This is a genomic window from Rhizobium sp. LARHSG275 (genome assembly GCF_052871115.1).
In genome coordinates, this window is the sequence record NZ_JBIXJN010000008.1 from 169455 (window position 1) to 223877 (window position 54423).

General features: G+C 60.8%; 57 protein-coding genes and 2 pseudogenes (2 of these 59 running past the window's edge). 28 read left to right on the top strand and 31 right to left on the bottom strand.

All coding sequences use genetic code 11. The features are described 5' to 3' along the window. Together ACIPSK_RS12900 and ACIPSK_RS12905 are read right to left on the bottom strand one after the other, a co-directional pair. Nucleotides 1-782: the 5' portion of a DUF58 domain-containing protein gene (locus ACIPSK_RS12900; RefSeq protein ID WP_162116506.1), read on the bottom strand. The gene continues 139 nt to the left of window position 1, outside the view; the window shows 782 of its 921 coding nt (coding positions 1-782); it begins with the start codon at nt 780-782; its stop codon lies beyond the left edge, outside the window. A 13-nt stretch (nt 783-795) separates the two neighbouring features. Further along, entirely contained in the window at nt 796-1806 is a 1011-nt protein-coding gene (locus ACIPSK_RS12905) for an AAA family ATPase (protein ID WP_017965351.1), read from the bottom strand. A gap of 158 nt (nt 1807-1964) precedes the next feature. On the opposite strand from ACIPSK_RS12905, the gene ACIPSK_RS12910 reads away from it, so the two are divergent. From ACIPSK_RS12910 to ACIPSK_RS12920, 3 genes are read left to right on the top strand one after another with little or no spacing between them, the layout of a single operon-like run. Further along, on the top strand, nt 1965-2588 hold the full coding sequence (locus tag ACIPSK_RS12910) for a DUF1285 domain-containing protein (RefSeq protein ID WP_162116507.1): 624 nt from the start codon (nt 1965-1967) through the stop codon (nt 2586-2588). Next, on the top strand, nt 2585-3235 hold the full coding sequence (locus tag ACIPSK_RS12915; RefSeq protein ID WP_162116508.1) for a CoA pyrophosphatase: 651 nt from the start codon (nt 2585-2587) through the stop codon (nt 3233-3235). The genes ACIPSK_RS12910 and ACIPSK_RS12915 overlap by 4 nt, the downstream gene beginning before the upstream one ends. Next, nucleotides 3232-4485, top strand: a complete 1254-nt coding sequence (locus ACIPSK_RS12920) for a CCA tRNA nucleotidyltransferase (protein ID WP_162116509.1) — start codon at nt 3232-3234, stop codon at nt 4483-4485. Before ACIPSK_RS12915 ends, ACIPSK_RS12920 begins: the two co-directional genes overlap by 4 nt. Here ACIPSK_RS12920 and ACIPSK_RS12925 read toward each other — a convergent pair whose 3' ends face one another. From ACIPSK_RS12925 to hemF, 3 genes are all read right to left on the bottom strand, one after another. Beyond that, nucleotides 4486-4671: a DUF1059 domain-containing protein gene (locus tag ACIPSK_RS12925; RefSeq protein WP_003565542.1), complete on the bottom strand. Its 186-nt coding sequence runs from the start codon at nt 4669-4671 to the stop codon at nt 4486-4488. Nucleotides 4672-4785: 114 nt separating this feature from the next. Beyond that, the gene (locus ACIPSK_RS12930; protein WP_017965347.1) at nt 4786-5055 is read right to left on the bottom strand and encodes a hypothetical protein; all 270 of its coding nucleotides are present in this window, start codon (nt 5053-5055) and stop codon (nt 4786-4788) included. A gap of 102 nt (nt 5056-5157) precedes the next feature. After that, entirely contained in the window at nt 5158-6069 is a 912-nt protein-coding gene (hemF, locus tag ACIPSK_RS12935) for an oxygen-dependent coproporphyrinogen oxidase (RefSeq protein ID WP_162116510.1), read from the bottom strand. A 179-nt stretch (nt 6070-6248) separates the two neighbouring features. Here hemF and ACIPSK_RS12940 point away from each other — a divergent pair, with 179 nt between their 5' ends. Next, nucleotides 6249-6509 (top strand): hypothetical protein, encoded by a 261-nt coding sequence (locus ACIPSK_RS12940; RefSeq protein ID WP_017965345.1) that lies wholly within the window; start codon nt 6249-6251, stop codon nt 6507-6509. A 3-nt stretch (nt 6510-6512) separates the two neighbouring features. On the opposite strand, the gene ACIPSK_RS12945 is transcribed toward ACIPSK_RS12940, so the two are convergent. Beyond that, on the bottom strand, nt 6513-8159 hold the full coding sequence (locus tag ACIPSK_RS12945) for a Na/Pi cotransporter family protein (RefSeq protein WP_162116511.1): 1647 nt from the start codon (nt 8157-8159) through the stop codon (nt 6513-6515). A gap of 209 nt (nt 8160-8368) precedes the next feature. Next, on the bottom strand, nt 8369-8830 hold the full coding sequence (locus ACIPSK_RS12950; protein ID WP_162116512.1) for a tRNA (cytidine(34)-2'-O)-methyltransferase: 462 nt from the start codon (nt 8828-8830) through the stop codon (nt 8369-8371). A gap of 385 nt (nt 8831-9215) precedes the next feature. Between ACIPSK_RS12950 and ACIPSK_RS12955 the strand changes: the two genes are divergently transcribed. Then, nucleotides 9216-11072 carry an ABC transporter ATP-binding protein gene (locus ACIPSK_RS12955; RefSeq protein WP_162116513.1) on the top strand — a complete coding sequence of 619 codons (1857 nt, stop codon included), beginning with the start codon at nt 9216-9218 and terminating at the stop codon, nt 11070-11072. 108 nt (nt 11073-11180) lie between these two features. Here ACIPSK_RS12955 and ACIPSK_RS12960 read toward each other — a convergent pair whose 3' ends face one another. Beyond that, nucleotides 11181-11411, bottom strand: coding sequence for a ribbon-helix-helix protein, CopG family (locus ACIPSK_RS12960; RefSeq protein ID WP_130662010.1), 231 nt, complete (start codon nt 11409-11411; stop codon nt 11181-11183). Nucleotides 11412-11573: 162 nt separating this feature from the next. Here ACIPSK_RS12960 and ACIPSK_RS12965 point away from each other — a divergent pair, with 162 nt between their 5' ends. After that, nucleotides 11574-13487 carry an ABC transporter ATP-binding protein gene (locus tag ACIPSK_RS12965; protein WP_162116514.1) on the top strand — a complete coding sequence of 638 codons (1914 nt, stop codon included), beginning with the start codon at nt 11574-11576 and terminating at the stop codon, nt 13485-13487. On the opposite strand, the gene ACIPSK_RS12970 is transcribed toward ACIPSK_RS12965, so the two are convergent. Continuing rightward, nucleotides 13443-14375: an endonuclease/exonuclease/phosphatase family protein gene (locus ACIPSK_RS12970; RefSeq protein WP_162116515.1), complete on the bottom strand. Its 933-nt coding sequence runs from the start codon at nt 14373-14375 to the stop codon at nt 13443-13445. The two genes, ACIPSK_RS12965 and ACIPSK_RS12970, sit on opposite strands and share 45 nt — an antisense overlap. Before the next feature lie 284 nt (nt 14376-14659). On the opposite strand from ACIPSK_RS12970, the gene petA reads away from it, so the two are divergent. From petA to ACIPSK_RS12990, 4 genes are all read left to right on the top strand, one after another. Beyond that, nucleotides 14660-15238: a ubiquinol-cytochrome c reductase iron-sulfur subunit gene (gene petA / locus ACIPSK_RS12975; RefSeq protein ID WP_026154254.1), complete on the top strand. Its 579-nt coding sequence runs from the start codon at nt 14660-14662 to the stop codon at nt 15236-15238. Between the two features lie 14 nt (nt 15239-15252). Further along, entirely contained in the window at nt 15253-16533 is a 1281-nt protein-coding gene (locus ACIPSK_RS12980; protein ID WP_017965338.1) for a cytochrome b, read from the top strand. Between the two features lie 20 nt (nt 16534-16553). Beyond that, nucleotides 16554-17438, top strand: coding sequence for a cytochrome c1 (locus ACIPSK_RS12985; protein WP_017965337.1), 885 nt, complete (start codon nt 16554-16556; stop codon nt 17436-17438). Nucleotides 17439-17553: 115 nt separating this feature from the next. Then, nucleotides 17554-18096 (top strand): adenine phosphoribosyltransferase, encoded by a 543-nt coding sequence (locus ACIPSK_RS12990; RefSeq protein WP_162116516.1) that lies wholly within the window; start codon nt 17554-17556, stop codon nt 18094-18096. A gap of 18 nt (nt 18097-18114) precedes the next feature. Here the strand turns inward: ACIPSK_RS12990 and ACIPSK_RS12995 are convergent, their stop codons facing one another. Continuing rightward, entirely contained in the window at nt 18115-18582 is a 468-nt protein-coding gene (locus ACIPSK_RS12995) for a MaoC family dehydratase (protein ID WP_017965335.1), read from the bottom strand. Next, entirely contained in the window at nt 18579-19070 is a 492-nt protein-coding gene (locus ACIPSK_RS13000; protein ID WP_162116517.1) for a MaoC family dehydratase, read from the bottom strand. Before ACIPSK_RS13000 ends, ACIPSK_RS12995 begins: the two co-directional genes overlap by 4 nt. A gap of 81 nt (nt 19071-19151) precedes the next feature. Here ACIPSK_RS13000 and ACIPSK_RS13005 point away from each other — a divergent pair. Then, nucleotides 19152-20242 (top strand): annotated as a pseudogene (locus tag ACIPSK_RS13005) (hypothetical protein). A gap of 72 nt (nt 20243-20314) precedes the next feature. Here ACIPSK_RS13005 and ychF read toward each other — a convergent pair. After that, the gene (gene ychF / locus ACIPSK_RS13010) at nt 20315-21418 is read right to left on the bottom strand and encodes a redox-regulated ATPase YchF (protein ID WP_024319526.1); all 1104 of its coding nucleotides are present in this window, start codon (nt 21416-21418) and stop codon (nt 20315-20317) included. A 341-nt stretch (nt 21419-21759) separates the two neighbouring features. Here ychF and clpS point away from each other — a divergent pair, with 341 nt between their 5' ends. Next, a complete protein-coding gene (gene clpS, locus ACIPSK_RS13015) occupies nt 21760-22071 on the top strand; it encodes an ATP-dependent Clp protease adapter ClpS (protein ID WP_162116518.1) in 312 nt (103 codons plus the stop codon). A 31-nt stretch (nt 22072-22102) separates the two neighbouring features. On the opposite strand, the gene ACIPSK_RS13020 is transcribed toward clpS, so the two are convergent. The 5 genes from ACIPSK_RS13020 to ACIPSK_RS13040 form a co-directional block, all read right to left on the bottom strand. After that, nucleotides 22103-22555, bottom strand: coding sequence for a GNAT family N-acetyltransferase (locus tag ACIPSK_RS13020; protein WP_432653291.1), 453 nt, complete (start codon nt 22553-22555; stop codon nt 22103-22105). 5 nt (nt 22556-22560) lie between these two features. After that, nucleotides 22561-23277, bottom strand: a complete 717-nt coding sequence (gene pth, locus ACIPSK_RS13025; protein WP_162116520.1) for an aminoacyl-tRNA hydrolase — start codon at nt 23275-23277, stop codon at nt 22561-22563. A 106-nt stretch (nt 23278-23383) separates the two neighbouring features. Next, complete coding sequence (locus ACIPSK_RS13030; protein ID WP_162116521.1) at nt 23384-24097, bottom strand: substrate-binding periplasmic protein; 714 nt, start codon at nt 24095-24097, stop codon at nt 23384-23386. Between the two features lie 25 nt (nt 24098-24122). Continuing rightward, on the bottom strand, nt 24123-26474 hold the full coding sequence (locus tag ACIPSK_RS13035; protein WP_162116522.1) for an EAL domain-containing protein: 2352 nt from the start codon (nt 26472-26474) through the stop codon (nt 24123-24125). A gap of 233 nt (nt 26475-26707) precedes the next feature. After that, on the bottom strand, nt 26708-27316 hold the full coding sequence (locus ACIPSK_RS13040; protein ID WP_162116523.1) for a 50S ribosomal protein L25/general stress protein Ctc: 609 nt from the start codon (nt 27314-27316) through the stop codon (nt 26708-26710). Nucleotides 27317-27612: 296 nt separating this feature from the next. Between ACIPSK_RS13040 and ACIPSK_RS13045 the strand changes: the two genes are divergently transcribed. Both ACIPSK_RS13045 and ACIPSK_RS13050 read left to right on the top strand, forming a co-directional pair. Continuing rightward, on the top strand, nt 27613-29697 hold the full coding sequence (locus ACIPSK_RS13045) for a putative bifunctional diguanylate cyclase/phosphodiesterase (RefSeq protein WP_162116524.1): 2085 nt from the start codon (nt 27613-27615) through the stop codon (nt 29695-29697). A 99-nt stretch (nt 29698-29796) separates the two neighbouring features. Then, complete coding sequence (locus ACIPSK_RS13050) at nt 29797-31272, top strand: hypothetical protein (RefSeq protein WP_162116525.1); 1476 nt, start codon at nt 29797-29799, stop codon at nt 31270-31272. Between the two features lie 48 nt (nt 31273-31320). Here the strand turns inward: ACIPSK_RS13050 and ACIPSK_RS13055 are convergent, their stop codons facing one another. After that, nucleotides 31321-32226 carry a LysR family transcriptional regulator gene (locus ACIPSK_RS13055; RefSeq protein WP_162116526.1) on the bottom strand — a complete coding sequence of 302 codons (906 nt, stop codon included), beginning with the start codon at nt 32224-32226 and terminating at the stop codon, nt 31321-31323. A 117-nt stretch (nt 32227-32343) separates the two neighbouring features. Between ACIPSK_RS13055 and ACIPSK_RS13060 the strand changes: the two genes are divergently transcribed. The 3 genes from ACIPSK_RS13060 (at nt 32344) to ACIPSK_RS13070 (ending at nt 35419) form a co-directional block, all read left to right on the top strand. Beyond that, nucleotides 32344-33372: an aldo/keto reductase gene (locus ACIPSK_RS13060; RefSeq protein ID WP_162116527.1), complete on the top strand. Its 1029-nt coding sequence runs from the start codon at nt 32344-32346 to the stop codon at nt 33370-33372. Nucleotides 33373-33492: 120 nt separating this feature from the next. Next, complete coding sequence (locus tag ACIPSK_RS13065; RefSeq protein WP_281410322.1) at nt 33493-34116, top strand: PadR family transcriptional regulator; 624 nt, start codon at nt 33493-33495, stop codon at nt 34114-34116. A gap of 4 nt (nt 34117-34120) precedes the next feature. Next, nucleotides 34121-35419 (top strand): FAD-dependent oxidoreductase, encoded by a 1299-nt coding sequence (locus tag ACIPSK_RS13070; protein ID WP_162116528.1) that lies wholly within the window; start codon nt 34121-34123, stop codon nt 35417-35419. A 52-nt stretch (nt 35420-35471) separates the two neighbouring features. On the opposite strand, the gene ACIPSK_RS13075 is transcribed toward ACIPSK_RS13070, so the two are convergent. The 6 genes from ACIPSK_RS13075 to lgt form a co-directional block, all read right to left on the bottom strand. After that, nucleotides 35472-36404 carry a ribose-phosphate pyrophosphokinase gene (locus ACIPSK_RS13075; protein ID WP_017965321.1) on the bottom strand — a complete coding sequence of 311 codons (933 nt, stop codon included), beginning with the start codon at nt 36402-36404 and terminating at the stop codon, nt 35472-35474. Between the two features lie 105 nt (nt 36405-36509). Further along, nucleotides 36510-37331 (bottom strand): hypothetical protein, encoded by an 822-nt coding sequence (locus tag ACIPSK_RS13080; RefSeq protein ID WP_162116529.1) that lies wholly within the window; start codon nt 37329-37331, stop codon nt 36510-36512. Nucleotides 37332-37422: 91 nt separating this feature from the next. After that, nucleotides 37423-38574, bottom strand: coding sequence for a M24 family metallopeptidase (locus ACIPSK_RS13085; RefSeq protein WP_017965319.1), 1152 nt, complete (start codon nt 38572-38574; stop codon nt 37423-37425). 5 nt (nt 38575-38579) lie between these two features. Further along, the gene (gene pgeF / locus ACIPSK_RS13090) at nt 38580-39374 is read right to left on the bottom strand and encodes a peptidoglycan editing factor PgeF (RefSeq protein ID WP_162116530.1); all 795 of its coding nucleotides are present in this window, start codon (nt 39372-39374) and stop codon (nt 38580-38582) included. A 110-nt stretch (nt 39375-39484) separates the two neighbouring features. Next, nucleotides 39485-40585, bottom strand: coding sequence for a class I SAM-dependent methyltransferase (locus ACIPSK_RS13095; protein WP_162116531.1), 1101 nt, complete (start codon nt 40583-40585; stop codon nt 39485-39487). A 19-nt stretch (nt 40586-40604) separates the two neighbouring features. Next, complete coding sequence (gene lgt, locus ACIPSK_RS13100) at nt 40605-41453, bottom strand: prolipoprotein diacylglyceryl transferase (protein WP_162116532.1); 849 nt, start codon at nt 41451-41453, stop codon at nt 40605-40607. A 201-nt stretch (nt 41454-41654) separates the two neighbouring features. Here lgt and ACIPSK_RS13105 point away from each other — a divergent pair, with 201 nt between their 5' ends. The 4 genes from ACIPSK_RS13105 (at nt 41655) to ACIPSK_RS13120 (ending at nt 43986) form a co-directional block, all read left to right on the top strand. Further along, nucleotides 41655-41915, top strand: a complete 261-nt coding sequence (locus ACIPSK_RS13105) for an accessory factor UbiK family protein (protein WP_003561307.1) — start codon at nt 41655-41657, stop codon at nt 41913-41915. A gap of 389 nt (nt 41916-42304) precedes the next feature. Further along, nucleotides 42305-42805: a YbjN domain-containing protein gene (locus ACIPSK_RS13110; protein ID WP_017965314.1), complete on the top strand. Its 501-nt coding sequence runs from the start codon at nt 42305-42307 to the stop codon at nt 42803-42805. A 1-nt stretch (nt 42806) separates the two neighbouring features. Then, a complete protein-coding gene (gene proC / locus ACIPSK_RS13115) occupies nt 42807-43634 on the top strand; it encodes a pyrroline-5-carboxylate reductase (protein WP_162116533.1) in 828 nt (275 codons plus the stop codon). Between the two features lie 10 nt (nt 43635-43644). Next, on the top strand, nt 43645-43986 hold the full coding sequence (locus tag ACIPSK_RS13120; protein WP_130744750.1) for a tRNA-binding protein: 342 nt from the start codon (nt 43645-43647) through the stop codon (nt 43984-43986). 221 nt (nt 43987-44207) lie between these two features. On the opposite strand, the gene ACIPSK_RS13125 is transcribed toward ACIPSK_RS13120, so the two are convergent. Beyond that, nucleotides 44208-44903 carry an MBL fold metallo-hydrolase gene (locus ACIPSK_RS13125; RefSeq protein ID WP_162116534.1) on the bottom strand — a complete coding sequence of 232 codons (696 nt, stop codon included), beginning with the start codon at nt 44901-44903 and terminating at the stop codon, nt 44208-44210. Between the two features lie 287 nt (nt 44904-45190). Between ACIPSK_RS13125 and ACIPSK_RS13130 the strand changes: the two genes are divergently transcribed. Next, nucleotides 45191-45808, top strand: coding sequence for a DUF1236 domain-containing protein (locus ACIPSK_RS13130; protein WP_162116535.1), 618 nt, complete (start codon nt 45191-45193; stop codon nt 45806-45808). Nucleotides 45809-45991: 183 nt separating this feature from the next. Further along, nucleotides 45992-46261 carry a hypothetical protein gene (locus ACIPSK_RS13135; protein ID WP_003541697.1) on the top strand — a complete coding sequence of 90 codons (270 nt, stop codon included), beginning with the start codon at nt 45992-45994 and terminating at the stop codon, nt 46259-46261. A gap of 161 nt (nt 46262-46422) precedes the next feature. On the opposite strand, the pseudogene ACIPSK_RS13140 reads toward ACIPSK_RS13135, so the two are convergent. Beyond that, nucleotides 46423-46678 (bottom strand): annotated as a pseudogene (locus ACIPSK_RS13140) (branched-chain amino acid aminotransferase); the annotation flags it as partial. Nucleotides 46679-46974: 296 nt separating this feature from the next. Here ACIPSK_RS13140 and ACIPSK_RS13145 point away from each other — a divergent pair. From ACIPSK_RS13145 to ACIPSK_RS13155, 3 genes are read left to right on the top strand one after another with little or no spacing between them, the layout of a single operon-like run. Next, nucleotides 46975-47466: a MarR family winged helix-turn-helix transcriptional regulator gene (locus tag ACIPSK_RS13145; protein WP_064247790.1), complete on the top strand. Its 492-nt coding sequence runs from the start codon at nt 46975-46977 to the stop codon at nt 47464-47466. Then, the gene (locus ACIPSK_RS13150; protein WP_162116536.1) at nt 47467-48168 is read left to right on the top strand and encodes a response regulator; all 702 of its coding nucleotides are present in this window, start codon (nt 47467-47469) and stop codon (nt 48166-48168) included. Between the two features lie 23 nt (nt 48169-48191). Further along, nucleotides 48192-49568 (top strand): ATP-binding protein, encoded by a 1377-nt coding sequence (locus ACIPSK_RS13155; protein WP_017965306.1) that lies wholly within the window; start codon nt 48192-48194, stop codon nt 49566-49568. Between the two features lie 47 nt (nt 49569-49615). Here ACIPSK_RS13155 and ACIPSK_RS13160 read toward each other — a convergent pair whose 3' ends face one another. Beyond that, nucleotides 49616-50074, bottom strand: a complete 459-nt coding sequence (locus ACIPSK_RS13160) for a winged helix-turn-helix transcriptional regulator (RefSeq protein WP_210254172.1) — start codon at nt 50072-50074, stop codon at nt 49616-49618. A gap of 34 nt (nt 50075-50108) precedes the next feature. Between ACIPSK_RS13160 and ACIPSK_RS13165 the strand changes: the two genes are divergently transcribed. After that, the gene (locus ACIPSK_RS13165) at nt 50109-50981 is read left to right on the top strand and encodes an oxidoreductase (RefSeq protein WP_162116537.1); all 873 of its coding nucleotides are present in this window, start codon (nt 50109-50111) and stop codon (nt 50979-50981) included. 61 nt (nt 50982-51042) lie between these two features. Here ACIPSK_RS13165 and ACIPSK_RS13170 read toward each other — a convergent pair whose 3' ends face one another. From ACIPSK_RS13170 to ACIPSK_RS13180, 3 genes are all read right to left on the bottom strand, one after another. Beyond that, nucleotides 51043-51513: a BA14K family protein gene (locus ACIPSK_RS13170; RefSeq protein WP_162116538.1), complete on the bottom strand. Its 471-nt coding sequence runs from the start codon at nt 51511-51513 to the stop codon at nt 51043-51045. A gap of 147 nt (nt 51514-51660) precedes the next feature. After that, nucleotides 51661-51876 (bottom strand): cold-shock protein, encoded by a 216-nt coding sequence (locus tag ACIPSK_RS13175; RefSeq protein ID WP_003561293.1) that lies wholly within the window; start codon nt 51874-51876, stop codon nt 51661-51663. Nucleotides 51877-52361: 485 nt separating this feature from the next. Then, complete coding sequence (locus tag ACIPSK_RS13180) at nt 52362-53252, bottom strand: DMT family transporter (RefSeq protein ID WP_162116539.1); 891 nt, start codon at nt 53250-53252, stop codon at nt 52362-52364. A 100-nt stretch (nt 53253-53352) separates the two neighbouring features. On the opposite strand from ACIPSK_RS13180, the gene ACIPSK_RS13185 reads away from it, so the two are divergent. After that, nucleotides 53353-53823, top strand: coding sequence for a DUF3052 domain-containing protein (locus tag ACIPSK_RS13185; RefSeq protein ID WP_162116540.1), 471 nt, complete (start codon nt 53353-53355; stop codon nt 53821-53823). 4 nt (nt 53824-53827) lie between these two features. On the opposite strand, the gene ACIPSK_RS13190 is transcribed toward ACIPSK_RS13185, so the two are convergent. Then, nucleotides 53828-54423 carry the 3' portion of a PQQ-dependent sugar dehydrogenase gene (locus ACIPSK_RS13190; RefSeq protein WP_162116541.1) on the bottom strand. Its footprint extends 547 nt past the window's final position, so only the last 596 of its 1143 coding nucleotides appear in the window; its start codon lies off the right edge, out of view; the stop codon is at nt 53828-53830.

Consider the following 54423-nt stretch of genomic DNA (forward strand, 5'->3'; position numbering starts at 1 on the left):
CTGTCCCTGCGGGCGAGATAGGCGGTGCGATAGGCCTCGCGGATATGTTCGGCGCGGCCGGAGATAAGCTTGGCGCCGCTCTCCGGATCTGTGAATTCGGTGCGGCCGCTATAGGGGAATATCTCTTCGGCGGGATCTGATATCTCGACCACGTGGCCGCGCAGGCCGCGGCGGGCAAGCGGGCCGAGCCGTTCCATGATTGCCGGCGCATCGTCGAGGAAATCGCCGATGAGGACGAGGTCGCTCCAGCCGCGGATCATCGCCGTTTCCGGCAGGCCGCCGGTCAGCGGTGTGTGCATGAGCGCGGCTGCGAGGCGTTCTGCGGCGTTGCGGGCGGAAGCGGGTTCCATGATGCCGGGGCAGCCGATGCGTTCGCCGGAGCGGGCGAGGATTTCGGCAAGCGCCAGCATGATGACCAGCGCGCGGCTTTCCTTAGAGACGCTGCCATAGCTCGACTTGTACATCATCGAGGGCGACATGTCGCACCAGAGCCAGATCGTGTGCGCGGCCTCCCACTCGCGCTCGCGCACGTAGGTATGGTCGTCGCGGGCGGAACGGCGCCAGTCGATGCGGGACAGGCTCTCGCCTTCAGCATAAGGGCGAAACTGCCAGAAATTCTCGCCGATGCCGCGCTTGCGGCGACCATGCCAGCCAGCGATCACAGTGTTGGCAATGCGCTTGGCTTCCACCAGGCAGTCCGGCACCAGGGCGGCCCGCTGCCTGGCGCGGGAAAGGGCATCGCTGCCGGGTGTCGGATTGACGATCTGTCCGATAGATGCCACGCGTCCGGCTTCCTTATCCCTTTGCCTGCTTGACCAGTCCGGCGATGACATCGCGCACCGACATGCCTTCGGCGCGGGCGGCGAAAGTCAGCGCCATGCGATGCTGGAGAATGGGTTCGGCGAGCGCGAAGATATCGTCCAGAGACGGTGCGAGACGGCCTTCGTAGAGCGCGCGGGCACGCGCGCAAAGCATCATCGCCTGGCCGGCGCGCGGGCCTGGACCCCAGGCGACGTTCTTGTCGGTCGAGGCATTGCCCTGTCCTGGACGGGCGGAGCGTACCAGTGCCAGGATGGCATCGACAACCGTGCCGCTCACCGGCATCTGCCGCACCAGGGTCTGGATTTCGATCAGCCGCTGCGCATCGATGATGGCTTCCGGCCGGGTTTCGCCCAAGCCCGTCGTCTCGAGCAGAATCTGGCGCTCGGCCGCAAGTTCGGGGTAGTTGACATCGACTTGCAGCAGGAAGCGGTCGAGCTGGGCTTCGGGCAGAGGATAGGTGCCTTCCTGCTCGAGCGGGTTCTGGGTGGCAAGCACATGGAAGGGCGCCGGGAGGTCATAGCGCTGGCCGGCGATCGTGATGTGATATTCCTGCATGGATTGCAGAAGGGCCGACTGGGTACGCGGTGAGGCGCGGTTGATCTCGTCGGCCATCAGGAGCTGGGCGAAGACCGGACCCTTGACGAAACGGAAGGAGCGGCGTCCACTGTCGTCCTGGTCCATCACCTCGGAGCCGAGAATATCCGAGGGCATCAGATCGGGCGTGAACTGGATGCGGTTGGCGGCAAGGCCGAGCACCTCGCCGAGCGTCGTCACCAGTCTGGTCTTGGCAAGGCCGGGAACGCCGACGAGCAGGGCATGACCGCCGGACAGCACGGCGAGAATGGTGTTCTCGACGACGCTTTCCTGACCGAAGATCACCTTCGAGACTTCCCCGCGGATGGCGGCGATATCGGAGAGCGCCTTTTCGGCGGCGGCGACGATCGCCTTTTCATCGAGGCTGGCTTCGGTCTTCATCATACCCACGGGCATCTCCAACGGCTGAAATCATTCGGCAGCGAATCGGCGGACTTATACATGTGCCTCATACCCGATAGAGTTATGGAGATGTGACGGGCTGACAAGTTCGTTGCGAATGACTATCTCGTGACTTTACTTCGTTAAGGACAAACCGGGACGGAAGAATGGCAGCCGAGGAAATCAGCGGACAGACGGATGCGGCGGGACTTGCCGCGCTGATTTTGCGCGCCTCTGAGGAAAATGCCGGCAAAAAACGAGGATTGCCGCCAGTCGAACGGTGGAATCCACCTTTCTGCGGCGATATCGACATGGAAATCCGGGCGGACGGCACCTGGTTCTACATGGGCACGCCGATCGGCCGACCGGCGCTGGTGCGGCTGTTCTCGACGGTTTTGAGGAAAGACGACGACCAGAAGACCTATCTCGTAACTCCTGTGGAAAAGGTCGGTATAAGGGTCGTCGACGCGCCTTTCATCGCCGTGGAGATGAGCGTGACGGAGGGGCAAGGCCAACAGGTGCTGACTTTTCGCACCAATGTCGGCGATGTCGTGGAGGCGGGAGGAGAGCATCGGCTGCGCTTTGCCATTGCGGGCGAGAATGCCGAATTAAAACCCTATCTGCATGTGCGCGGGCGGCTGGAGGCGCTGGTATCGCGTGCAGTGATGTATGAACTGGTCGCGCTCGGCGAGACTTTCAAGGTGGAGGGGCAGGCGATGTTTGCGATACGCTCCGCCGGCGAAGTCTTCCCGATTATGCCGGCCGACGAACTGGATGCGCTTTGCCGATGAATGATGCGATCACCCACCGCTACCCGCTGTTTTCCGCAGCCGAATTCCGCCGCCGCGCGCTCAACCAGAATGGCGGGCCGGTCGACCATGCCTGGCGCGATCACGGGGACCACATCCTTAATCCCGATATCGTGGCCGAGGTCGAGACCTTCAAGCTGCGCGACGCCGCCGTGCTCGTGCCCGTCGTCGATGACGGCGAGGAGGCGTATGTGATCTTCACCAAGCGCACGACGACGCTGCGCAAGCATTCCGGGCAGATCGCCTTTCCCGGCGGCTCGATCGACCCCGCCGATATCTCGCCCGAAATGGCAGCGATCCGTGAGACGGAGGAGGAGATCGGCCTGGCCGGTTCTTTCGTCGAAACCGTCGGACGACTGCCGAATTACCTTGCTTCGACGGGCTTCCGCATCACGCCGGTGCTCGGCATCGTCACGCCGGGCTTTGCGCTGACACTGAACCCGACCGAGGTGGACGACGTGTTCGAGGTGCCGCTTTCCTTCCTGATGGATCCTGCCAATCACACCCGCGATAGACGTGTCATCGACGGCATCGACCGGCATTTCTACCGCATGCCTTATGAAACCAGAATGATCTGGGGCATCACCGCCGGCATCGTCCGTACGCTTTACGAAAGGCTTTATGCATGACCGGCCTTGCCGACCAAGCATGGTTCCGCGATCCGGCCCTCGGTCGGATCCTAGCGCTTCTCAACGCCGATGGCGGGGAAGGACGGGTGGTTGGCGGTGCGGTGCGCAACAGCCTGATGGGCCTGCCGGTCAATGATGTCGACATCGCTACGACACTCAGACCGGAGGCGGTGATGGAGCGGGCGGCGGCGGCTGGCATCAAGGCAGTCCCAACCGGCCTGGAGCACGGCACGGTGACGCTCGTCATCGACGGCAAACCTTTCGAGGTGACGACGCTTCGCACCGATGTCGAGACCGACGGGCGGCATGCCAAGGTTGCCTTCAGCACTGACTGGAAGGCAGATGCCGAACGGCGGGATCTGACGATCAACGCGCTTTATGCCGATGCCGAGGGCGAGGTGGTGGATCTCGTTGGCGGACTTGCCGACATTGAGACGCGAAACATCCGCTTCATCGGCGATCCTGCAAGGCGAATTGCCGAGGACCATCTGCGCATCCTGCGTTTCTTCCGCTTCTTTGCCTATTACGGTTCTGGACGGCCGGATGCCGAAGGGCTGAAGGCATGTTCCCTCGCACGTTCGAAACTGAAGACGCTTTCGGCAGAGCGCGTCTGGTCTGAACTCAGAAAGCTGCTTGGCGCCGGCGATCCCGGCCGGGCGCTGCTTTGGATGCGGCAGGTGGCGGTGCTGACGGAAATCCTGCCGGAGTCGGAACGATGGGGGATCGATGCAATCCCTTCGCTGATTACCACCGAAAAGGCGCTCGGCTGGACGCCCGATCCACTGCTGCGCCTTGCGGCGATCGTGCCGCCGGATGCTGAGCGCATGGAGCTGCTTGCGGCCCGGCTCAAGCTCTCGAATGCGGAGGCGGCCACCCTCAAGGCCTGGGCAACGGCAGCGCCTGTTAATGACGATATGTCGCCGGCCGCCTTCGAACGTCTGCTTTACCGCAACGGCGCCGACGGCATCACGACGCGGCTGAAGCTGGCGCTTGCGGTTGCGCGCGGCAAGGCCGAAGGTGATTTCGACGAGATGGCGCGGTCGGCGCGGCTCATCAAGCTGCTGGACAAGGCAATGCTCTGGAAGAAACCGCAGTTTCCGCTGAACGGCGGCGATGTGATTTCGGCGGGAATCGCGTCCGGTCCGCGTGTCGGCGAGCTGCTTGCCGCTCTGGAAAACCAGTGGGTGGAGGAAAATTTCGTTTCCGACCGGGCGGCGCTGCTCGCCCGGCTGCAGGAGCGCGTGCAATAATCAGGCTGCGTTCACCTCGTCGCGGATGCGAGCCTTAATGTTATCCACCATGTTTTCGCGGATCGTGGTTTCGCCGTGAGCATTTTTCAGGTGCTCAACGGCACGGCGGACCACCTCGGCGTCGCTATCCGCCCGTGTATGCCAGGCGCAGCCCGGAACGAGAGTGCCGCATTCGAAAAGTCGCATGATCTTCTCCTCTGTTCGAAACACAATGACGATCGCGATCTTACGCGATTTATGAATGTGCGGGGGGAGGGAAGGTTCCGGCCGGCATCGACATGCCGGCCAGCAAAGGCAAAGTCAGTCGGGCATCGCCCAGGCTTTGTAGGTATCCAAGAGATGGCGGGGCATGTTGCTGTTGGCGGCCGCTGCTTCATTCTGCAGCTGTTCCGGCGACTTTCCGCTGGCCAGTTGCAGCTTGACCTGCTCGACGAAGCAGGACAGCGGCAGATCCGAGCCGCTCTTGGCCCGCAGTTTCTCCGCGATGCGCGTTAAAAACTCAGGCGTGTCGATCGCGCGGGATGTTTCCTGGACATCCGTGGACGCAGGCGAGCCACCTTGTATCGTCATGACAATCCTCCTCGATTGTTACGCACATACACATAAAGTTAGGACGCACTGAGTTTTCGTGAAGGTCTATCAACTCGAATTTATCGACGAGATCTCACAGTTTCATGGCCAGCGGACGACGGGGGGCAACGATGAGAGAATGGATTCAACGTTGCCGCCGGTCTTCAGGCCGAAGATCGTGCCGCGATCATACAGCAGATTGAATTCGACGTAGCGGCCCCGGCGGATCAATTGTTCGTCGCGGTCGGCCTCCGTCCACAATTTATTGAAATTGGAGCGGACGATCTTTGGATAGACCATGGAGAAGGCCCGGCCGACATCGCGCGTGAAGGCGAAATCGGCATCCCAGCCGCCGGCTTCCTCGCTCGAATGCAGCCAGTCGTAGAAGATGCCGCCGATGCCGCGGGCCTCGTTGCGGTGTTTCAGGAAGAAATATTCGTCGCACCAGGCCTTGTAGGCATCGTAATCGGCGACGGCATGATTGCGGCAGGCGATCTCCATGGCCTTGTGGAAAAGCTGGCTATCCTCATCCTCCTGCGTGCGGCGGCGCGACAGCACCGGCGTCAGGTCGGCTCCGCCGCCGAACCAGTGGCTTGATGTGACCACCATGCGGGTGTTCATATGCACCGCCGGAACGTTTGGGTTGACGGGATGAGCGATCAGGGAAATGCCCGAGGCCCAGAAACGCGGATCGTCCTTGGCGCCAGGTATCTGGCCACGGAAATCCGGAGAGAACTCGCCGTGGACGGTGGAGGTGTGGACGCCGACCTTTTCGAAGACGCGGCCTTCCATCATCGACATCCGGCCACCGCCGCCGGCGCCGTCTTCGCGTGACCAGTCCTTGGCGACGAAGCGGCCAGGCTGCTGGTCGGAAAGCGGCCCTTCCAGCTCATCCTCGAGGGCCTCGAAGGAAGCGCAGATCGTATCGCGCAATCCCTCGAACCAATTGCGGGCGGCGGCCTTCTTGTCTTCGATGTCGCCGGGCAAGCCGATCGGCAGTTCAGGTCGTTCCATTTGCGCCTCCGGCGATCGACATCTCCTTCGGAGGCGACTCGCTCATTCTTGATTGCACGCCATAATTAGCAGTTGGTGCTGCATCTCGCCAAGCGTGGCCAATCACCGTCCGTGCGCTTCCAAGATTCGACTCGCAAATCAAGAATTTCGATATTACCTTTTCCAAGGAGGTAAGTTTGATGAAAAAAGTTCCAGGGCCTCCGTCCTTCGACGGCCTGAAGCGCAGGATAGCGAGACATCGGGCGGAAAATCCTCCGCGCAAGAAAGACCATTTCGTGCGTGAGACATATTGCCTCGGCCTCATGGACGCACGCGCCAAGGCGCGCGAATGGTTCGACGAATATCCGAAAGCCGCCTATTGGACCGAGGTGGAGAGTTGGCGTCAGCTCGACGGAGACCAGATCGAATTCACCATGCGCCGCCTGCCTTCGGCCGACTGACCGTCACTTTGCGGTCGCCCGCACTCGGCTTTCGATCAGCAGGCCGCTTTCATCCATGATCGGATGCGCCACCGAGACGATGTGGGCGTTGATGCGCTTCAGGTCGCGCAACATGTCAAGATGCAGCGAACTCGTCTGCAGGCTGTCGGTGCGGCCGTCACGCAGACGTTCGAGATGGCGCTCGGCAGACTGCTTTTCCATGCGGCGCACCTCTACTTTTACCTCCATCATCTGACGCGCGAGATTGAAATCGCGGGTGACGAAGATCGTCTGGGCGACCCGCAGATTGTCGATCGTCAGGTCGAACAGCTTGCGCAGTTCCTGATGACCGTCCTCGGAAAATTTCAAGCCGAGGGAGATCTTCTTCGCCACCTGCTCCGCTAGGCCCTTCTCGATGATGTCGCCCATATGCTCAAGGTTGATCGCATAATCGATGACGACGATCGAGCGGCGGGCGTTCTCATCGCTGAGACCCTCGCGGCCGAGCTTCGAGAGATAGACCTTCACCGCCTGCTGCAGCCGGTCGACGCGCTCTTCGAGGGCGGGAATCTCGGCAAGTTTGGAGGGATCACCGTGTTCGAAGGCTTCGCACACCCGGATCAGCATGCGCTCGATCAGGTCGCCGACGCCGAGCACTTCGCGGGTAGCGCTGGCCAGCGCCACGACCGGCGTCGAAAGCTCCTGCGCATCCAGATATTTCGGAGCGCTGTCGGGCTCGGCTTGATCCGGCACCAGCCGGGCCATCAGGGCAGCGAGCGGCCGGGAGAATGGCCAGGCCAGCGCCGCCAGCAGAAGGTTGAAGGCAAGATGGGCATCGACCGGCAGCTTGGCAGGGCCGAAGGGCAGCATTTGAATGAGTTCCGCGCCATATCCTGCCAGCGGCAGGGCGATAAGGCAGCCGAGCGTGCGGACGGCGAGATTGCCGAGGGTGACGCGCCGCGCCGAAACCGGGCCGGACAATGTCGCGACGACAGGCGGTATTGCGCCGCCGAGATTGGCGCCGAGCACGAGCACGATGACGAGTTCGGCGGAGACCACGCCGGCCGAGGCGAGTGACAGGATGAGCACCACCACCGCAAGGCTCGACGAAGATGCGAAGGCAAGTGCTGCCGAGACGATCATCGCCACGGGCAGGGCGCCGTCCAGCAGGCCGATGAAAGCGGCAAGGGCGGGAGAGGCGCGCATCGGTTCCGTCGCAAGGCCAAGCAGGTGCAGCGACAGCAGCATCAGGCCGATGCCGATCAGCGCTGTGCCACCACCCTGGCTGGTGCTTGAACGGCCGCGGCAAAGCACGATGCCAACAAGAATCAGCAGAGGAGAGAGCCATTCGATGCCCGTTGCCACGATCCAGGCGGTGATCGCGGTACCGACGTTAGCGCCGAGCAGGACGATCTGCGCCATGCGCGGCTTGATCAGGTCACGCTCGACGAAGGAGGCCGTCATCAGTGCCGTTGCCGTCGAGCTCTGCAGCGCGATGGTTGCGACGAGGCCTGACAGGAAAGAACGAAGGCTGCCGCGCGTGCCGGTCGCCAGACCTGTTCTCAGGCGGGCGCCGAAGGCTCTGGATACGCCATCCTTTACCTGCGCGAGGCCGAACAGCAGCAGAGCCACGGCGCCGAACAGGTTGATCATGATAATTGTAGAGTCCATTTTGTTGTTTTATTCTTCTTTCACGTCCTAAGAGCGTGGTTTTTCTAAATAAAACTTTCCAAACCGTTGGAATCTTAGAGGTCGGGGAGCAGTTTTTATTGTTCGGCTAATAAATATAAACCGGTTTGACGGCTTGGCAATGTCAATTTCCGACAATGCGGAGCTGATTTACGATTGCGCCGGATTATTCTCCGCCAGTCTGATGTCGTTCAAGCCCAGACAGTCTGGCGCATCGCCTCGCCGACGATCATCGCGGCCGAGACTGCGACGTTGATCGAGCGCTGGCCTTCGACCATCGGGATCAGGACGCGCGCATCGGCCCTCTCATGCACCTGATCCGGCACGCCGGCGCTTTCGCGACCGAAAAGCAGGATATCGTCCGGGCGGTAGGCAAGATCGGTATAGCGATCCGCCGCCTTGGTCGAGGCGAGGATCAGGCGGCGGCCGGTGGCCAGACGCCACGCCTCGAAGCGGTCCCAGCTGACATGGCGGGTGAGGGCGGCAGCGGCGATATAATCCATGCCGGCCCGTTTCAGGTTGCGGTCGGAAATGTCGAAGCCGGCGGGCTCGATCAGATCGACCGCGAAACCAAGGCAGGCGGCAAGGCGCAGGATCGTGCCGGTATTGCCCGGAATATCCGGCTGATAGAGTGCCAGTCTGAGTGAAGTCATGATGCGCCATCTTCCCGCTTTCACCGCCAAAGGCCTAATGCAACTGTGATTTCGAAGCAACATGACGCGTTTGGGCCCGAAAAGATGAATTTTTTGGCAGAATAGGGCTGGAAAATTCGTCGTTTTCGCGTTATCGGTGCATATCTTCAATCGCCAGCAAGGAGCGCCAGAATGAATATTTTGCTGTATGTGCGCCTCCCGGCCGTGATGCCAAGCGGTGCGATTTTCCGCCGATAGTGCGGCTTGCTTCCCTGAATTTCCTTTCTGATCCATTGTGCGGCTGTCTCAGCCTCGCCCCTTGAACGTTCGGTTCCCATGTGTGCTTGCGTAGCGCTGGGATGGCGCGAAGCCGGGAGCCGGAACGCTGACGTTTCGGAGCAATTTCATGTTTGGCTGGTTCGAACAGCGACTCAATCCCTTTCCAAGCGAGGACCCCGTCGTCCCGCCGAAAGGCCTTTTTGCCTTCTGCTGGCACTACAGCAAGCCGGCCGCGCCCTGGCTCGGCCTGATGGCCGTGCTGACCGCACTGATCGCGATCGGCGAAGTGGCGCTCTTCCAGTTCCTCGGTGACATCGTCGACTGGCTGACCAATGCTGACCGCACCACCTTCCTGGAGAGAGAAGGTCACAAGCTTTTCTGGATGGCGGCGCTGGTGCTGGTCGGCCTGCCGCTGACTGCCGGGCTCGATTCTCTCATCATGCATCAGATGATGCTCGGCAATTATCCGATGATCGCACGCTGGCAGATGCACCGCTTCCTGCTGCGCCACAGCATGTCGTTCTTTGCCAATGAGTTTGCCGGGCGTGTCGCGACCAAGGTGATGCAGACGTCGCTTGCGGTGCGCGAAACGGTGATGAAGATCCTCGACGTCTTCGTCTATGTCGTCACCTACTTCCTGACGATGATCGTCGTCATCGCAGCGGCCGACTGGCGGCTGATGATCCCGATCCTCGTCTGGCTCGCAGTTTATATCAGCATCGTCGCCTATTTCGTGCCGCGGCTTCGCAAGATTGCGGCGGCGCAGGCGGATGCGCGCTCGATGATGACGGGACGCGTGGTCGACAGCTATACCAATATCGCGACCGTCAAGCTGTTTTCGCATGCGGGGCGCGAGGAGGTTTACGCCAAGCAGGGCATGGACGAGTTCCTGCAGACCGTGCACAAGCAGATGCGCAAGGTGACGCTCTTCCATATCAGCGTCTACATGAACAACTGCATCGCGCTCTTCGTCATATCGGGCCTGTCGATCTGGTTCTGGCTGAATGGGGCGATCTCAGTCGGCGCCATCGCCATCGCCATCGGTCTTGCCATGCGTGTCAACGGCATGTCGCAATGGATCATGTGGGAAGTCTCGGCACTGTTTGAGAATATCGGCACGGTCTATGACGGCATGGAGATGATGAGCAAACAGCACGACATCGTCGACAAGCCGGGCGCACCCACCCTGACGGCGAAGAAGGGTGCGATCCACTACGACCGGATCCGCTTTCACTACGGCAAGAGCAAGGGCGTCATCGACAACCTGTCGCTCGACATCAAGGCGGGCGAGAAGGTCGGGCTGGTCGGCCGCTCCGGCGCCGGCAAGACCACGCTGATGAACCTGCTGCTGCGTTTCTACGACCTGGAGGCCGGCCGCATCACCATCGACGGGCAGGACATCGCCGGCGTCTCGCAGGAAAGCCTGCGTTCGCTGATCGGCGTGGTGACGCAGGACACCTCGCTGCTGCATCGCTCGATCCGCGACAACATCGCCTATGGTCGCCCCGATGCAACGGACGCCGAGGTAATCGAGGCCGCCAAACGCGCGAATGCCTGGGAGTTCATCGAAGGTCTCGTCGACTTGCAGGGCCGCGAAGGGCTGGACGCGCAGGTCGGCGAACGCGGCGTCAAGCTCTCCGGCGGCCAGCGGCAGCGCATCGCGATCGCCCGCGTCTTCCTCAAGGACGCGCCGATCCTGGTGCTCGACGAGGCGACCTCGGCGCTTGATTCGGAAGTTGAGGCGGCGATCCAGGAAAACCTCTTCGCCCTCATGGAGGGCAAGACGGTGATCGCGATCGCCCACCGGCTTTCGACGCTGACGGAGATGGACCGGCTGATCGTGCTCGACAAGGGCCGGATCATCGAGGCCGGTTCGCACAGCGAACTGATCGCGGGAGGCGGCATCTATGCCGACCTCTGGAACCGCCAGTCCGGCGGCTTCCTCTCCGATCATGCCGAGGAAGCGGAAGTAGCGGCGCAATAAGATGCAATGAGGCCCTCTCCACGGAAGCGGGGAGGGCCTCTTGAATTCTTAGGATGGCTATGAGCTTGCTGGACGGTTGCTGAAGACCTGACCGCGTTTGCTTCCCGTTCAAAGGCTGTCGGCCCAATCAATCGCGCGGTGATGTTCGATGAGGACGATGGTGTTGGCGGCGGCGATCGTGCGCAACGCTGTGATGCGGCGGCGCTCCTCCTGGTCGATCCAGGCGGTGATGGCCTCGGTGACGATCTCGTCGCGCGGCAGCGCCAGATCGATGGCCAGGGCATCGAGCCTTTCAGCGAGCGGAAGCGGAATATGCGCATCGAGCATTTTCGTTTCCATGAACGTTGTCTCCAGTGAAGCGCGATCGTAACGTCAGATTGTGACCGGTTGAGGGGCAGTCAATGTCGATGCCGCCGATGTTATCGATAGTTACCAAAATATAACATTCTGTCCGCTTTTCATTCTCTTTTCCGGGTCGGCTAATCCGCCTATATCGCTTCTATGTTGCTGAACCCCATCTTGCGTCGATTCGAAACCTGGATCGACCCGTTCCGCTCACGCGCCAATCTCCAACCGCCGCGCTCGACGCTCGGATTCATCTGGTTCTATATCAGCCAGGCGAGGATGCCGTTTATCGCCATGCTCGTTCTCGGTGGGACATCGGCGGCAATCGAGGCTGCACTATTCTGGTTCGTCGGACGCTTGGTCGATATCCTCGGGAGCATCACGCCTGGTGCCGGCTGGAACGGTCTTCTCGCCGCCCATGGCGGCGAATTGTTCGGCATGCTCGCCCTTATCGGGCTCGTACGCTTCGTCGTCGCCTTCCTGATCGCACTCGTCGACCAGCAGGTGATCACGCCGGGCTTCTACAATCTCGCTCGCTGGCAATCCTATCTCTACGTCTCCAGGCAGTCATTGTCGTTCTTCCAGAGCGATTTCTCCGGGCGCATCGTCACCAAGGTCTGGTCGGCTGGGCAAGCGACCGGCGATCTCGTCACCTCGCTGATGGAAAGCGTCTGGTTCGTCGGCATTTATGCCGTAACGACGCTCGTGCTCGTCGCCCGGCTGGACTTTTCCCTTGCCGCCGTCGTGCTGTTCTGGCTTGGCGCCTTCAGCCTGCTTGCGCGCCACTTCGTTCCGCGCATCCGCCATCATTCCCGCGAAACGGCGGAAGCCGGATCGATGCTGAACGGCAGGATGGTCGACTCCTACAGCAACATGCAGACGCTGAAGCTGTTTGCGCGCGATGAGGAGAGCGACCGCTACATGCGGCAGGGCTTCGATATCTTTCAGGATACGGTGCTGCGCTTCACGCGGTTCATCACCGGCGTCAGGGCCTCCATGGCGCTGCTCTCCGGCCTGATGATCGTGACGATGGCCGGGCTGAGCGTCGATCTCTGGCTACGCGGCCTGGTCAGTTCGGGTGCGGTGGCATTCTCTCTGGCACTGGTGCTGAGGCTGAATTTCCTGCTTGGACGGCTGATGACGCAGTTCAACGGCATCATGCGCAATCTAGGCACCATCCAGAACGCCGCCGAACTGATCTCCCAGCCTCTAGGGCTCGTCGATCGGCTTGATGCGAAAAACCTGGTGGTCCGGCAGCCGGGTATCCGCTTCGACAATGTTTCCTTCCGCTACGGCAAGGGTCATCAGCCGGTCATAGAGAATTTCTCCCTGACCGTCCGCCCGGGCGAAAAGGTCGGTATCGTCGGCCGTTCGGGCGCGGGGAAATCGACGCTGATGAACCTGCTGCTGCGCCTCTACGATATTCAGGACGGCCGCATTCTGATCGACGGCCAGGATATTGCAGCCGTGACGCAGGAATCGCTCAGGATGCAGATCGGCGTCGTCAGCCAGGACACATCGCTGCTGCATCGTTCGGTGCGCGACAATATTCTGTTCGGACGGCCGGATGCCGGCGAGGACGGGCTCGTCGAGGCGGCGAGGCGCGCCGAAGCCATCGACTTCATCGCCCGCCTGCAGGATCAGCAGGGCCGTAGAGGTTTCGATGCGCATGTCGGCGAACGCGGCGTCAAACTGTCAGGCGGGCAGCGGCAGCGCATCGCCATTGCCCGCGTCATGCTGAAGGACGCCCCAATCCTCGTTCTCGACGAAGCGACGTCGGCGCTCGATTCGGAAGTGGAGGAAGCGATCCAGTCGAATCTCCATCGAATCATGGAAGGCAAGACGGTGCTTGCGATCGCCCATCGGCTCTCGACGATCGCCGCGCTCGACCGGCTGATCGTCGTCGATCTCGGCCGGATCATCGAGGAAGGCAGTCATGACGAACTGCTTCGTCACGCCGGGCTCTATGCCGAACTTTGGGCGCGCCAGTCCGGCGGCTTCCTCGCTACGGATGAGGACACGGGCTCAAGGATCGACGACAAATTCCGCCATGAGGCCAAAATGATTTGATCCGAAGCCGTTCTCGATGCGGCGCACCGATTTCAGCCGCAGCGGCGCCCGGGTAAAGACGTGATCGATCGGAATACCGAAGGCGCCGGCCCGGATCGGCCATGTCGCGGGCTCCAGCGATACCGTCCCCAAGCTTTGGGTGCGCATGAGATACTGCACGTCTGGCGCCAGAATCGACGTATTGAAATCACCGGAAAGGACGAGCGGTCCCGAAAGGGAGGGGATGATCTCCGCGAGATCCCAGATTTCGAGGCCGTGGAACTCATCGTAATAAGGTTTTGTCAGGTGCGCGGCGAGGAAATTGACCTTCTGGCCGTCGAAATCGATCGTCGAGATCGTCAGCCGATTGCGCCAGAGCAGGCCGAGATTGCGGATGTGGGGTTCGATCGGCGGACGTTTCGACAAGACCAGCGTATCGCATTGCTCCATGCCGACGCCGCATCCGATGTAATAGGGATAGGCCTTCAACAACCGCGGCAGTTCAGACAGCACCGGTTCGGCCTCCAGGATGTTGACGACATCGGCGCCCGAGGCGATGACCATGTCGGCGATGTCAGGGCCGTTTGCGAAATTATCGTTCTCGATATTGAAGGACATCAGCCTGAACAGGGCCGGGCGGCTCTCCTCGACTGATGGTTCGATGAACTCGCGCATCATCACGACGCCGTGGACGGCAAGGACCACCGATACCGCGAAGGTCAGCAGCGCATACCAATGCCGCTTGACGAGAAGGGCTGCGACGGAGGCCACCACGCCGGCCACCGCCAGATGGACCTGGAAGCTGTAAAAGAACGACAGCAGATAGAAATCGGCAACGTATCGCAGAGAGACGATGGCGAGAACGAGGGTCGTGAGGACGCTGAATACGCAAAAAATCGTGTCTCTCATCCGCTCCGGTCCGGCTCGCTGGCGTGGCTGCGACTGCGCCTATCACGAGGCCGTTTTTGTTGCAATGCAACATAATGGCAAGCGCGTGTTTGCCTTAAAAAATTCCTCCGAAATTTCCCGCGACATTGTGCCCTCATCCCCTTGCCAAGGCTGGACATAATTTGCGATCAAGCATAGAACGCGCCGGATTGCCGGGGAATCTATGGCCGAATTGTGTCCAGAGAGATTCGCCGGTAGAGGGGGCAGGGCGGAATTCCGCGAAAATTGCGCAGAGGATGTTAGCCGTGAGCGAACACGAAACGACAAGCGAGGGCATGGGCGAACCCACTCGCCGTGATTTCCTTTATCTCACCACTGGTATGGCAGGCGCCGTCGGCGCCGTTGCAGTCGCTTGGCCATTCATCGATCAGATGCGTCCTGACGCTTCGACACTCGCTCTCGCCTCCATTGAAGTCGACGTTGCCAGCCTTGAGCCTGGCATGTCACTGACGGTCAAATGGCGCGGCAAGCCGATCTTCATCCGCAATCGCACGCCTGAGGAAGTGGAAGCGGCAAACGCCGTCCAGCTTGGCGATCTGAAGGACCCGATCGCGCGCAATGCAAACCTCCCTGTCGACGCTCAGGCAACGGGTGTTGACCGGTCGGGCGGCAAGGGCAAGGAAAACTGGATCGTCATGATCGGCACCTGCACGCATCTCGGCTGCGTGCCGCTCGGCCAGGCCGGTGAATATAATGGTTGGTTCTGTCCCTGCCATGGCTCGGTCTACGACACGGCCGGCCGCATCCGCAAAGGCCCGGCGCCGCAGAACCTGGCGATTCCGACCTTTTCATTTTTGTCCGATACCAAGATCAAGATCGGTTGAGGGGAGACTGATTAATGAGTGGCCATTCCAGCTACGAGCCATCAACCGGCCTCGAGAAATGGGTCGATGCGCGCCTTCCATTGCCGCGCATGGTCTATGACAGCTTCGTCGCCTATCCGGTTCCGCGTAACCTGAATTACGCCTACACCTTCGGCGCCATGCTCGCCGTCATGCTGGTGGTGCAGATCCTGACGGGCGTCACGCTCGCCATGCATTACGCTGCCGAATCGTCGGTCGCCTTCAATTCCGTTGAAAAGATCATGCGCGACGTCAACCACGGCTGGCTGCTGCGCTATATGCATGCCAACGGCGCGTCCTTCTTCTTCGTCGCGGTGTACCTGCACATTGCCCGCGGCCTCTATTACGGCTCCTACAAGGCGCCGCGCGAAATCCTCTGGATCCTCGGCGTGGTCATCTACCTCTTGATGATGGCGACCGGCTTCATGGGCTACGTTCTGCCCTGGGGCCAGATGTCCTTCTGGGGCGCCACCGTCATCACCGGCTTCTTCTCGGCCTTCCCGCTGATCGGCGAATGGGTGCAGCAGTTCCTGCTCGGCGGTTTCGCTGTCGAAAATCCGACGCTGAATCGCTTCTTCTCGCTACACTACCTGCTGCCGTTCATGATCGCCGGCGTCGTCATCCTGCACATCTGGGCACTGCACGTTGTCGGCCAGACGAACCCGACGGGCGTCGAGGTCAAGACGAAGACGGATACAGTGCGCTTCACGCCTTATGCGACGATGAAGGATGCTCTCGGCGTCTCAATCTTCCTGCTGGTCTATGCCTATTTCGTCTTCTACCTGCCGAACTTTCTCGGCCACGCCGACAACTACATCCCGGCCGACCCGTTGAAGACGCCGGCCCATATCGTTCCGGAATGGTACTTCCTGCCGTTCTACGCGATGCTGCGTTCGATCACCTTCAACGTCGGTCCGATCGACTCCAAGCTTGGCGGCGTACTGGTGATGTTCGGCGCGATCATCGTGCTGTTCTTCCTGCCCTGGCTCGATACCTCGAAGGTCCGTTCGGCCGTCTACCGCCCCTGGTACAAGCTGTTCTACTGGCTGTTCGTGATCAATGCGATCATCCTCGGCTGGCTCGGTTCGCAGCCGGCGGAAGGCGGCTATGTCATGATCTCGCAGTTCTGCACACTCCTCTACTTCGCTTTCTTCCTGGTCGCGATGCCAGTTCTCGGCCTGGTGGAAACGCCGCGCCGCATCCCGAACTCGATCACCGAAGCGGTGCTCGAAAAGCGCAACAAAACAGCTGCAGCCAGTGCGGCAGCCAAAGCGTAAGCGAGCGAAGGAATAGGAATATGAAAAAGCTTGTTGCAAGCATTCTGCCGCTCGCTGTCGCTACCGTTCTCAGCAGCGCCGCCTTTGCCCAGGAAGCGACGCCCGCAAACGGCGCGGCTCCCGCCCATCACGAGGAAAGTGCGACGCCGCACTATCCGCTGAAGGAGCCGAAGGAGGAGGAATGGACTTTTGCCGGTCCGTTCGGCCACTACGACAAGGGTCAGCTTCAGCGCGGCCTCAAGGTCTACACCGAAGTCTGTTCCGCCTGTCATTCGATGAACCTTGTGCCCTTCCGCATGCTCGACGAGCTCGGTTATTCCGAGGCGCAGGTGAAGGCTTTCGCAGCGAATTACGAGGTTCAGGACGGCCCGAACGCTGCCGGTGAAATGTTTACCCGCAAAGCGGTCCCTTCCGATCACTTCCCGGCGCCTTTCCCCAACGCGGAGGCCGCTGCTGCTTCCAACAACGGTGCGGCTCCGCCCGACTTTTCGCTGATTGCAAAGGCTCGCGAAGTCGAGCGCGGCTTCCCGCAATTCGTCTTCGACATTTTCACGCAATATCAGGAAGGTGGCCCGGATTACATCCATTCGCTGCTGACCGGTTATGAAGAGCCGCCAGCCGGTTTCCAGGTGCCGCAGGGCGGCCATTATAACCCTTATTTCCATGCCGCGGCTGTCCTTGCCATGCCGAAGCCGCTCTCCGACGGCCAGGTGACCTATGACGATGGCGCGCCGGCGACGGTCGACCAGTATTCGAAAGACGTCTCCGCCTTCCTGATGTGGGCCGCCGAGCCGCATCTTGAGGAGCGCAAGCGTACGGGCTTCATGGTGATGATCTTCCTCTTGATCTTCACGGTGCTGATCTACCTGACGAAGCGCTCGATCTACGCCAACAAGGAACATTGAGCGGTTCCCGATCGACATTCAAAAGGCGGCCTCGGGCCGCCTTTTCTGTTGGTTCCGCCCCTGGCAATTGATAGGGTGCGGCCAGTTTCATGCCCTCGCAGAATATGGACTTTCCATGGACAATACGATTTCGGAGCTCGCAGCCAGCATCCGCTCCATTTCCGACTATCCCAAGCCCGGCATCATTTTCCGTGACATCACCACGCTGCTCGGCAATCCACGCACTTTCCGCAGGGCGGTTGACGAACTGGTGCAGCCCTATGCGGGCACGAAAATCGACAAGATCGCCGGCATGGAGGCGCGCGGCTTCATTCTGGGCGGTGCGGTGGCCCACCAGCTTTCCTCGGGCTTCGTGCCGATCCGCAAGAAGGGCAAACTGCCGCACGAGACCGTGCGCATCGCCTACAGTCTGGAATATGGCGTCGACGAGATGGAGATGCATCGCGATGCGGTGCAGCCCGGCGAGAAGGTGATCCTGGTCGACGACCTGATCGCCACCGGCGGCACGGCCGTCGGCGCAACGAAGCTGCTGCGCCAGATGGGCGCGGAAGTGGTCGGCGCCTGCTTCGTCATCGACCTGCCGGATCTCGGCGGCCGCAGAAAGCTGGAAGAACTCGGCATTATCGTGCACACGCTGGTCGAATTCTCCGGCCACTGAGTCTTCCTGCCTGCAGCGTCAGTCGAATTCGAGCACGCCGCTTTCGAAGCGGATAACAGCATCGCCGTTTTGATTGACGCCCTCGCAGAGGATGGTGTTGAGGTGCCATCCCGGTCGTGACGCGAGCGCCCGGCTGGAGAGGAAGGCGACGGAGTAGGTGACGACGTCGCCGACGAAGACCGGCCGCAGCCATTGCAATTTCTGGAAACCAGGCGAGGGGCCGAGGTTCGGCGACGTTAGACCCTTTTGTGCGAGTGCGACACTCTGCCTTTCCCAAAAGGCGAGGAAGGTTCGCATCCAGGCGGCGGTGGTGTGCCAGCCCGAGGCGCAGAGATCGCCGAAGAGGGTGTCTTTGGCGGCTTCTTTGTCGACGTGGAAACGCTGCGGATCGTATCGCGTCGCGAAACGGATGATGTTTTCTTCGGTAAAAGTGTAGCTGCCGATCTCGGCCTTCTCGCCAACCGCGTAAAGATCGGACATCCTCATGCTGACGTCTCCGGGCTTATGCCGATATCTGCGGGACGGGCACGCATGCCGAACATGACCGAATTCTCCGAGACGCAGACAAGTTCGCCGCGCTGGTTTTCCACCTCATGGCGGAATTTGACGATGCCCATGCCGGGGCGTGAGCGCATCGGCCGGGCTTCGAGCACGGTCGAATGGCCTGACAGCGTGTCGCCGGCAAGCACCGACTTTCGCCATTCCATCAGATCGACGCCCGGCGCACCTTCGCAGAGCGAATGAAGCACATAGCTGTCGGCCATCATGCGCATGAACATCGAAGAGGTATGCCAGCCGGAGGCGGCAAGCCCGCCGAGAATGCTGGCGCGACCGGCAGCCTCGTCGAGATGCATCGGCTGCGGATCGAATTCCCTTGCGAACTCAATGATTTCCTCGGCGACGACCAGCTTCGGGCCAAGCGCGAAGCGGCAGCCGGGCCGGAAATCCTCGAAGGAAAGTTTTTCTGCCGACATTCATTCCTCCCGCCATATGCAGCGCACAATGCTTACAATAGCATCCGCGCGGGCTCAATGATTCCGGGGAGATAAACGGGTATGACGGAACTGAGATCGATACTCGAGGAAGCTGCGCGCCAGGGGCTGATTTCGCCGGAGGCAGGCGGGCGGCTTTTGCCGTTTCTGGCCGAGCGCGGCGTTACCGTCAGAGAGGCACGGCCGGTAATGGCAGCGCAGGGAGAGCAGGTCTGGTCGGATACCGAGACACCGCGTTTCGTGCGCGGCTTTCACGATGTGCTGATCACGATCGGTGTCGTTGTGGCGCTCGGCGGCCTCTGGGGGCTTGCCGCACTTTATGCCGTGCTGCCGGCGATCATTGTGCTTTCGGAGATCCTGGTGCGCCGGCAGCGGCTTGCTCTGCCGGCAGCCTGACGATCGCGCTGTTCTGCTGGACATTCCTGCTGATGTCCTACTTTTTCAAGCCGATAACACCCGCTTTCAACGGGGCGGATGCGACGCAGTTCGTTGCCGGCTTCCCTATCATTTTCGGCGCCTATTATGTCCGCTATCGTGTGCCGTTGGCGTTGGCGCTCTGCATCATGTCGGCCCTTGCATTCGTCCTCACCCTCCTTTTGCGGCTCATGCAATGGGCGAGCGGGGATCCGCAATTCTTCGCCAACTATCCCGTCTTGCTCGCGGTGGTCTGCCTCGTTTGCGCGCTCGGGCTGTTCGCAACGGCGCTGTATTTCGATCTTGGCGATCGGATGCGCCGGACGACACGCTCCGATATCGCCTTCTGGCTTCATCTGGGTGCTGCACCGGCGCTGCTCTTCAGCGTCCGCCTGCTGATTTCGTTCGACGGCAATTTGCTGGATGTTGCCCAGACGGTTTCGATCAAGACGCCGATCATCGTTATCAGCGTTGCGGTGCTGATGCTGATCGGCCTTGTCATCGACCGGCGGGCCTTTGTCACGTCTGGACTGCTGTCGCTCGGTTTTGCGATTTACGGCATTTTCCGGCAGGGAAGTGCGACGGTTGATACCTATATCTTCACGACGCTGATCGTCGTCGGGGCGATCGTGCTCGTCATCGGAACGGGCTGGATGCCGCTGCGCCGCATCGTGCTGCGGGCGCTGCCGGCCGCCATTTCGCAAAGACTGCCGCCGGCCGTCTTAGAGGCAACTCCGTAAATCTTACGATTTCGCCCAAACCGCTGAGCGATTTGGGCGAAATGAATCGATCGGGATAGCGGCAGTATCCGTTCAGGTGTTGAAGCGGAAGTGGATGACGTCGCCGTCCTGGACGACATATTCCTTGCCTTCGTCGCGTGCTTTGCCGGCATCCTTGGCGCCGACTTCACCGTTATATTTGATGTAGTCGTCATAGGCGATGGTGTTGGCGCGGATGAAGCCGCGTTCGAAATCCGAATGGATGACGCCGGCGGCCTGCGGCGCCTTGGTGCCGCGCTCGATCGTCCAGGCGCGCGTTTCCTTCGGGCCGACGGTGAAATAGGTGATGAGGTGGAGCAGCTTGTAGCCGGCGCGGATCAGCCGGTCGAGGCCCGCCTCGTCAAGGTCGAGGGCGGAGAGGAATTCCTTGGCCTCCTCTTCGGGAAGCTGGGCGACCTCAGACTCGATCGCCGCCGAGATCGTGACGGTTTCGGCACCCTGCTCCTTCGCCATCACCGCGACGGCCTCGGTGAATTCGTTGCCGGTCGAGGCATCGCCTTCGGCGACGTTGCAGACGTAGAGCACCGGATGCGAAGTCAGAAGATTGAGGCTCTTGAGGATGACGATTTCTTCCGCATCGAGCGTCGACAGCAGCGTGCGAACCGGCTTGCCTTCGTTGAGCAGCTTCAGCGAGGCTTCCATGATCGGCAGCATCGCCACCGAATCCTTGTCCTTGCCGGTGGCGCGCTTGCGGGTCTGCTCGGTGCGGCGCTCCAGGCTCTCGAGATCGGCAAGCATCAGCTCGGTCTCGATCGTCTCAGCATCGGCGACCGGGTTGATGCGGCCCTCGACATGGGTGATGTCGCTGTCTTCGAAGCAGCGCAGCACATGCACGATAGCATCGACCTCCCGTATATTGGCGAGGAACTGGTTGCCGAGGCCTTCGCCCTTCGAGGCGCCGCGCACCAGGCCGGCGATATCGACGAACGAGATGCGGGTCGGGATCAATTCCTTCGACTTGGCGATGTCGGCAAGCTTGCGCATGCGCGGATCGGGAACGGCGACTTCGCCGGTGTTCGGCTCGATGGTGCAAAAGGGATAATTCGCCGCCTGTGCGGCGGCCGTCTTGGTGAGTGCGTTGAAGAGGGTCGATTTGCCGACATTCGGCAGCCCGACGATACCGCATTTGAAGCCCATGGCTGAAACCTGCTGTTCTTGAATTCCTTGCTGGTGCCTATGAGATAAAGGAGCAATGTGGTCAAGTCTTAGAGAGCTTTTAGCGTCGCTCACTTGCCGACGGATCGGTGCTGGCCTATTCTTGATTACCGATGGAGATTTCGACGTATTGCTGATTTCATCAGAATGCCGGTCGCTGTTCGTATAGACGCAGTGGCCCTATCGGTGTCGAAGCCGGCGACAAGCTCTTGCCTGTTTGGGGCGGGGAGCCGGCCGGCCGGCTGTCGAAAATTCGTCATCGACAATGATTAGATGGTTTTGAAGATTCCTGATCCCATGTCATCAACGGGTGGATTTTTCCGATGAGTGACAGTGACATTGCCGTGAAACCGAAGACCAAGGTGAAGCCGAAGCTGGACAAGCCGAAGCTCTACAAGGTCATCCTCGTCAATGATGACTATACCCCGCGCGAGTTCGTCATCATGGTCCTGAAGGCCGTCTTCCGCATGAGCGAGGAGACCGGCTACCGGGTGATGATGACGGCGCACAAGCTCGGTTCCTGCGTTGTCGTGGTCTGCGCCAGAGATATCGCCGAGACCAAGGCCAAGGAAGGCATCGACCTTGCCAAGGGCATGGGCTTTCCGCTGATGTTCACCACCGAACCGGAAGAATAGGTGCTGCCTGAGGGCCGCCTCTAAAATGGGGTTAAAGCCGGCGAATCTGATAGCCGGTCTTCTCCTGCACGAAGCCGCAATTCTCATAGAAGCGCAATGTTGCCGGATTTTTGGAGCCGGTGAGCAGCATCACCTTGTAGCAGCCGGCGCTCCAGGCGTCTGCAACCGCATGGGCGATGACGGCGCGGGCATAACCGCGCTTGCGATGATCGGCATGGGTGACGACGTTTTCGATGAGCGCATAGGAGGCGCCGTTCCGCGTCAGGTTCGGCACGACGACGAGCGTGACGGTGGCGATGGCGACGTTACCCGCGACACCGATGAAGACGCTCATACCCGGCTGAGCCAGGACGGCGGAAAAGCGTTTCTCGGCACTGGCCTCGTCAAGAACCGGATCGGTGGGGTTCAACTGTCGGTAGAGGGCCAGGAGACCGGGAAGATCGCCGCGGACGGCAGGGCGGATGATGACGTCTCCATCCGGCATCAATCTCAATCGCCCTTGTTGCCGAACATCTTTTTCAGCATGTCGGCCATCGGGCCGGTCACCGGCAGCTTCGGCTGGTTGTGGCCGCGAGCCTGCTGGATATGCGACTGGCCGGCCGGCCTCTGCTCTTTCGCCGGCCTCTCCTCCTCGGCCTTGCCGCCGAGCGCCAGCGCGATCTTGTTCATCAACTGCGAATCCTCGTTTCGCACCAGCATGTCGGCATTGTCGGCGAGCGTGTCCAGAAGTGGCTCCACCCAGGCCTTGTCGGCCTTGGTGAAATCGCCGAGCACGTGGCTCTGAACCATCTCCTTGACGCCGGGATGACCGATGCCGAGGCGCAGCCGCCGGTACTCCTTGCCGCAATGGGCGTCGAGCGACTTGATGCCGTTGTGGCCGTTGTGGCCGCCACCGGTCTTCAGCCGCGCCTTGCCTTGGGGAAGGTCGAGTTCGTCGTAGATCGCCACGAGATCGGCCGGCTGGAGCTTGTAGAAACGCATCGCTTCGCCGACGGACTCGCCGGAAAGATTCATGAAGGTCTGCGGCTTGATCAGCAGCACCTTCTCGCCGCCGAGTTCGCCCTCGGCGATCTCGGCCCTGAACTTCTTCGACCAGGGCGAAAAGCTGTGGCGCCGATGAATGGCATCGACGGCCATGAAGCCGATATTATGGCGGTTGCCGGCGTATTTGCCGCCGGGATTGCCGAGACCCGCGATGATCAGCATGGTCTGTTTTTCCTTGCTAGAACTTCCAGCCGTTCACCACCGCGAAATGAAAGCAAAGTCAAGCGGAAAGGGCAGCGGTCTGTCGGCCAAGGTCACTCAGACAGGATCAGTTTGACAGGTTCATGCCGTATTTCAGGAAGATCTGCTTCTGGTCGCCGTCGGCGATCAGCTTGTCGAGGGCAGCCTGCATCCTGGCGAGCAGATCGGCCGGAAAGTTCTTCTCGCAGGCGATGCCCATCGGCTGGGAGGAGAGCACTGTCACCATCTCCACCGGCTGATCGACTTGCAGCTTATCGAAATAGAGTTCGGAGATCGGCATCATGTCGATGCGCCCGCCAAGCAGTTTGCGCAGCGTCGCGTTGAAGTCGCTGGCGACATCGAGCTTGATGAAGCCCTTCTCCTTCAGGATCGTCTCGGTGTAATCCTCGCGCTGAGTGCCGACCGTATATTTCTTCGCCTCGTCCAGATTGCTGGCGGTGACATCAGAACCCTTGCGGGTGATCAGGATGTTGCGGTCGATGAGCAGCGGCTCGACCCATTTAAACAATGCGTCACGCGCGCCGTTGTGGGCGGTCGCGAAGACACAGGTCATCGGCGCCGTGCGGGCAAGGCTGAAAGCGCGTGCCCAGGGCATGATTTCGATCGTGTAGTCGACGCCGATCGCGGCCATTATCTTTTCGACCTGCTCGACGGTCGCGCCCTTGATCTCCTTGCCTTCGCGGTAGTTGAAGGGGGCATAGTCCTCGGTCGCGAAGGTCACCGTTTGCGCATGGGCGGTGCATGGCAGCGCCAGGCATGCGAGAAGCAGGAGCTTTTTCATCGGTATCATCTCCTTCGTTCTTCGTTTACGAGGCGCGTGCGATGGCCGATTGCGAGGCCATCAGTTTCTCGATCAGCGTGGCTGCGTGCTGCGGACGGTGGAAGAGGTAGCCCTGGCCATAGTCAAGCCCCATCTGGTGGAGCGTGCGGCACTCCTCTTCGGTCTCGATGCCTTCGGCAATAACGGTACAGTCCATCTTGTGGGAGAGCGTGGTGATGCCTTCGATCAGCATGCGGCTCTTCTGGCGCACATCGTCATCGCCATCGTTGATCGCGCGCGTGAAAGACTGGTCGATCTTGATGATGTCGACAGGGAAGCGGTTAAGGTAGCTCAGCGACGAATAGCCGGTGCCGAAATCGTCAAGCGCGATACGGCAGCCGAAGCGACGAAGCTCGGTGACGATCATGCGGATCTCAGGGTTGTCGTGCATCAGCACAGCCTCGGTGATCTCGACGACGATGCGTTCGGGACGGATGCCGTGGCGACCGACGATGGCGGCAAGACGGGCCGGCAGCGCCGGCTCGAACTGCAGCGGCGAGAAGTTGATGGCGAGATAGGTATCCTGCATACCGGGGATGCGGGAAATCTTCGCGAGGTTGGCGACCGCCTTTTCCATGATGACGTTGCCGACGCGGACAATTTTTGCCGTCTCCTCGGCGACACTGATGATCTCGGCCGGTGGCATCAAGCCCTTCTGTGGATGGTTGAGGCGCATTAGCGCCTCGAAACCTGATATGCCGCGACCGTTCAGGTTGACGATCGGCTGCAGGAAGGCCTCGAACCAGTTGTCGACGAGGCCGGCTTCGATATTGGCTTCGATCTCGGCGCGGCTGCGGGCACGGTCGAGCATGGCATTGTCGAAGAGCTGCGCGCCGTTTTTGCCGTCGCGTTTCTTGGCATACATCGCCATGTCGGATTTCTGCAGCAGTTCGGCCGCGGTTGCGGCATGATGCGGATAGATGGCGATGCCGACGGAAGCGCTCAGATGCATGTCCGGGGCGAATGGCGTTTCGAAGAGCGTGGCAATCTGCTCGCACATTGCCTTGGCGCGTTTTTCGGCGTCCTTTGCCGGCAGCAAGATGGCAAATTCGTCGCCGCCGAGACGGGCTGCCTCGTCGCAGGGGGCAAGATGGGTTTTCAGGCGCTCGACGAGCTCGACCAGCGCCATGTCGCCGGCGGCATGGCCCATATTGTCGTTGATCCACTTGAAGCGGTCGAGATCGACGAAGAGACAGGCGAGTTCCTGGCCGGCGGCGTCGGCGGCGGCGATCTTGTTGTCGAGGACGGCCTCGAAGCCCTGGCGATTAAGAAGTCCGGTCAGGTGATCGGTGATTGCCTGGCGGTGGTTGCGGTCCTCTGACGCCTTGAGTTCGGTGACATCGGTCATGACCGATAGCGAGAGGCGATCGTGAGCGCCGGCTTCCGCCTCTGATTCCATGATCAGGACGTCCATGGTGCGACCGTCCAGGCAGACAAACTTGACAGTGACGGTCATGCCGCTTTCGCCCCGGCGGCGCTTGACGAATTTGTCGCGGGTGGCGGAAGTGACGAGATCGGCGAAGTTGCGGCCGATGACGGCGGCACGGTTATAGCCTGTGGCAAGCAGCCAATAATCACTGACGGCGGTGATGCGGTCTTCCTCATCGAGTGAGAAGAGCATGGCGGGCGTCAGATTGTAGATGTCGGTGGCGCGGCGGTGGGCGAGCTTAAGCTCCTTTTCCTCGCTTTCGAGCTTGGTCTGCATCTCGTTAAAGCTATGGGCAAGCCGTCCCATCTCGTCGTTCGACTGCCAGTCGACATGATGGCGGGAGCCCAGCTGGCGGGTGGCCTCGATCGCCGCCGCCAGCCGCATTAGCGGCTGGATGACGAAGAAACGGTTGCCGATCAGCGCCGTGCCGAAAACGGTCAGCACCGCGAAGATGAAGATCGAAATGAAGACGACCTCTTCCTGCTTCAGGCCGGAAAACAGGCCGAGTGCGGGATAATAGACGCTGATGCTGCCGAGGTTCTTCGGACCGTCGACAGTGTTGTAGATGATGGCGCGCGACACCTGCACCAGCTTGCCGTCGAAGGAGCGCGGAATGGTGGACTGGCTGACATCGAGTTGGCCTGACTGGTCACGCACTTCGACCTTGACGATGGCGCCCTGGGAAACGACCGTCGCGCTGATCTGGGTAACGCTCTCCTCATCGAGGTCCCACAGCGGTTTGGCCAGCGCCTGAGCATTGGCGACGAGAAGAACGGAGATATGATCGCGTATTTCCTTGTCGGCCCGTTCCGAGGAAAGAAAAAGGAAGAGAACAAAGAGGGGAGCGACAAAAACAAGCAGCGCTCCGCAAACTATCGCAAAAAATCTGTTCTCAACGGAATTGTTCATGTTTCCGTCTACTCCCCCAGGCCGCCATATTTGCCGTCGCGCATTAAGGCGGGCTTCTTCGCAGCTGACGGAACATGCTTTCACGAATTTGTTAAATGTTGCTGAAACGGGCCTTGCGGGGCAATGAAAAGCCCGCTTTCCCAGTGAACTGGCTCCTGAAAGTTGGACGACAACCTTTCAGGAGCCAGTTCACGGGAAAGCGGGCCATATGCTTTACAAATTCGTCGAAGCGATCAGGCTTCGGCTTCGCCTTCCGCGGCGCTCTCGTCAATGCCGGCAGCCGGAGCGATAATCGTCGCGATCGTGAAGTCGCGGTCGATGACCGGGGTGACGCCCTTCGGCAGAGTGACTTCCGCGATGTGGATGCTGTCGCCGATCTTCTTGCCGCTGAGATCAATGTTGAAGAACTCAGGGATCGCATCGGCCGGGCAATGAACTTCGACTTCATGGCGAACGATGTTCAGAACGCCGCCGACCTTGAGGCCCGGGGACTTCTCTTCGTTGATGAAGTGAACCGGGATTTCGACGGTCACCTGTGTGTTGCCGGAGACGCGCAGGAAATCGACATGCATGGTGAAGTCACGGACCGGATCGAGCTGGTAGTCCTTCGGCAGAACTTTGTGCTTCTTGCCGTCGACTTCGATCGTCGCCACGGTGGTCATGAAACCACCGGCGTGAATGCGCTTCGTCACCTCATTGGTGTTGAGAGCGATGGTAATGGGGGCCTGCTTGTCACCGTAGATGACAGCGGGAATTAAACCGTTGCGGCGAAGTTCACGGGCGGACCCCTTACCAACCCGTTCGCGCGCCTCGGCCTTGAGCTCGTAAGTTTCCTGGCTCATGGCTATTCCTTTCGAGGTTATTTGGAGAGTTCGGCGGCGGGCAAAAGCCTTGTTCCGACGAACCGGAGGCGGTATGACCCGACCTCATCCGCGTTGCCTCCAAGGGTGTCTACACGGACCGGTGGCCTATATTATAAGTCGATCGGAAACGCAAGTTGCGGATTCGGGTTGTTTTTTGCCAAGATACACGCTTTCGCCAAGGTTTAACCATCGAAAACGAAATCGGCGGCGATTAATAAATCCTGCGTTTACCCGCCAATATAAGCAGGGCCGTCTCAATTTGCCGGTTGCCTCTCATGTTGCGCGTCCTTTCCTGCATCACCGTCGAACATAGCCTTCCGCATCTGATCTTCGCCACCGTTATTTGTGTGCTCGGATCGATGCTGTCGATGCGCCTCTTCACCCGGGTGCGCCGATCGCAGGGGCTGCAGAAAACCAACTGGCTGTTTCTCTCCGGATTCGTTGGCGGCTCGACCATCTGGACGACGCATTTCATCGCCATGCTCGGCTACCAGACGACGGTGGCGAACGGCTATGAGCCGAAGCTGACGCTGCTGTCGCTGTTTGCAGCCGTCGCGACGACGATGACCGGCTTTGCCATCGCGTCAATCGCGCAGAAGAGCGCGCTTATCGAGGCAGGCGGCGTGATCGTCGGCCTCGGCATCGCGGTCATGCACTATGTCGGGATCGCCGGGTACGAGGTCGAGGGTCGTCTCGAATGGCAGGCCTCTTATGTCGTCGCCTCGCTGGTCTTGGCCGGCTTGTTCGGCGCGGTCGCCACCAATCGCGTCGGCCGGCCGATCACACGTTTCTGCCGCCACGGAGCTGCCCTTTCGCTGATCCTTGCGATCGTGCTCACGCATTTCACCGGCATGGCGGGGCTGACGATCCAGCCGGATGCCACTGTTGCGGCGCCCACCGAGATCATCTCGGACGGCATCATGACCGGTCTCGTTAGCGCCGTCATGATCATCATACTGGCGCTGGGTGCCTCCACCTATATCATCGACATGCAGTCGACGCAGGCAGCCGTCGAGCGTTACCGCCATCTGTCGCTGCATGACCCGCTGACCAATCTTGCCAATCGCGCCGCCTTCAACGAGCATCTGTCGGCGCTGGTCAATAAACCGACGGACATGGCGGCCAATATCGCCGTGCTCTCCTTCGACCTCGACCGTTTCAAGGAAATCAACGACGTTCACGGTCACGCCGCCGGCGATGCCGTGCTGCGCGCCGTCGCCGAGCGGCTGTTCAAGATCATGCAGGACGGCCAGTTCGTGGCGCGGGTCGGCGGCGACGAGTTCGTGGCCGTCATGTGCGATTATTTCGTCCGTTCGGACGCCAAGGGACTGGCCCAACGCATGCTCGACGAGATCGCTCGGCCGATCGAATGGAACGGCCATGCGCTGACCGTCGGCTCCAGCATCGGTATCTCCACCTATCCCGGACTGGCGGACAATTTGGACGACCTGTTGTCGCAGGCCGATATCGCCATGTATCGGGCAAAATCGACGGCGACCAACAGCATATGCTTCTACGAGCCCTCGATGGACCAGGCAGCGCGCGAACGCAACGCGCTGGCGAGCGAGATGCGGGAGGGATTGGCGCGCGGCGAATTCGAGCTATTCTACCAGCAGCAGAATGACACGGTGACGCGCGACATCGTTGGCCTGGAAGTGCTCCTGCGCTGGAGACATCCCGCGCGCGGCTACATCTCACCCGTCGAATTCATTCCGATCGCGGAAAAGACCGGCTTTATCATTGAGCTTGGTGAATGGGTGCTGCGGGCCGCTTGCGCGGAAGCGGTGACCTGGAAGAACCCATTACGCATCGCCGTCAATGTCGCGCCGCAGCAGCTCGGCGACAACCGCCTACCGCAGATCGTGCATCGGATCCTGCTCGACACCGGCCTGCCGGCGGCGCGACTCGAGATCGAGATCACCGAATCCGGCATCATCGCCGATCATCAACATGCGCTGCAGGCAATCCGCCGGCTGAAAGCGCTGGGCGTAAAGGTGGCGATGGACGATTACGGCACGGGTTATTCGTCACTGTCGACACTGCAGAGCTTCCCGTTCGACAAGATCAAGATCGACCGCGCCTTCGTCGACGGCGTTGTCACCAACAAGCAGTCTGCGGCGATCGTGCGTTCGACGCTCATTCTTGCGGCAAGCCTCGACATACCGGTGCTTGCTGAAGGCGTCGAAAACGAAGACCATATCGACTTCCTTCGACGGGAAGGCTGCCTGCAGGTGCAGGGCTTCCTCTTCGGTAAGCCGAGACCGCGCTCGGGCATCGAGGCGATCGTCAACGGCGAGGTGCCGGCAGTACAGCAGGAAACGGTTCTTGCGCCCGCCGTGAAGAAATCCGCGGCCGCGTGAGTGGCAAATTGCCATTCTCTGCCGCAGCTGAGGTTGACATCGGCGCGCTTCGCATCTTTGGATGGCCGCGTTCAAAAAGGGCTGAGGAGAAATCGGACTATGCGTCTCAAACTTGTCACGGCAACGAGCTTGCTGGCACTTTGCCTTGTCACCACGGCCCGGGGCGTCGAGATCAATCAGGATGGCGCCAATGCGGTCAAGGACAATCTGACGAAGCTGCTTCCCGAGGATCTGGCGAAGAGCGGCATGGTCACCGTCAATCCGGCGGGCACACGTTACGAGATCATCTACGATCTGGCGAAGCTGCTTGCCAAGGCCGATCCAGCGACATTTGCGATCAGCGGGCTGACGCCGTTCTCGATGTTCGCTACGCCGCTCGATAGCGGCCTCTGGAACATTGAGGGTGACAACAAGCTCAATGTCTCCGGCCATTTCAAAGGCCCCGACCAGAAGCCGACGGATTTCTCCTACTCCATCGCTTCACTTGTCTATACCGGCGTCTTCGACCCGGCGATCAGCTACCTGCGCTCCGGCACCTTCACCGCCAAGGACATCAAGGTCGCCAGCAAGTCCGACACCGAGGAAGTCCATGCCAGCTTTGCCGGGATGGACCAAAAGCTGACCTCGACGGACAGCGCAGGCGGCAATGGGCGTATCGATTTTGCGGGCAGCGGCTCCATGTCGACTTTCGTCGAGCAGGTTTCCGGCCTGCAAATGCCGCCTGTTGAAATCCGTGCCGACTCGATCGATTTCGATGCCAAGGTGAACGGCCTGCCGGCCAAGCAAATCCGCGAGATCGTCCTTTTCATTCTCGACCATCTCGAGGAGAAAGAACTAAGCCCGGAAAACAGCGGCAAGATAAAGGGAATGCTCAAGCAAGCCTTTCCGATTCTTGCCTCGTTCAGCGAGACGATCGGGGTCAATAATCTGACCGTCAGCAACCAGATGGGCAATGGCGGAGTCAAGGCATTCGGTTACAAACTGGTTATGGATGGGCCGAGCGACGCCATGCGTTTCGGCTTCGGCATCGATGCGCAGGATATCAGCCTCGACAGTCCGGCAATGCCGGCAAGTTATTCGCCCTTCGTGCCGACCAATTTCGATCTGCAGCTCGCCATTCCGAATCTGGATTTCGCCACCTTCGGCGACGCGCTCATGGCGATGGATTTCAACGCCAAGCCGCCAGAGCAAAGCGGCGACGAGATGGCGAAAAAGCTCTTCCGCGATGGCCGGCTCACCATCGAGTTTCCGAAGGTCAGCGCCAGGTCCGATGTCTACGACGTCGACATGACGGGCAAGATCGAGGGACGGGTCGATACCCAGAAGGACTATTCGATGGAGGCGACGATCCTTGCCCGCGATCTCGACAAGACGATTGCCGCAGTTCAGGAGCTTGCCAAGACGGATCCCGACCTCAACCAAGTCTCCTTCGGCATGATGATGGTGAAGGGCTTCGCCAAGACCGATGCGGATGGCCGTTCGCGCTGGGACATCAGCATCGGCCGCGACGGCGCGATCACCGTTAACGGCCAGGTGGTCAAGGAAGCGGACCAGGAAACGGTCCAGCCGCAATAGCGTATACTAGGGTCTTTCGACCGAAGAGCAGATGCGCCGGCTAGGGTATCACCCTTTGCGGCGCAGCAGCGCCGTTGCCATGTCGAGAAAGACGCGCAACTTCAGCTGCGTCTGCGAGCGGGCGGGGAAATAGGCAAAGAGACCGGGCGTGGTCGGCAAGAAGGGATCGAGCACGCGTTCGAGCCGCCCTGATGTCACGGCCTCGCCGACGGAAATATCCGGCAAATAGGCAAGACCGAGCCCGGCCTCCGCGAGCTCGAGCAGCAGCAGGAAGTCGTTGACCATCAGGCTGCCCGGCGCATCGACGGAGAAGTCGTGGCCGTCTCGCTCGAATTCCCAGCGATAGATGACGCCCGATGTCGGATAGCGGTAGCGGATCGCCTGATGGCGGGTGAGGTCCTCCGGCGTCACCGGCCGACCGTATCGGGCTAAATAGCCGGGCGAGCCGACGACCGTCCAGATGATGTCAGATGTCAGCCGCATGACGATCATGTCCTTTTCGATCGCCTCGCCGATGCGGATGCCGGCGTCGAAACCGCGTGCGGTGATATCGATTGCCGCATCATCGACCGAGATCTCGACGGAGATATCGGGATAGGCGTTGCGAAATTGCGGCAGCAGCGGCGTCACGATCAGCGGCACGGCCATGCGCGGCACGGTGAGGCGCAGGTGCCCGAGCGGGCGGTCGCGGAAGCCACCCAACATGTCGAACGCATCTGATATATCGGCGGCAGCCGGACGGACGCGCTGGAAGAGCGCGGCACCGGCTTCGGTGAGCGCGACGCGCCGCGTGGTGCGGACGAAGAGCGGCACGCCGAGCTTCACCTCGAGCGCGCGGATCGTCTGGCTGACGGCAGTCGGCGTGACGCCGAGCGATGCGGCGGCAGCGGTGAAGCTCCTGGCGTCGGCGACGGCCAGGAATTCCGTCAAACCGTTGAAGGGGTCGGGCGCCATCGGTCTATTATGAAGTTGAACTTCATAAGCCTTATCGATTCGGCGGATTTTTCGCAATAATGTTTTGAGGCATTATCTTTCCATCCGATCACGACAATCCAATGGATGGAGGATGACATGCAATATACGACCCTCGGCCGGACCGGCCTTGCCGTTTCCAGGCTCGCCTTCGGCGCGATGACTTTCACATCGGGCGACCGCAGCTTAAGCGCGATCTACAAGACTGATGCCGATGTTGCCGATGCGCTTGTCGGACAGGCACTTGATGCCGGCATCAACTTCTTCGATACGGCAGACGCCTACGCATCCGGCCAGTCGGAAACGATCCTCGGACAGGTGCTGATGGCGCGGCGCAGCGAGGTGGTGATTGCCACCAAGGTCGGCTTCCGCACCGGTACGCCTCTCGGCCAGGCCGGGCTCTCCCGCCGCCACATCCTCTGGTCGGTCGAGGAAAGCCTGAAACGGCTCAGAACGGACTGGATCGACGTCTATATCGTCCACAAGGAGGATCCGTTCACGCCGCTCGAAGAGACGCTCGCGGCGCTCGATGCCGTGGTGCGCTCCGGCAAGGTGCGTTATATCGGCTTTTCCAACTGGTCGGCCTGGAAGGTGGCGGCGGCGCTTGAAATCCAGAAGGCGAACGGGCTGGCGCCCTTCACGCATGGACAGATGTATTATTCGCTGCTTGGCCGCGACGTCGAGCGCGACATTCTTCCGATGATGCAGCGTTACGGCCTCGGGCTGACCGTCTGGAGCCCGCTCGCCTCCGGCTTTCTTTCCGGCAAGTACACCCGCGAAACGCTCGGCGATCCCGACAACCGCTATTCCGGTTTCGATATCCTGCCCTTTGACAAGGAACGGGGCTTCGCGCTGGTCGAGCGCATGCGGGTGATCGCCGCCGCGAACGGGGCGAGCGTAGCCCAGGTGGCGATCGCCTGGCTGCTTACGAAAAAGACGGTCTCAAGCGTGTTGCTCGGCGCCTCGAAACCGCATCAACTGGCCGACAATCTCGGTGCGGCAGAGCTGGTGCTTGATGAAGGCGACCTTGCAGCGCTCGATGCGGCGACTGAGCCGGCGCCGGTCTATCCGAATTGGTTCATCGACAATCTCGTCGACCAGCCGCAGAAGGCGGCCCTCGGCCGCTGACCGCCGATAGAGGATTTGTCGCAAGAGGCGCGTCGCCACGCCATTGGGTCGAACTGACGTCGAGCCGGGGCTCCGGCAATCATCATCGCATTGACTAGTCGTAAAATAACTAGTAATACTATGACTATGACAATCAAACGCTCTCCAACCGCGCTCGCTGTTCTTGGAATGCTCATGGAGGAGCCGCTGCATCCTTACCGGATGCAGCGGCTCATCAAGGAGCGCGGCAAGGACGAGGTGATCAATGTAACGCAGAGGGCGAGCCTCTATCAAACAATCCAGCGGCTCGAACGCGAGGGTTTGATCACTCCGCAGAAAACGGTCCGGGATGACAAGCGTCCCGAGCGGACCGTGTACGAGATAACCGAGAAGGGCCGCGACATCGCGCTGGAATGGATGCGCGAGATGTTGTCGACCGTGACGCGGGAATATCCGGAATTCCCCGCAGCCATATCATTTCTTCCTCTGCTCACACCGAATGATGTGTTGGGTCGGCTTGAGCACAGGGCAAAGACCATCGAGTCAGAGCTCCGCCGGATCGACGGAGTCCTACGGGAGGCGCAGGCCGTACCAAGGCTCTTCCTTCTGGAGATGGAATATCTCCGGGCGCTTCACGCAACCGAATTGTCTTGGGTCAACGGCGTTGTCGAGGACCTCAGCGCCGAGCGCATCACCTGGACAGACGAGTGGCTGAGGCAAATCGCCGCGAAGTTCTCGATCGACCGCAACCTTGACCCGGACTAGTACCATGAAAGTTTTGATTATCGGCGCCGGGACCGGCGGTTTGGCACTCGCCCACCTGCTTAAGCAGGCTGGGGTTTGCATAGCGGTGTATGAGCGCGACTTCGCGCCGAACGCCGACACCGGTGGCTATCGCGTCGGCATCAGCCCGGCTGGAAGCCGAGCGCTAAAAGCCTGTATCCCCGGCGAACTCTACGACCTCTATGTCGCCACCTGCGCTAGGTCGCCGCGCTATTTCAATATGCTCACGGAACAGCTCGGCGAAGTGCTGAGCTTCGACGTCGATGATGCAGACCCGAATGCTCTCGACGGTGAAAAGAACGTGGTTCGAAAGACGCTGAGGCGGGTTCTGCTCCGGGGACTTGAAGACGACGTGTTCTTTGGGAAGGCGCTTCACGGTTACACAAGTAACGCGGACGGGTCCGTCACCGCGTGCTTTCAGGATGGAAGCCTCGCGACGGGAGATGTCTTGGTGGGTGCTGACGGCACGGGTTCCACTGTATGCAAGCAACGCTTGCCGGACGCGCGTCTGGAAGACACTGGGATCGTATCGCTCGGGGGCAAAATTCCTATGACAGTCGAGACGAAAGCTCTGCTGTCGGACAAAATGTTCAAAGGCATGTCACTGATTATGGCACCGATGGGCTTCGGCGCAATCATTCACTCGCTCGAGTTCGCCGACAGCCGAAGTGACCCCGGGTTTGCTTCGCGTTGGCCGGATTTCGTCGAAGCACTCGACGAGGACAGCATCGGCTGGGGTATCTGGGGCGCTCGGCAGAATTGCCCGCGGGATCCGTCCGGCCTGAACGGACAACAATTGAGAGAGCTGGGCTTGGAGCTCGCTCAAGACTGGCATCCGCACTTACGTGCTCTCATCCATATGACGGAGCCCTCGACGATCCACGATGTCAAGGTCAGGACCTCGGTCCCGCCGACGCCTTGGGCGAGTTCGAATGTCACTCTGCTCGGTGACGCCGTCCACACGATGACACCCGGACGAGGCGCGGGCGCCAATACAGCGCTTCGCGATGCCGCTCTGCTTGGACGCATGCTGGTCGAAGCGGACCGGGGACGAAGGCCGCTCGTCGAAGCCATACACGCCTACGAAATCGAGATGCTTCGCTACAGTACGGAAGCAGTCCAAGAATCGAAAAAGCAGATGGATGCTAATGATCTGGCTCATCGACCGATTATCGGCACAGTTCAGCTCGCTTTCATGCGCAGCGTAATGCGCACCGTCAATGCAATACCTGCACTCAAGCGGCGCGCCTTTCGGCAGATGATGCGAGTTCGCGGCGAAAACTAGATAGTCGCTGACAATCAGCAAAATCCGGAAGTTCGTCGGATGCCTGATGTTTTCAGTCAAACAGGCTGGAGACGGATTCTTCCTGGGCCGTTCGGCTGATGGCTTCGCCGATCAGCGGCGCCGTCGTTACGACGCGGATATTGTGTGCTGAAAGCACGGCCGTGGTCGGCTGGATCGAATCCGTGATGACGAGTTCGCGCAGCTTCGAGGAGGTGACGCGGGTGACCGCGCCGCCGGAGAGAACGCCGTGGGTGATATAGGCGGTGACGCTGGACGCGCCCTTGGCCAGCATCGCGTCGGCAGCGTTGCAGAGCGTGCCGCCGGAATCGACGATATCGTCAATCAGCAGGCAGTCCTTGCCGGCAATGTCGCCGATGATGTTCATGACTTCGGAGTCACCCGGCCGATCGCGGCGCTTGTCGACGATGGCCAGAAGACAGTCCAGGCGCTTCGCGAGCGCGCGGGCGCGAACCACACCGCCGACGTCGGGCGAGACGACCACGACGTTGCTGAGGTCATAGTGGCTCTTGATGTCGCGGGTCAGCACGGGCATGGCAAAGAGGTTGTCGGTGGGTATATCGAAGAAACCCTGGATCTGCCCGGCATGGAGATCGAGCGTCATGACGCGGTCAGCGCCGGCCTCTGTAATGAGGTTTGCGACCAGCTTGGCGGAGATCGGAGTGCGCCCGGAAGCCCGGCGGTCCTGACGGGCATAGCCGAAATAGGGTAGGACGGCGGTGATGCGGCGGGCTGACGAACGACGCATGGCGTCGATCATGATCAGCAGTTCCATCAGATGATCGTTGGCGGGAAAGGCGGTCGGTTGCACGAGGAAAACATCCTCACCGCGCACATTTTCCTGGATCTCCACGAAGATTTCCTGATCGGCAAACCTTCGAACACTGGCTTTCCCCAAGGGAACATTGAGATAGTTGCAGATCGCTTCGGCGAGTTGCCGGTTCGAATTGCCTGCGAAAACCTTCATTTTGGTCCGCCTGTTACGCGCTGATAGCCGCGCTTTTTAGTCAGCTTCCCCGTGAATGCAAGGGCAAAGGCGCCACAGGCTCCCATATTTGCAAAAAGTTTGTGACTAACCACCCTGAGTCTGCCGCCAGGAGGAGAATTCCGCGATCGTTTTTGAGCCGATCTGCTGCATCACCGAGGCCGGAACGCCCGCCCATGGATCGGTCGCTGCCGTCGGCACGCTTTCTTGCCCCTGGATGCGGTGCAGGCGACCCCCGCCGCTGTCGAGAATATCCCAGACATAGACCACGGTGACCTGGCCATCATCGCTGAAGGCCGAGAGATAGCCTTTGAGGATGTAATCGCTGCTCGCGTCGTTGGAACTCTTGATGGATAGGCCGTGCGCGCGTGCCTCGGCGCCGAGCTGGCGCGAGAGCGGGGTCACGGCCTGCACCGGCGCGCCGATGATCGGCAGGAAGCGCACGGTTTTGCCCCGGGCGGAGGAGGGGGCGGGGCTGAGGGCGGCGGTCTGTTGCGGCTGTTGCGTCTCGGCCGGTTCAGCCGACTGTGCGGGGAGCCTACCACTGGCCGCCGGCGGTGGCAGCGATTGTCCCTCGATCGGGGTGGAGGCGGCCGGCGAGGAGCCGCTCCTCGATAAGGCGTTTGCCTGCTCCTGCATCGTCGTCGGTGGCGCGCCGGTGCCGGGTCGATAGGCCTGCTGCGACTGATCATAGGCTGGATGGTAGCCGCGCTGTTGCGAGCTTCCCGAGAAACTCGGCTGGCGGGTACCCGCCAAACGCTCGGCCTCGCTCTGCGTCACCGGACTCGAAGGTGCTGCCCCTGAGGAGTCGCCGATATCGACCTGTGGAGTCAACGCATCGGTGGTATTGCAGGCGGTCAGCAGAGCCATGACGAATAGGAGCGTGGGCACAATCGCAGCTCGCGTCATCCCTTGATCCGTCCTTCCCACAATCGCAATCAGCCCCACCCGAATTTATGCGGGTGGGGACGGTCGTCTGTCAATTCCGGATTCTCACCGGTCAGAGGCCGATGAAATCGAGCGGATGGCGAGACAGCGCGCGCGGCGCATCCGTTGTCGTCAGATAAGTCTGACCGAGTGTCATCGCCGTGCCCGTATCGGAATCGGCGATGATCATGTGCACGAAGAGCGACATGTTCGGCTCGATCGGCTGCGGATTGCCGACATGGAACATCTGATGCTCCATCCAGGAGGGCGAGAAGCGGGCGCCGAGCGAATAACCGCAGGCATTCAGCCGGTGGCGGGCCAGGCCGCGCTCGTCGATGATCTTGGCATGCATGTCGAAGACATCGCCAAAGGTCTGGCCGGGCTTCAGCACGGTCTCGATCGCCTCGATGGTTTCGCGGCAGGCGTTGTAGAGCTCGCGGTGGCGGTGCGTCGGCGCGCCGATGACGATCGTGCGCATCATGGCGGCGTGGTAATGCGCATAGGCGCCGGCCCATTCGAGCGTCAGCTGGTCGCTGGCGTCGAGCTTGCGGCGGCCGGCCTTGTAGCGGCAGAGCAGCGCGTCGGCGCCGGAGCCGATGATGAACTCGTTGGCGGGGTAGTCGCCGCCGCCGGAAAAGACCGCGCCCTGCATGGCAGCAAGGATATCGGCCTCGTCGGCGCCGGGTTTCGTCAGCCGGATCGCCGCATCGAGCGCATCGTCGGCGAGAACGGCGGCGCGCTCGACATAGGCGACCTCCGTCGGGCTCTTGATCAGGCGCAGGCGGCTGACGAGATAGGAAGCATCGACGATCTGGCCGAAGATGGTCAATTGCGCGTCGAGCAGACGGGCGACGCGGCCGGTCATGCCGTGCGTATCATATTCGACACCGATGCGGGCGCCAAGCAGATCCATCTCGACCAGCAGGTTCTTCAGGTCGAGCGTCGGATCGGCATTGACCCGGTCGACCCAGATATGGATGTCATCGAGGATCGAGGTATGCCTCGCCTGGCGAAGATCGGCCGAGCGGGTCATCAGCGCCATGGTGCCGTCGCTCTTGACGACCAGCGTCTGGAAGAAGCAGTAGCCGAAGGTGTCGTAGCCGGTCAGCCAGTACATGCTTTCCTGGGCGAAGAGCAGCAAGGCGTCGAGCTTTTCTTCCTTCATCTTCTCGGTGAGGCGCGCAAGCCGGCTTGCGAATTCGGCCTTTTCGAAATGCAGTGCCATTCTGCTCAAGTCTCCCTGATTGATATCGCGGAAATCTGGCGGCCGTAATCCGGCTCCTTGCGATGTGTCGTCCTGCGGTAGGAAAAGAAGCGCTCGCTATCCGGATAGGTGCAGAGGCCGAGGCTTTCGGCACGCACGCCGGCTTTCGTCAGTCGGTCGACGGTTAACGCCGGCAGGTTGAACATGGCATGGCCGGGCGTTGCGGAAGGCACAAAAAAGCGCACGTCCTCCGGGTTTTCGGCGACGAAACGCTCGACGAACTCGGGACCGACCTCATAACTTGCCTGGCTGATCGAGGGGCCGAGACAGGCGACGATGCGAGCGCGGTCCGCACCGAGCGCCTCCATGGCGGCGATGGTATTTTCGATCACGCCCGTCAGCGCGCCCTTCCAGCCGGCATGGGCTGCGCCGATGACGCGGTTATCGGGATCGGCAAAGAGGATCGGCCCGCAATCGGCGGCGAGCACGCCAAGCGCGATTCCCGGGCTGCGCGTTACCATCGCATCGGCGTCAGGGCGGGCGCCGTCATAATCGGCACCGACCATCACGACATCGGGAGAATGGACCTGATGCACGGTTGCCAGCCGCTCGACCGGCAAGCCGAACCAGGCGGCGACACGGCGGCGGTTTTCGAGGACCTTGTCACGTTCGTCGCTGGAGCCGAGGCCGACATTGAGGCCACGATACAGCCCTTCGGAAACGCCGCCGGCCCGCGTGAAATAACCGTGCCGGATAGTGCTGCCCGCCGCTTCGTTCAGGAGCGCGCTTTCGATCGGTGCGGGAGAGGCCGCGTCCTGCATCTGTGATTCCGGGTTTTCGAGGGGGTTGTCATTGTCCCAAGCGCATCGCATATGCGGCGCGCTTCAAGTTCTTGTTTCGGGCCGATGTTGAACCAGCCGCGTGCGCCCTGTCAATCCACCGGACGAAAGGGCATGAGATCGATGGCGGGATGGGAGACCGCCATCACCTTGAAGAGTTCGCCCATCCGGCCTTCACCGGCGCCGGCAAGCCTTTCGACTGCCGCCTGGATGACCTGCCGGGTTTGCGGCTCGCGATCCCGACCGAGGGCCGCCGCACGTTCGAGAATGCCGAGGCCACTTAGAAAATCACCTTGATGCAGGGCGCCGTTCAGATGGACGCCAGCCGCAAGCGCCGTTTCGGCGAGCTGCTGGAAGTCGACATGACTTGTCAGATCGGCTTCACCGGGATGGGCGAGCGGCGGGTCGAATTCATGCATGCGCACGGCCTGGAGCGTATCGCCGAAGCCGGTGACGAGATGGCCGTAGTCGACCGTAAGCGCCGTGCCGCCGAAGACGCGCAGCCGCTCGCAGATCGCGATCATCACCGCCTGGCGGGCCGGCGATATTTCAAAGAGGGTGCCGACCGGAACGTTCTGCACCGGTTCGGGAAGAAGCGCGGGATCGAGACCCGCGACGCCGGCGGCAAAGGTCAGCTCGCCATCGGCGTCGATGCCGACCATGCGCTCGCGGAAACCCGTCGGCATGCGGACGAACTGGCGGATCGGGATGGCGTCGAAGAGTTCGTTGGCGGCCATCAGCGTGAAGCCGGGCGGCACTTCGTCGAAGCCATTATGCCAGGCGATTTTCTCGCCGTAAGGCTCGAGTGTCTGGTTCTGGACGTCGCGCAGGCGCTCGCTGGTTTCGACGAGATGCACGCTCATAGCGTCCAGGAGTGGCGGGGCGATGCGGGAGATGACGCGGAGCATGTCAGCCATCATCGTGCCGCGGCCGGGGCCGATCTCGACGAGGCGCACATCCGTCGGTGCGCCGTGGCGCTGCCAGGCATGGACGATGAAAACGCCGATCATCTCGCCGAAGATCTGGCTGACCTCGGGCGCGGTGACGAAATCGCCGGAACGGCCGAAGGGCTCGCGCGTCCGGTAATAGCCGTGTTCGGGATCGGCGAGGCAGAGCGAGAAATAATCGGTGACGCTGATCGGGCCGTTGGCCTGGATGATTGCCTTGATCTTTTTGCCTAGAGCGGTGGTCATGTCGCGCGTCCTGCCGTTTTCAAAGCTGCAGTGCAGCCTGGCGGCGGGCCCGCAGCATCGCCCAGAGGCCGAGCAGGATCATCGGGGAGGAGAGCACCATGCCCATGGTCAGCCAGTTCGTGCCCAGGAGGTAGCCGAGTTGGGCGTCGGGCTCGCGGAAGAATTCGACGAAGATGCGTGACAGCGCATAGCCGCAGACGAAGACGCCTGTAATGAAGCCAGGGCTTTTCAGCGCGCGCATGCCGTAGACAAGGGCGGCCAGCACCACGAGCAGAACAATGCCTTCGAGGCCGGCTTCGTAAAGCTGGCTTGGGTGGCGGGCGAAGGGACCGCCGGTCGGGAAGACTACGGCCCAGGGCACGTCGGTCAACCGGCCCCACAGCTCGCCATTGATGAAATTGGCGATGCGGCCGAAAAACAGACCGAAGGGAACGACAGTGGCGACGATGTCGAACAGGCTCCAGATCGGTATGGCATTGCGGCGCGCAAAGAGGATCATGGCAATCGTCGTGCCGGTCAGGCCGCCATGGAAGGACATGCCACCGTTCCAGATCTCGAGCGCACGGACGGGACTGCGCAGGACGGCGGGGAGATCATAGAAGAAAATATAGCCGAGACGGCCGCCGAGGACGACGCCAAGCGCTGCCCAGACGATGAAATCGTCGAGCTGCGTCTTTGATATCGGCGAGACGTTGCCGGGCCAGAGACTGTCATTGGCGGCGATGCGGCGCGCATAGGCCCAGCCGAGCAGGATGCCGGCGACGTAGGCGAGGCCGTACCAGTGAATCGCCAGCGGACCGATCGAAAAGGCAATCGGATCGATATCCGGGAAAGGCATGATGGCAAGGAGATCGGCTGCTATCGGCAAGGTTTTCCACCTGTTGAGTTGCGCGGAACATGCCGCTGCGATCCCGGACGGTCAAGTCCATTGTTCGTGATGGCTCGTTCCTGGCCGGTGCCGGCAAGCTTATCCCGTGCAAAGCGCTTGCATCGTCGGTGGCGAAGCCCTACCTCAATCCTCGAGGCCCTGAAGGGCTGAATTCACCTCATGCGAAGGGAGAAAAACGCCATGACGACCGGAACGAACCGCATCATGGACGAATTCGCCAAGCTGATGACCGATGCGGCCGGTGCCGCCCAGGGCGTCCGCAAGGAGATCGAAACCGCCTTCAATGCCCAGGCCGAGCGTTGGCTGAACAGCATGGACATCGTCAAGCGCGAGGAGTTCGAGGCCGTGCGCGAGATGGCGATCAAGGCACGCGACGAGAACGAGGCGCTTGCCGCCCGCATCGCCGTGCTCGAGGCGAAACTTGCCGGCGAGGGCGCTTAAGTCCCGATACGACACAGATGCGGCGTTGCCTTCGTGCCACACGCCGCATCTTCCGTAAAAAAACCAGGTGAGTTTTCCACCTGTGGACACTGCCAAAAAAGCCAATTCGCAGAGTCGCTTATTCTCCCTTCTGAATTGAATTTCGAAGAGCCTTTCCACAGTGGCCGGTCCTATTTTCCGTTCGGGGGGCTGGCAGGGGGCAAGGGGCGCTATACACTGATTTTAAATGATGATTCGAAGCGACTTGGTAAGCTCCGGGCAGGTTATCTGCGTTAAGTCTGGCAGCGGTTCAACGATCATCCGAGTGGTGGTTCCGGTATTTTGCGTGTGTCTTTCTTGTGTTCGTACACGAAGTTAGGTCGCATTCGTTCCGGTCAAGAAGGTGCTGCATGAACCTGATGGAATTGGAAGTCGAGCGTCAGTCGAACCCGGTCGATATGATCGAGTACGTTGCCTCCAACAACGACTGGTCGTTCGAACGGTCCGGCGAGGACGAGATCGCGATGACGGTTGAGGGCCGCTGGACGGACTATCACATCTCCTTCTCCTGGATGGAGGAGTTCGAGGCGCTGCATCTTGGCTGCGCCTTCGATATCAAAGTTCCCGACATCAGGGTCAACGAGGTGGTCAAGCTGCTCTCGGCGATCAACGGGCAGGTGCTGATGGGTCATTTCGACCTCTGGCGTCAGGAAGATGTGGTCATTTTCCGCCAATCGCTGCTGCTTGCCGGCGGTGCCGAGCCTACCAATCGCCAGGTGGAGGTGCTGCTTTCCAGTGCGCTCGACACCTGTGAAGCCTATTTCCAGGCATTCCAGTTCGTCGTATGGTCCGGCATGGAAGCGACGAAGGCGATGGAAGCCGTGCTGTTTGAAACGGTCGGCGAGGCATAAGATGCCAACGACTCCTTTCTCCTCGACACATCCCGTCGTCCTGATCGGCGCCGGAAACATGGGTGGGGCGATGCTCTCCGGCTGGCTGAAAAGCGGCGTTCCGGGCTCGGCCGTCATTGTCGTCGATCCCGGCCCGTCGCCGGCGATGCTGGCGGCGATCAACGAGGCCGGCGCGACCCATCTGACTGCGCTTCCCATGGATTTGAAGGCAAGCGTGCTGTTCCTGGCGGTCAAGCCGCAGGTGATGGAAACTGTGCTACCCGCGGTGAAAAGTGCGGTCGGGTCGGGCACGGTCGTCGTCTCGGTCGCAGCCGGCAAGACGCTCGGTTTCCTCGAGAGACATCTCGGCAAGGCCGCCATGGTGCGCGCCATGCCGAACACGCCGGCCATGGTCGGGCGCGGCATCACCGGCGCCTTTGCCAATTCAGGGGTCAGCGATCAGCAGCGCAAACGCGTCCATTCTCTTCTGCGCGTCTCGGGCCCGGTCGAATGGGTGCCGGCGGAAGCCGATATCGATGCCGTGACGGCGCTTTCGGGCAGCGGTCCGGCCTACGTATTCCATCTCGTCGAATGTATGGCGGAGGCAGGCCGCAAACTCGGTCTGCAGGCGGACCTCGCCATGCGTCTCGCGCGGGAAACAGTCGCGGGGGCTGGTGAACTCATGCACCAGTCCCCCGACGACGCTTCGCGGCTGCGAGAGAACGTGACTTCTCCCGGCGGCACAACGGCGGCGGCGCTCGCCGTGCTGATGGCCGAGAATGGCATGCAGCCTCTGTTCGACGCAGCCCTTGCGGCGGCGCGCAAGCGGGCCGAGGAACTGGCCGGCTGACGGAGACCATATGGCAGAAGAGATCAACTACGCCGATTTCGAGCGGGTCGACATTCGTGTCGGCACGATCATCGAGGCCAGTCCCTTTCCGGAAGCGCGCAAGCCGGCAATCAAGCTGGTGATCGATTTCGGCCCGGAGATCGGCGTTAAAAAATCCTCGGCACAGATCACCGTGCATTATACGCCGGAAAGCCTGCTGGGCCGGCAAGTGCTCGGCGTCGTCAATTTCCCGCCGCGCCAGATCGGGCCGTTCCGCTCGGAAGTGCTGACGCTGGGATTCGAAGACGAGAACGGCGCGATCGTGCTTGCTGCGGTCGAACAGCCGGTGCCAAACGGCCGAAAGATGATGTGAGCGCGAGCTCACACTTAAAGCGCGTCGCGTCGAATCGGATTCATGCGATCCGCTTTAAGTCTTTATGCAAGTCGTTATCCCAAAACCGCTGCGCATTTTTGTCGACATGCATTAGATCAGGGTGATTTTAGGCCTGATCGGCCTAAAATCACCCAGATCTAAATCAAAGAAATAGAGCATGATGTCGTCCGAAAACCGCGCACACTTTTCGGCATCATGCTCTAGTTGTTCGGGGCTTCGCCCGATGCGCCGGCATCGGATCCTCCACGAGATCTGATTTCCTGCAGAAATGGATTGCTTCGCCGCTCGTCGCCGATGCGGCTGCCCGGGCCGTGGCCGCAAATGAATCCGACCTCATCGCCGAGCGGCAATACCTTGTCGCGGATCGAATCGAGAAGCTGCTGATGATCGCCGCCGGGCAGGTCGGTGCGACCGATCGAGCCGTTGAAGAGGACATCGCCGAGATGGGCGAAATTCTGCGCACGGTTGAAATAGATGACGTGGCCGGGGGCATGGCCGGGTGTGTGATAGACCTCGAATTCATGGGCGCCGAAAGAGATCTTGTCGCCATCCTTCAGCCAGCGGTCGGGCACGACGTTACGCAATCCTGATATACCGTATTTCGCGGCCTGGGTCTCGATCCGCTGCAGCAGCGGCAGGTCGTCCTGATGCGGGCCGACCACGTCGATGCCGAGAGCTTCCTTCAGTTCGCGGGCACCGCCGGCATGGTCGAGATGGCCGTGCGTCAGCCAGATTTCCTTGATGGTCAGGCCGTTCTGGGCAATCGCCTGCAGAATGAGCGGCACGTCGCCGCCGGGATCGACGACGACGCCTTCCTTGGTATCGGGATCGAAGAAGATCGTGCAATTCTGCTGGAAGGGTGTCACCGGAATGATGCCGGCCTGGAGCATGCCCATAAGTGCCTCGCTTGGTGTCTCTACTGCGTGGGGTATAGTCCGAAACCGTGGCAAGGGCAGCCGGAATCTTCCGCCATTGCGGTCCGCCTCACGGCAAAACGACGGACTGCAACAAGAATTTACGCCCCTCTCCGCCATCGTAATAGAGCGGAAAAATTGAATTTTGTTCAATTCTTCGAAGCACTTGGATGAAATCCCCCATAAGCCGCATTTCGCTCGGCGGAGCGCATGGGAACATCGTGGAACCCCGCGCGTTGTCAGCCCATCGAAACCAAGGAGACGCTCACATGACCTTGAAGAGAAACATTCTGTTGGCTGGAGCCGTGCTCCTGGCGAGCGGCGGTGTCGCGCAGGCTGAGATGATAGCGACGACGGTCAACGATCTCAACGTCCGCGCCGGTCCGGGTCCGCAATATCCGGCAGTCGGCCTTGCTACCCGCGGCTCGACAGCGGTCCTCGACGGCTGCATCGAAGGCAGCCGCTGGTGCCGTGTCGACGTCAACGGCATGCGCGGTTGGGTCTATGCCGATTATCTGCAGGTCGATCAAGGCGGCAGTCCTGTCATCGTCGAGCAGCACCGTGCCGAGATCGGCGTACCCAGCGTGACTTATGAGTCGACCGCGAGTGTCGTGCCGGCCGAGCCACAGCCGGCACCTGGCGACGAGTTGCTCGGCCCCGTCGGAGCGGTCGAGACCATCACCCCGCCGGAGACGGTCCGCACTTATATCGAAACCAATCCGGGCCAGACGGTGCAGCTCGGCGGCGATGTCGTCGTCGGCGCTGAGGTGCCTGACGATGTCACCTTCCAGACGATTCCCGATTACGAGTACCGCTATGTCAGGATCAACGATCGGCCGGTGCTGGTCGATCCCGATACACGCCGGATCGTCTACGTCTATCAATGACGTGATCGACAGAAACTGAGGCGAGGCGGACGTCGGACCGCCTCGTTCCGGGGCGCTTCTTCCTGCCTTAATCCCGCATCGGTTGATTTTTCTTAATGCTTTCCTCCAAAATATGATAAAATACTAATATGCTGAAGGTTCGGCATGAATCGGCGATCGGGGAGATCGCCAGAGGAGGAAATCATGGAAGCGCTACTTCCGCTCATCACGCAATTGATTGCCGGTGCAATCGGCGGCAATGCCGCGAGCGCCGCTTTGAAGCAGCAAGCGATCAATGTCGTCGCCCGGACGATCGCAGGCGCAATCGGCGGCGTCGCCGGCGGTATGCTGCTCAGCATGGTCGGCGGCGAAGCGGCCATGACCGGGCTGATCGCCGACGGCATCGGCGGCCTGATCGGCGGCGGCATTCTCTCGACGCTCGCCGGACTGGTCATGGCACGGGCGCATAGATAAAAGGCCCGACGGGTCGGTGCTACAGCGCCGCGCGTTTTTTGAGACGCGCAAAGGACGCTGTAGCACTTTAAATTGCTGCAAAATTCCAGCCTTAAATCGATTCCGATTTAAGGAATTATGCAGTAGCCGGACCGATTGCGTGACGGCCTTATTCGGCGGCGATCGCCGCCGGATAGGCTTCCTTCATGTCGTTGTTCATCGAGCATCATGGCATCGGCGTAGCCCTTGGCTTCGGCGGCGTGCTTGGAAATGGTGCAAATCATGTAGAGACCGGCAGCCTTGGAGGCGCAGGGCGCCGTCTTCGGATCGGGACGGTGATTCGGCGATATCGAGGCGAACGCCCTTCAGCTTTTCGGTCGGGTTGAAATAGCTGTTCCATTGCCCGATGGCGATGGCGACGTTGATGCGTGGATCTTGGCGTCTTTCCCGGGCGACGAACTCGCCGTTGAACCAGATTTCGCCGTCCAGCTGGTCGAAAGGAACTGAAGCCCTCCCTAAACTCCTCCGGTGCTTGAGCGCCATGCCTGTTGATTGTTGTCCCCATTACGTTTTATCCACAGACGCAAGGGGAAATCGCCTATTGCGTCGGAGTGCCGGACGGGCCTTGGTTTCCAGGAAAATGCGAGACCGTGCGGCGCTCGCGCAGAGTTCGGGAAAGTTAGCAGCGACGCAAATTTATCTCAGTAAAGATGACAGAGAGAAGGAAGTGCCGAGTGTCACGACAGACCGGCCCGAAAGCAAGCAAGCCAGAGCCGCTGGCCACGCCGATGGAAGATACGGGGATTATCGATTTCGAGATCATCGAGCTGTTCTTCTTCGCCTATCGCGATTTCGTTTCCGATCCTGACGCCATCCTCGAAAAGAGCGGCTTCGGCCGGGCGCACCATCGCGTCGTGCATTTCGTCAACCGCAACCCCGGCATGACGGTAGCCGATCTTCTCGATACCTTAAAGATCACCAAGCAGAGCCTCGCAAGGGTGCTGAAACAGCTGATCGATTCAGGCTATATTCGCCAGGTGGCCGGCCCCGAGGATCGGCGGCAGCGCAAGCTTTATCCGACGAAATCGGGACGAGAGCTGGCGCTTGCCCTTGCTGAGCCGCAATCGCGCCGCATTGAGCGGGCATTCGAAGGGGCTTCTGCGGAGGTGCGGGAGGGCGTAAAAGCTTTCCTCAGCGGAATGCGGGATAGACAGAGGGCGGATTGAATGGCGGTCAAGACAGGTATTTCCGACGATGCGGCGCATTTGCTGGTGGTCGATGACGACTCCCGCATCCGCGCGCTGCTCAATCGTTATCTCGCCGAGAACGGCTTCCGCGTTACTGTCGCCGCCGACGGCGCCGAGGCGCAGCGCAAGCTCACCGGTCTGGATTTCGACCTCATCATCATGGACGTGATGATGCCCGGCGAATCCGGAATCGATGTCACCCGCGGGCTTCGCGCCATCAAGAACGTCCCGATCATCATGCTGACGGCGCTGGCGGAATCGGGCAACCGCATCGAAGGCCTCGAAGCCGGCGCCGACGACTATCTCTCCAAACCCTTCGATCCGCGCGAGCTGGTGCTGCGCATCAACAATATCCTGCGCCGCAACGCCAACGGCGAGGGGCTGAAGATCGAACAGGTTATGTTTGGGCCTTACACTTTCTCCTTGACCCGCAAGGAGCTGAAGAAAGCCAGCGAGGTGATCCGGCTCACCGACCGCGAGCAGGAGATCATGCTGCTCTTTGCACGGCGTGCCGGCGACACGATCCCCCGCCATGAACTGATCGGCAACGACACCGAAGTCGGCGAACGGACGATCGACGTGCAGATCAACCGGCTGCGGCGTAAGATCGAGGATGATCCCGCCAATCCCGTCTGGCTGCAGACCGTGCGCGGTATCGGATACAGGCTGAGCATCGACTAACTCAAGGTTCGGGACCGGCGCTGATGGTGACGATCGACAGCTTGCGGCGGGAAGACCGCACTTCTGCGCCGGGCTGGCGCTGGGTCGTCCGCTGGCTGCGCCGCCGGCTGCCGACCGGACTTTACGCGCGCTCGTTGCTGATCATCATCATTCCGATGGTGCTCTTGCAATCCGTCGTCGCCGCCGTCTTCATGGAGCGCCACTGGCAAATGGTGACGGAGCGGCTGTCGCTTGCCGTCACCCGTGACATCGCCGCGATCATCGAGATCATCGAGACCTATCCGCAAAATTCGGATTATAGCGAGATCATCCGTATCGCCCGCGACCAGCTCAGCCTGCAGATCTCGATCGAGCCGGACGGCGACCTGCCGCCACCGCGCGTCAAGCCGTTCTTCTCGATCCTCGACGGCATCCTCAGCGACGAGATCACCGACGAGATTCACCGGCCCTTCTGGATCGACACGGTCGGCAACTCGAACCTCGTCGAGATCCGCATCAAACTCGACAACAAGATCCTGCGGGTGCTGACCAAGCGCAGCCAGACCTATGCGTCGAACACCCATATCTTCATCGTCTGGATGGTCGGCACCTCACTGGTGCTGATCGGCATCTCGATCCTCTTCCTGCGCGGGCAGATCCGGCCGATCCTCACCTTGGCGCGAGCGGCTGAAAGTTTCGGCAAGGGGCAGAAGCCTGATGATTTCTATCCGCGCGGCGCCGACGAGGTCAGGCGTGCCGGTCTTGCATTCATCCTGATGCGCGAGCGAATCGAACGGCAGATCGAGCAGCGCACCGCGATGCTCTCCGGTGTCAGCCATGATCTGCGCACCATCCTCACCCGCTTCAAACTGCAATTGGCGCTCGCCGGCGACAATCCCGACCTGCATGGTCTGAATGACGACGTCAACGACATGCAGACCATGCTGGAAGCCTATATGGCCTTTGCGCGCGGCGAGGTCGAAGAGGATGTCGGCGAACTCAAACTCAGCGAGATCTTTGCGAAGCTGGAATCCGATTTCGCCCTGCATGGTAAAAAATTCAGCTATTCCATCGAAGGCGATGACGACATATCCGTCCGGCCGAACGCCTTCATGCGTCTCGTCACCAACCTGGCCTCGAACGCGCGTCGTTACGCGGATAGGCTCGACATCGAGGCCAAGCATAATGCCAAATGGCTGACCGTCATCTTCGACGATGACGGGCCGGGCATTCCGGAAAAGAATCGCGAGGACGTGTTCAAGCCATTCTTCCGGCTGGATACGGCGCGCAATCTCGATGCGTCGGGCACCGGCCTCGGCCTTGCGATCGCCCGAGACATCGCCCGCAGCCATGGCGGCAACGTCACGCTCGGCGACAGCCCGCTCGGTGGACTGAGGGCAACGGTCCGCATTCCGGCCTAAACATGTCGCGCAAAACTGTGCAGCGGTTTGAAAGATCGCGACGCGCTTCAGGCACGGGCCGCCGTCAGCTTCACGGCTTTGCGTGCATCGAAATCGTCCAGGTGTTCGACGATCCAGCGCCAGAGCGCGGCGACTTGCATGAGAAGGTCGCGTCCGAGCGGCGTCAACTCATATTCGACGCGCGGCGGCACTTCGGGATAGAGTGTGCGGATGATGAGGCCATCTCTTTCGAGGGTGCGCAGCGTCTGCGTCAGCACTTTCTGGCTGATGCCCTCGACCCTCTCCATAAGGCGCGAGAAGCGCAGGGGTGCGCCGGCATCGGAGAGCACATGCAGGATGCGCAGCGGCCATTTCGCCGCCGCCCGTTCGATCAGTTCGCGGGCCCGCGCATCCTGCTCGTCGGTCATGCTGCTGCAGAAATCGAACATGTCGCTGCTCACGTCAGTTACCTCAAGGTGTGTATAGATCGTATGGGTACCTTCTTTCAATCGGATACAGTAGACCATACATGGGCCGGGAACCACAGAAGGAGGGTTTCCGATGCCCAGGGTCTGGTTGATAACAGGGAGTTCGCGCGGTCTCGGCCGGGCGCTGGCGGAGGCGGTTCTGGCCTCCGGCGACAATCTGGTGGCGACGGCGCGCGATCCCGGCCAGCTTGCCGATCTTTACGAGCAGTATGGCGATCAGGTGCTGACGCTGGCGCTTGACGTGACTGACGATGCGGCGGCAGCGGCGGCAATCGAGGCGAGTGTGAAGCGGTTCGGGCGCATCGACGTGCTTGTCAACAATGCCGGCTACGGCAATGTGGGCTCGATCGAGGATACTAGCCTTGCCGATTTTCGCGCCCAGATCGAGACCAACCTGTTCGGCACGATCATCATGACCAAGGCAGTTATCGCCCTGATGCGCGGGCAGGGAGCGGGGCACATCATCCAGTTCTCATCCGTCGGCGGCCGGATCGGACCTGCCGGGCGCGGCGCCTATTCGGCGGCGAAATTCGGTGTTGAGGGCTTTTCCGAGGTGCTGGCGAAGGAGGTAGCGCCATTCGGGATCAAGGTGACGGTGATCGAGCCCGGCGGCTTCAGGACCGATTTCGCCGGCTCCTCGACGGTGCTTGCCGAAGGGCGGCAGGACTATGCAGAGACGGTCGGCGTTACGGCGCGCTTCCAGCATGCGTACAACGGCCGCCAACCCGGCGATCCCGCCAAAGCGGCTGCGGTCGTCATCCACATTGCCGGTCTCGACGAGCCGCCGCTCAGGCTGCTGCTCGGCAGCGATGCCGTGCGCAATGTCGAGAAAGCGGATGCGGCGCGTATCGAGGCCGATCGTGAATGGCGCGCCGTCAGCGTCTCGACCGATTTTGAGCCGGATGCCGAGGCAGGACCGATGCCTTGGGAAAAGGAGGCCGGTTGACGAGGCAAAAAACAAAAGCGCCGCTGAGAAGCGGCGCTTTGTAGCAGGGATTGTCGTGCAATCAGCCGGCGGTGCAGAAGTGGCTGCGGCCGTCATTGCCGATATAGGTGCCACTGCGCGGATCAAAGGAGCGGTAGCGGTAAGAGCAGTAGCGCTCCCATTGCGGCGACCAGGGTTCTACCGCCGTGCGAACCGGCGCATAGTATCGCGGCTGCTCGACATATTGCGGCTGCTCGACATAAACACGACGCGGGGCGCGATAGACCGGAGCGGGCTCGTAGTAATCAGGCTCATAGGCCGGATCGATGTAGCGGCGCTCTTCGTAAGCCGGACCGTTATTGGCATTGGCGATGGCAGAGCCGACGATCAGGCCGGTGGCCAGCCCAACGGCGCCGCCGACCCACGCATCGTTGTTGCCGTGATGATTATCGTGGCGCCAGTGGCGGTCACCGGCCGACGCTTCACCAATGGCGGAAAGCGTGAGTGCAGCAGCGGTTGCCGTCAGCAGAAGGGTCTTGGCGAGCCTGTTCATAAGTGTAAATCCTAATCCCGGGAACCGAAAGCCGGTCCCTTTCTCGATGGTCACAGTCGTACAGATTTGTAGCTGAACGAAGGCTGAACGACAAAACCCGGCATTGCTGCCGGGCTTCAACTCGAACTCGCCAGCCTTGTTAAGGGTTCAGCCCGCAATCTGCAGATTGACGGCCTTCGGGCCCTTGCCGCGGCGATCCGGCTCCGTGTCGAAGCTTACCTTCTGGTTTTCCGTCAGACCGGCCAGGCCAGAGGCCTGAACGGCAGAAATGTGAACGAAGATATCAGCGCCGCCCCGGTCCGGCTTGATGAAGCCGAAGCCTTTGTCGGTATTGAAGAATTTTACAGTGCCAGTCTCTGCCATGCGTCAGGTCCTTTTCTCTCTGCCCGCCATCCACACGGGCAGCATCATAGCATTGCCCCCTTGCGGGAGGTGTTGGCAGGCAATTCTTGAAATTTGAGAAAAAGGTCCCCTCTACCTCGGCCTGTTCCAGGTAGGAGTTTCTCCCGCCATTTTCGGAACCGGCTGACCGGAATATTAGCGTTCCCGGCGCGCAAATACTTAAGGACTTCCCATGCTCGCAAAATGCCCGAACGCGCTGAGAGTGCTGCGTTTAAAGGATTTTGGCAAGCAAAAGTTTTTTAACGTGTCGTTCCGGGCACACCCCTGTCGATCTCCAATTTGCGCAAAAACGCAAAATTTCCTTCGTCGACAGGGAATGATTAACGTTTTATATCGTCGGCAATATAAGTTCCGAGCAGATTTTCCCAAAAATGCAACGCCAACGCGTCTCCCGCATCGGATAATTTTTTTTCCGATGGGTGACTCGCCCATATCTGGACGGGTGATCACGCGGCTGGCAGGCGCCGCCGGGTGAACCCGGGCACAAGCTCGACCACAAGCATAGCGATAAACATTAGCGCGCAACCTGCATAACCTGTTGCCGGCATCGTTTCGCCGAGCAGCAGGGCTGCAAGTGAGGCACCGAAGAGCGCTTCGGAAGAAAGAAAGATCGCTGCCTGCGAGGGCGTCGTGTAGCGCTGGCCGATCACCTGCAGCACGAAAGCCACGCCGGAGGAGAAGATACCGACATAAAGGATCTCCGGCGCCGCGGCCTGTATCGCCGAAAGGCTGACCGGTTCGACGGCTGCGGCAACGGCCAGCGCACAGACGGCGGTGACGGCGAATTGCACGGCGGAGAGCGCGAGCGGCCTTCCGGTCTCCGAAACGGTCGTGCCGGCAAGGGTGATCTGGATCGCCCAGAAGACGGCGCAGACGACGGTCAGCAGATCGCCGGGCGCCATCGCCGAGAGATGGCCGCCGGACAGAAGGTAGATGCCGGTGATCGCGATCAGCGCGCCCGGCCAGATGATCCAATGCGGAGCACGGCGCAGGAAGAACACGGCGATCAGCGGCACGAAAACGACGTAGAGGCCGGTGATGAAGCTGGAATTCGTCACCGTCGTCGTCTGCAGTCCGACCTGCTGCGTGGCTGCACCGCCGAAAAGGGCAAGGCCGATCAGGATGTAGAGCTTGGCATGGCGCGCGCTTGTCTTCTCCGTTGCCTTGCGCGCTTCGAAAAGGACAAAAGGCAGCACGGCCAGGGTGGCGACGGCAAAGCGCAGGCCGATGAACCAGAAGGGGCCGATCGCCTTCATCGCCGTCGACTGCGCGACGAAGCCGCCGCCCCAGATGGCGGCTGCAAGCAATAGGAGGAGGTTCGCCTGAACGCGCGTCATGTCGTCCTCAATGGGGAAGGGAGATGTGCCCAAGCGGTTAGCAGTTGCGTTTCCTTGCGGCAAGGGTGAAGACTTCGTGTCGGTTGACGGAGATGAATGCATGCGACACGAGGAACGGAAGCCGGCCGGCGATGCGGCGGCGCCTAGTACGGCAGGTTATTCCGGCACGCCGCTTGTCAGGAAACTCGGCCTTGCACACGGGCAGACCGCCGCTCTTCTCGGCATTCCGGAAACGATCGGTGACATCTATGGCTTCGACGGTTTTGCTTCGGTCGTCCGCGTGCTTCCCGAGACGCCTCAGCGTGCGTTTGACTATGTGCATCTGTTTACGACCGAACGGCCGGCGCTGGAGGCTGTTGCGCCAGCGCTTTTCCGTGTCTTGAGGCGGGACGGCATGGTCTGGATATCCTGGCCGAAGAAGAGTTCACGCGTGCCGACTGACATCACGGAGGACGTAGTGCGGGCGGTTCTGCTCCCAACCGGTCTGGTCGACGTCAAGGTCTGCGCCGTCGACGAGATCTGGTCCGGGCTGAAGTTCGTCATCCGCAAGGAGCTGCGCGGCGCGTTGTGATCGCTCAGCCGTTACGGGCTTGCGCTCTTGAGACCCTGAGCAGCGCGCCGTTATCCTCGTCCGTCACCATCAGCAGCGCACCGTCGGGTGCGATGACAACGTCGCGGATGCGGCCGTATTCGCCCTCGAACAGGCGCTCTTCGGCAACAAAGGCGCCGCTATCGTCACGCTGCATGCGCGAGAGCAGCTGGAACTTCAGCGCCGCGACGAGGAAATTGCCGTCCCATTCCGGGAACATGGCGCCGCGATAGACGGCGAGCGCGCCGGGCGCAATTGAAGGATCCCAATAATGCAGCGGCTGTTCCAGCCCTTCCTTGGCGGTGCCTTCGCCGATTTCGGCGCCCGAATAGTCGCGGCCATAGGTGATGATCGGCCAGCCGTAATTCTTGCCGGCCTCGGGCTGGTTGATCTCGTCGCCGCCGCGCGCGCCGTGCTCTGCGGTATAGAGCTTGCCATCCTTGGCGTCGAAGGTGATGCCCTGCGGGTTGCGGTGGCCTTTCGACCAGATTTCCGGCAGCGCCTTGCCGCCGTCTTTGAACGGATTATCGGCAGGGATGCTGCCGTCGGCATTGATGTGGATGATCGAGCCGGCATCGTCTT

Excerpts from the sequence above, each read along its gene's own strand:
- ACIPSK_RS13175 (WP_003561293.1), bottom strand. The coding sequence starts at position 51,876 with ATGGCAGAGACTGGCACTGTAAAATTCTTCAATACCGACAAAGGCTTC.
- ACIPSK_RS13185 (WP_162116540.1), top strand. The coding sequence starts at position 53,353 with ATGCGACACGAGGAACGGAAGCCGGCCGGCGATGCGGCGGCGCCTAGT.
- ACIPSK_RS12945 (WP_162116511.1), bottom strand. The coding sequence starts at position 8,159 with ATGGACTCTACAATTATCATGATCAACCTGTTCGGCGCCGTGGCTCTG.
- ACIPSK_RS13095 (WP_162116531.1), bottom strand. The coding sequence starts at position 40,585 with ATGACCACCGCTCTAGGCAAAAAGATCAAGGCAATCATCCAGGCCAAC.
- hemF (WP_162116510.1), bottom strand. The coding sequence starts at position 6,069 with ATGGAACGACCTGAACTGCCGATCGGCTTGCCCGGCGACATCGAAGAC.
- ACIPSK_RS12985 (WP_017965337.1), top strand. The coding sequence starts at position 16,554 with ATGAAAAAGCTTGTTGCAAGCATTCTGCCGCTCGCTGTCGCTACCGTT.
- ACIPSK_RS12930 (WP_017965347.1), bottom strand. The coding sequence starts at position 5,055 with ATGACGATACAAGGTGGCTCGCCTGCGTCCACGGATGTCCAGGAAACA.
- ACIPSK_RS13055 (WP_162116526.1), bottom strand. The coding sequence starts at position 32,226 with ATGGCGCCCGACCCCTTCAACGGTTTGACGGAATTCCTGGCCGTCGCC.
- ACIPSK_RS12940 (WP_017965345.1), top strand. The coding sequence starts at position 6,249 with ATGAAAAAAGTTCCAGGGCCTCCGTCCTTCGACGGCCTGAAGCGCAGG.
- ACIPSK_RS13060 (WP_162116527.1), top strand. The coding sequence starts at position 32,344 with ATGCAATATACGACCCTCGGCCGGACCGGCCTTGCCGTTTCCAGGCTC.
- ACIPSK_RS13130 (WP_162116535.1), top strand. The coding sequence starts at position 45,191 with ATGACCTTGAAGAGAAACATTCTGTTGGCTGGAGCCGTGCTCCTGGCG.
- ACIPSK_RS12955 (WP_162116513.1), top strand. The coding sequence starts at position 9,216 with ATGTTTGGCTGGTTCGAACAGCGACTCAATCCCTTTCCAAGCGAGGAC.
- ACIPSK_RS12950 (WP_162116512.1), bottom strand. The coding sequence starts at position 8,830 with ATGACTTCACTCAGACTGGCACTCTATCAGCCGGATATTCCGGGCAAT.
- ACIPSK_RS13180 (WP_162116539.1), bottom strand. The coding sequence starts at position 53,252 with ATGACGCGCGTTCAGGCGAACCTCCTCCTATTGCTTGCAGCCGCCATC.
- ACIPSK_RS12925 (WP_003565542.1), bottom strand. The coding sequence starts at position 4,671 with ATGCGACTTTTCGAATGCGGCACTCTCGTTCCGGGCTGCGCCTGGCAT.
- ACIPSK_RS12970 (WP_162116515.1), bottom strand. The coding sequence starts at position 14,375 with ATGAGAGACACGATTTTTTGCGTATTCAGCGTCCTCACGACCCTCGTT.
- ACIPSK_RS13105 (WP_003561307.1), top strand. The coding sequence starts at position 41,655 with ATGACGACCGGAACGAACCGCATCATGGACGAATTCGCCAAGCTGATG.
- ACIPSK_RS12965 (WP_162116514.1), top strand. The coding sequence starts at position 11,574 with ATGTTGCTGAACCCCATCTTGCGTCGATTCGAAACCTGGATCGACCCG.
- ACIPSK_RS13135 (WP_003541697.1), top strand. The coding sequence starts at position 45,992 with ATGGAAGCGCTACTTCCGCTCATCACGCAATTGATTGCCGGTGCAATC.
- ychF (WP_024319526.1), bottom strand. The coding sequence starts at position 21,418 with ATGGGCTTCAAATGCGGTATCGTCGGGCTGCCGAATGTCGGCAAATCG.
- ACIPSK_RS13065 (WP_281410322.1), top strand. The coding sequence starts at position 33,493 with ATGACTATGACAATCAAACGCTCTCCAACCGCGCTCGCTGTTCTTGGA.
- ACIPSK_RS13085 (WP_017965319.1), bottom strand. The coding sequence starts at position 38,574 with ATGGCACTGCATTTCGAAAAGGCCGAATTCGCAAGCCGGCTTGCGCGC.
- pth (WP_162116520.1), bottom strand. The coding sequence starts at position 23,277 with ATGCTGATCATCGCGGGTCTCGGCAATCCCGGCGGCAAATACGCCGGC.
- clpS (WP_162116518.1), top strand. The coding sequence starts at position 21,760 with ATGAGTGACAGTGACATTGCCGTGAAACCGAAGACCAAGGTGAAGCCG.
- ACIPSK_RS13080 (WP_162116529.1), bottom strand. The coding sequence starts at position 37,331 with ATGACGCGAGCTGCGATTGTGCCCACGCTCCTATTCGTCATGGCTCTG.
- ACIPSK_RS12960 (WP_130662010.1), bottom strand. The coding sequence starts at position 11,411 with ATGGAAACGAAAATGCTCGATGCGCATATTCCGCTTCCGCTCGCTGAA.
- ACIPSK_RS13070 (WP_162116528.1), top strand. The coding sequence starts at position 34,121 with ATGAAAGTTTTGATTATCGGCGCCGGGACCGGCGGTTTGGCACTCGCC.
- pgeF (WP_162116530.1), bottom strand. The coding sequence starts at position 39,374 with ATGCAGGACGCGGCCTCTCCCGCACCGATCGAAAGCGCGCTCCTGAAC.
- ACIPSK_RS12980 (WP_017965338.1), top strand. The coding sequence starts at position 15,253 with ATGAGTGGCCATTCCAGCTACGAGCCATCAACCGGCCTCGAGAAATGG.
- ACIPSK_RS12920 (WP_162116509.1), top strand. The coding sequence starts at position 3,232 with ATGACCGGCCTTGCCGACCAAGCATGGTTCCGCGATCCGGCCCTCGGT.
- ACIPSK_RS13000 (WP_162116517.1), bottom strand. The coding sequence starts at position 19,070 with ATGTCGGCAGAAAAACTTTCCTTCGAGGATTTCCGGCCCGGCTGCCGC.
- ACIPSK_RS13050 (WP_162116525.1), top strand. The coding sequence starts at position 29,797 with ATGCGTCTCAAACTTGTCACGGCAACGAGCTTGCTGGCACTTTGCCTT.
- ACIPSK_RS13040 (WP_162116523.1), bottom strand. The coding sequence starts at position 27,316 with ATGAGCCAGGAAACTTACGAGCTCAAGGCCGAGGCGCGCGAACGGGTT.
- ACIPSK_RS13165 (WP_162116537.1), top strand. The coding sequence starts at position 50,109 with ATGCCCAGGGTCTGGTTGATAACAGGGAGTTCGCGCGGTCTCGGCCGG.
- ACIPSK_RS12995 (WP_017965335.1), bottom strand. The coding sequence starts at position 18,582 with ATGAGGATGTCCGATCTTTACGCGGTTGGCGAGAAGGCCGAGATCGGC.
- ACIPSK_RS13110 (WP_017965314.1), top strand. The coding sequence starts at position 42,305 with ATGAACCTGATGGAATTGGAAGTCGAGCGTCAGTCGAACCCGGTCGAT.
- ACIPSK_RS13155 (WP_017965306.1), top strand. The coding sequence starts at position 48,192 with ATGGTGACGATCGACAGCTTGCGGCGGGAAGACCGCACTTCTGCGCCG.
- ACIPSK_RS13170 (WP_162116538.1), bottom strand. The coding sequence starts at position 51,513 with ATGAACAGGCTCGCCAAGACCCTTCTGCTGACGGCAACCGCTGCTGCA.
- proC (WP_162116533.1), top strand. The coding sequence starts at position 42,807 with ATGCCAACGACTCCTTTCTCCTCGACACATCCCGTCGTCCTGATCGGC.
- ACIPSK_RS13035 (WP_162116522.1), bottom strand. The coding sequence starts at position 26,474 with ATGAACAATTCCGTTGAGAACAGATTTTTTGCGATAGTTTGCGGAGCG.
- ACIPSK_RS12990 (WP_162116516.1), top strand. The coding sequence starts at position 17,554 with ATGGACAATACGATTTCGGAGCTCGCAGCCAGCATCCGCTCCATTTCC.
- ACIPSK_RS13020 (WP_432653291.1), bottom strand. The coding sequence starts at position 22,555 with ATGCCGGATGGAGACGTCATCATCCGCCCTGCCGTCCGCGGCGATCTT.
- ACIPSK_RS13045 (WP_162116524.1), top strand. The coding sequence starts at position 27,613 with ATGTTGCGCGTCCTTTCCTGCATCACCGTCGAACATAGCCTTCCGCAT.
- ACIPSK_RS13120 (WP_130744750.1), top strand. The coding sequence starts at position 43,645 with ATGGCAGAAGAGATCAACTACGCCGATTTCGAGCGGGTCGACATTCGT.
- ACIPSK_RS12910 (WP_162116507.1), top strand. The coding sequence starts at position 1,965 with ATGGCAGCCGAGGAAATCAGCGGACAGACGGATGCGGCGGGACTTGCC.
- ACIPSK_RS12915 (WP_162116508.1), top strand. The coding sequence starts at position 2,585 with ATGAATGATGCGATCACCCACCGCTACCCGCTGTTTTCCGCAGCCGAA.
- ACIPSK_RS13075 (WP_017965321.1), bottom strand. The coding sequence starts at position 36,404 with ATGAAGGTTTTCGCAGGCAATTCGAACCGGCAACTCGCCGAAGCGATC.
- ACIPSK_RS13125 (WP_162116534.1), bottom strand. The coding sequence starts at position 44,903 with ATGGGCATGCTCCAGGCCGGCATCATTCCGGTGACACCCTTCCAGCAG.
- ACIPSK_RS13030 (WP_162116521.1), bottom strand. The coding sequence starts at position 24,097 with ATGAAAAAGCTCCTGCTTCTCGCATGCCTGGCGCTGCCATGCACCGCC.
- ACIPSK_RS13150 (WP_162116536.1), top strand. The coding sequence starts at position 47,467 with ATGGCGGTCAAGACAGGTATTTCCGACGATGCGGCGCATTTGCTGGTG.
- ACIPSK_RS13160 (WP_210254172.1), bottom strand. The coding sequence starts at position 50,074 with ATGGTCTACTGTATCCGATTGAAAGAAGGTACCCATACGATCTATACA.